The organism is Streptomyces sp. 71268, assembly GCF_029392895.1.
Taxonomy (GTDB): domain Bacteria; phylum Actinomycetota; class Actinomycetes; order Streptomycetales; family Streptomycetaceae; genus Streptomyces.
Genome location: NZ_CP114200.1, coordinates 2361030 through 2417783, shown reverse-complemented (window position 1 = coordinate 2417783; position 56754 = coordinate 2361030). Strand labels below are relative to the sequence as shown.

Here is a 56754-nt window from a genome sequence, read left to right as displayed (position 1 = left end):
CGCCTCCTGCACGATGCGGTACGCGGCCAGCTCGACCGGCGCGGGCAGGGCGCGCGCGTCCGCGCCGGCGGCCGGCGCGGCGTCCGCCCCGGCGTTCGGAGCGAGGCCCGGGGCGGCGCTCGACCCGGTGCGCTCGGCGGTGGGCGCAGGGAGGTCGGCGGCCGGAAGGGGGCCGGCGGCCGGCGAGAGGTCGGCGGTCGTGGGGCGGGCGGCGTCGGGGTCGGCGGCGCGTGCCGGGTCGGGTCCGGCCTGTTCGGACCGTGTCGGGTCGGGGCGCGCCGGGTCCGCCCCGCGTTCGTCGTGGAGCGCGAACGACAGGTCGTTGTCCGCGCCGATCCGCTCGGCCCGGGCGAGCAGTGTCGACAGGCCGTCGAGGGTGGGTACGGCGGTGGGTTCCGCGTCACCGCTGGCGTCGCGCAGCAGCCCGATCAGCCGACGCATTTCGGCCAGCCCCTGCACGCTGTTCTCGCGGATCACGCCGAGCGCCTCGTGGGTCGCCTTGGGGTCGCCGAGCGAGAGGGCGGCCGTGGAGTGGATGGCGATGGCCGACAGGTGGCCGGCGACCATGTCGTGCAGTTCGCGGGCCATCCGGGCGCGCTCGGCGGCGACGGCCTCGCGGCGGTCGAGCTCGGCGAGGAGCGCGGTGCGCTCGGCTTCGAGGCGGGCCGCCTGGGCGGCCTCGCGGTGCGTGCGGATGATCGCGCCGGTCCAGGCGGGGACGATGGTGATCATCGCGGTGGCGAAGCCGAGCAGCAGGGCGGCCGAGTCCCGGAAGCCGACGAGGGTGCCGACCGTGATCAGCGCCGTGATCAGGTAGCAGTCGCGCGGGATGCGGCGGGCCGCCTGCGGCGAGCCGTACAGCACGGCCGCGTACACCAGGTCCGTGAACATCAGCACCGTGGTCACCAGCGTGCCACCGAGGATGTCGAGCGCGAGGGCGCAGGTGGCGATGGTGAGGCCGAGCTGCGGGGCCGTACGCCGCAGCAACTCGGCCCCGGACATCACGAACAGCGCCACCAGCGACAGCCAACCCGGCAGCCCGTAGGCGGCGGGGCTGTTGCGCAGGTCGAGCGCGTAGAGCAGGAGCCCGCAGAGCAGCCCGCCGACGCTGAACAGCACGTCGTGCTCGTGCGGGCGGAACGGGGACCGGCTGCGGGGCATGTCTCCATCACAACACGCAGGTCACCGGCCCGGCGTCCGCTGACGGTCGCGGGTGCGGCCGGGGCGGGTACATCGAAGGATGCAGCGCCCTCTCGTCAGCGGCGACGACGCGCGCGGCCCGGCGGGCGGGGAGTCTGGGGGAGTGGCCCGGGATCACGTCACCGGGCCCTGAGACCGGAAAAGGAGGTCGCTGCCGTGATCGTCACGATGATCGTCATCGCCGAGGTCGGCTTCTGGGTACTGCTGGTCGGCGGCCTGAGCGTGCGCTACCTGCTGCGGCGGCCGCGCGCCGGGGCCGCGATCCTGATGTGCGAGCCGGTGCTCGAACTCATGCTGCTCGTCGCCACGGTGATCGACCTGCGCAACGGCGCCACCGCGGGTACCAGGCACGGCCTGGCCGCCCTGTACATCGGCTTCTCCGTCGCCTACGGCCACTACACGATGAAGTGGGCCGACCGGCAGTTCGCGTACCGCTTCGCGGGCGGGCCGAAGCCGGTCAAGCCGCCGAAGTACGGAATGGCGCGGGCCGCGCACGAGTGGAAGATGTGGCTGCGCACGGCGCTGGGCGCGGGCATCGCGGCCGGGCTGCTCCAACTGGCTGTCTGGTACGTCGACGACCCGGACCGCACGGCGGCCCTGCGCGACACGCAGGCGCCGATGGGCATGGTGGTCGGCATCTGGCTGCTGGTCGCGCTGTCGTACACGCTGTGGCCGAAAAAGGACCCCGCGGGTCCGGCCGGCAGCGCCCCCGACGGTCCCGTCGACGGTGCCCCCGAGGGCGCGGCCGGCAACAGCGGCGGCGGTGGTTACGGCGTCGACGCCGAGCCCGGCGTCGAGCGGCGCCCCGCCTGGCAGCAGGCGGTCGAGCGCGCGACGCACCGCGACCGCTGAGCGGCCGGCCGCCCGGCCGCTGGGCCCGCCCGGCGCGACGGTGGGGCGGCGGGAGCGCGATCCGCCCCGCCCCGACCGGTGCCCATCAGCCGCCCCGCCCCGTACGGCCCCTCGCCCGCGCCCCGTCCGCTACGGCCCTCCCCCGGGGCTCGCGGGGCGCGCGGGGCCGTGGGGCGGGGCCCTCAGCGTTCGCCGCCGGGGACCCAGAGCACGTCGCCGGTCTCCTTGTTCGCGGTGCGGGCCAGGATGAACAGCAGGTCGGAGAGGCGGTTGAGGTACGTCGCGGTGAGCGGGTTCATGCTGCCGCCCTCATCGGCGACGCCGTGTTCCTCGATCGCCGCCCAGGTGGAGCGCTCCGCGCGCCGCACCACCGTGCACGCCTGGTGCAGCAGCGCGGCGCCCGGCGTGCCGCCCGGCAGGATGAAGCTGCGCAACTTGTCGAGGTCGGCCAGGAAGGTGTCGCAGTCCGCCTCCAACTGGTCGATGTAGGACTGCTCGACCCGCAGCGGCGGGAACTCCGGGTTCTCCACGACCGGTGTGGACAGGTCGGCGCCCACGTCGAAGAGGTCGTTCTGGACGCGTACGAGTACGCGTACCAGCTCGGCGGGGAGCGAGCCGAGGGCGATGGCCACGCCGATGGCGGCGTTGGCCTCGTTGGCGTCGGCGTAGGCCGCGATGCGGACGTCGGTCTTGGCGGTGCGGCTCATGTCGCCGAGCGCGGTCGTGCCCTTGTCGCCGGTGCGGGTGTAGATGCGCGTCAGATTGACCATGGGGCGAGCCTAACCACCGGTCAGGCGCCGGCGGAGGTGAACACCCGGGTGCCGATGGTCACGGCGATGACCGAGAGGGCGGCGCCCACCAGCGTCCCGTAGAGCATCTGCGAGCTGACGAAGTCGCCGACGAACGCCGCCCGCACCGCGTCCACCAGATAGCGGAACGGTATGAGGTGGGAGAGCACGTCCAGCCAGCCCGGGGCCAGCGTCATCGGCAGCATCAGCCCGGACAGCAGCATCGCGGGCATGGTCAGCGCGTTGATGGTGGGCCCGAACTCCTGCGGCGTGTTGACCCTGAGGGCCAACGCGTACGACAGCGAGGCCAGCGACACGGTCAGCAGGGCCACGAACGCCAGGCCGATCAGCACGCCGCCGACCGGTGCGCGCAGCCCCATCACCAGCGCGGCGAGCACCAGCAGCACGGCCTGGAAGACGAACACGGCCGCGTCCCGCAGCACCCGGCCGAGCAGCAGCGCGAGCCGGCTCACCGGCGTCACCCGCATCCGCTCCAGCACGCCGCTCTGCTTCTCGATGAGCACCGCGAAGCCGGCGAACGAGGCGCCGAAGAGGCCGAGTTGGAGCAGCAGTCCGGGTACGAGCACCTGCCAGGAGTCGCCCTTGGAGCCCAGCGGCAGGTCGGTGAGCAGCGGGCCGAAGAAGAGGAGGTAGAGCAGCGGCATCAGGATGCCGAAGAGCATCTGGAACCGGGAACGCAGGGTCTGTCGGGCGTACCGGCTGAAGATCAACGCGGTGTCCGAGCACAGGGCGGACAGGGTGGCGGCCATGGGTGGGCGCTCCTCGCGGAGGTGAGGTGGGTCGGGTGCGGGCCGGCCGGGGTCGATGGGCGGACCGGGTCAGGTGGGCCGGCCGGGTTCAGATGGGCCAGGTGGCTCAGGTGGCTCAGGTGGGGCCAGAGGGGCCAGACGGCTCAGGCAGGTCGGGCGGGCCAGGCGGCTCAGGTGGGGCCAGGCGGCTCAGGCGGTGGTGGAGGCCGTCGCCGTGGGGAGGTCGGGGGCGTCGGGGGCGATGCCGTGCCCGGTGATGGCCAGGAAGGTGTCCTGGAGCGTGGCGTCGGGCGAGCCCGTGTGGCGCTGCTTGAGGTCGCGTGGGGTGCCGTCGGCCACCACCACGCCACGGTCCACGATGACCAGCCGGTCGGCGAGCGCGTCGGCCTCGTCCAGGTAGTGCGTGGTGAGGACGACGGTGGTGCCGTGCTCCGTACGCACCCGGCGCACCAGCTCCCACAGGTCGGCGCGGCTGCCGGGGTCGAGACCGGTCGTCGGCTCGTCCAGGAAGAGCACCGCCGGCCGGTGCGTGAGGCCCATCGCGATGTCCAGGCGTCGCCGCTGCCCGCCGGAGAGGGCGCCGGCCTTGCGGTCGAGCAGGTCGGTGAGGCCCAGGTCGGCGGCCAACTCGGCGGCCCGCGCGACCGCTTCGGCCCGGGGCAGACGGTAGAGCCGGCCCTGGGTGACCAGTTCCTCGCGGACCGTCAGGTTCGGATCGACGCCACCCGACTGGGCGATGTATCCGCTCGCGCGCCGTACTCCGGCCGGGTCGCGGACCAGGTCGCGGCCGGCGACGGTGGCGGCGCCGCCGGTGGGCGGCAGGAGCGTGGTGAGCATGCGCAGCGTGGTGGTCTTGCCGGCGCCGTTGGGCCCGAGGAGGCCGACGATCTCGCCGGGGCTCACGGTCAGGTCGATGCCCCGTACGGCCGCCACCGGGCCCTTGGGGGTGGTGAACGTCCGGGCGAGGCCGACCGTGCTGATGATTGCCATGCCCACAGAAAAACAGAGTCCCTTAAATTTTGCAATCACTCCAAGTTTGGTGAGTATCCAGCCAGGCTTACGATGGGGGCATGGCTGAGGGGCTCAGGGAGCGGAAGAAGCGGCAGACGCGGCAGCACATCTCGGACGTGGCCACCGGGCTCTTCCTGGAGCGCGGCTTCGACGCGGTGACCATCGCGGAGATCGCCGACGCGGCGAACGTGTCGGTCAACACCGTCTACAACTACTTCCCGGCCAAGGAGGACCTGTTCTTCGACCGCGGCGCGGGCGTGGTGGACCGGCTGCCGCGCTACGTGCGCGGTCGCGAGGTGGGGGAGTCCGCCGCGCGCAGCGTGCTGCGCCAGTTCACGGTGGAGGTCGAGACCGCCTCGCCCGCCATCGGGCTGTTCACCGGCTACAGCCAGTTCATGCGGGTCATCCAGGACGCCCACGCCCTCAAGGCGCGGCTTTGGTACCTCCAGCAGGAGGTGGTCGAGGAGGTGGAGAACGTCCTGCGCGAGGAGACCGGCGCCACCGCCGACGACCCGCTGCCGGCGCTGGTGGGCGGTCAGCTCGCCTGGGTGCAGGGCACCCTGATGGGCTTCGTCGGCCGCCGGATGATGGCCGGCGGCGAGGTCGCCGAGGTCTCGCGCGAGGCGCTCGGCCTGCTGGACGAGATGGAGGACCTGCTGAGCGAGCGCGTCCTCAACTACGCGGTGCGCCCGGCTCCGTGACCGCCGGCGGTGTGAGGTCCGTCATGTGAGACGTGACGCGCATCTCTTCCCCTGCCCCCGGGGCCCTGACGCCCGCTAAGGTCCGCCTCAAAGCCGAAAAATCCAGTGTGGTGGGGGCGCCGTGGCCCCCGGCAGGTAAGGGAGACGCAGTGGCCAAGAAGCTCGCCGTCATCGGGGCCGGACTGATGGGGTCCGGTATCGCTCAGGTCTCGGCCCAGGCGGGCTGGGACGTCGTTCTGCGCGACGTGACGGACGCCGCTCTGGCGCGCGGCAAGGACGGCATCGAGGCGTCGTACGCGAAGTTCGTCTCCAAGGGCAAGCTGACGGCCGAGGACGCCGAGCGGGCGCTGGCCCGCATCACCACCACCACCGACCTGGACGCCGCCGCCGACGCGGACATCGTGGTCGAGGCCGTCTTCGAGAAGATCGAGGTCAAGCGCGAGATCTTCGCGACCCTCGACGGCCTGGTGGGGGACGAGACGATCCTCGCCTCCAACACCTCGGCCATCCCGATCACCAAGATCGCCGCGGCGACCTCGCGCCCGGAGCGGGTCGTGGGCACCCACTTCTTCTCCCCGGTCCCGCTGATGGCGCTGTGCGAACTCGTACGCGGCTACAAGACCAGCGACGAAACCCTCGCCGCCGCCCGCGAGTTCGCCGAGGGCATCGGCAAGACCTGCGTGGTCGTCAACCGCGACGTGGCCGGCTTCGTCACCACCCGCCTCATCTCGGCGCTCGTCGTCGAGGCGGCCAAGTTGTACGAGTCCGGCGTGGCCAGCGCCGAGGACATCGACATCGCCTGCAAGCTCGGCTTCGGCCACGCGATGGGACCGCTGGCCACCGCCGACCTCACCGGCGTGGACATCCTGTTGCACGCCACCGACAACATCTACACCGAGTCGCAGGACGAGAAGTTCGCCCCGCCGGAGATCATGCGCCGCATGGTCGACGCGGGCGACATCGGCCGCAAGAGCGGCCGGGGCTTCTACCCGCACGACTGACCCGCCGCCGGCCCGCGCGCCGGTCCCGACACGCTGTGCGAGGTGTCGAGCCGCGCGCGGGTGGGCAGTTGGCCTTCCACGCACACGGGCGCCGCGCCCCCGGGAAGCGGCGCCCGCCGTGCCATCGACAACCACAGACAGGCCCGCACCCCATGGGCCCACTCCATGGGGTGAATTCGGTATCGGTTCGCTTACGGGCGGCAACTTTGCCGTATGAGAGGCAGTCAGTTGTGTAGATATACGACCACAACGACGCACCATCGGGGAGCGCATATGCACATCAAGGGCGACCACGCCGAGCTGGTCGTCGGGGGCCGACTCGACATCCGCAGCGCGGCGGACGCCCGTACGGCCTTCCACACCGCCGTGGACGGCGGTGGCGGAGACCTCGTGCTGGACCTCTCCGGACTCGACGCCTGGGACGCCACCGGGCTCGGCGTCATCATGGGCGCCCACCGCAGGGCCGGCCGCGTCGGCCGGCGCCTGGTGCTGCGCGGCGTGCCGCCCCAGATGCAGCGCCTCCTGGTCGCCACCCGACTGCACCGCATCCTGGCCATCGAGGGCGGCCTGGAAGTCGAATCCCTGCCCCGGGTGTGAGGCGGCGGGCTCCGCGCCCCCGCCCCCGGCGCGGCCGGCTTCGGGGCCGCGGCCGTGAGCGGCCGCGCGCCGGCTCGCCCGCCGGGTCGGCGCGGCACCGGCGGGTCAGCGATACTGGGCACAGGTCCGACGTTCGGCGAGCGCCGCTGACCATGCCAGGCGGACACCGGACGGCCGCGCCGGCCGGAGCGCCCGCCCGAAACCGGCACGCGCGGACCAGCCCGCTGACCACACGGCACGCAGCTCTGGGGGGCTTTCACCATGGACCCGACGCACCGCGGGCCGCACGAGCACGGTCACGACGCTCCGGACGCCGCCACCGGCGGCCCACGGCGCACGCCACACCGAGGCCCGCAACCGCCCGCCATCGGCCCCCACGACCGCGACCGCGCCGGGGCGTCGTCGACGCCGTCGCCCGGCATCGCCCGCACCGCCCAGCTCACCTCCGGCGACTACCTGCTGACCGTCAACCCCATCGACGGCAGCGAGATCGAGCAGTGCCCACCGGGCAGCCCGCACCGATCGACCGCGCCGCGCCGCCACACCCGTGAGGAGCGCGCCGAACTGCGCCGCGCCCAGGCCGTCGCGCGCTCCACCGTGACCGCCGGCTCAGGTGCCATCGCCGCCGGCACCGCCCACCGCGAGCTGCCGCTGCTGGACCGCGAGGAGGAACGGGACCGGCTGATACGGCTGTTGACCCGCGGCCGTTCCGTACGGCTGACCGCCCCGTCGGGCGCCGGGCGCAGCGCGCTGCTCGACGCGGTCGCCGACGGCTGCGGCAACCTCGCCCCGGACGGCGTGATCCGCCTCTCCGGCTACCACCGCACGCCCACCGACCTGCTGCACGCCCTGTGCGCCACCGTCTACCGGATGCCCACGCACCGCCCGGACCGGGCCGAGCTGTTGGAGCTGGCGCGGGACATCGGGGCCGTGGTCATCGTGGACGACATCGAGTTCGACGGGCCGACGCTCGACGACTTCCTCGACGCCACGCCCGAGTGCGCCTTCCTGATATCGGCCACGCCGGAGGTGTCGGCCCCGTCCCCGGGCGCCTACCTGGAGGAGGTCGCGCTCGGCGGCCTCAGCCGGGCCGCCTGCATGGAGCTGCTGGGCCGTCTCGTGCGCCGGCCGCCCACCGACGAGGAGGCGGCCTGGGCGGCGGACCTGTGGTTCGAGTCCGAGGGGCTGCCGCTGCGGTTCGTACAGGCCGCGGCGCTGCTGCGGGGCCGCGACCAGGCGGCCGGCCGGCCCGCCGAGCCGGCGGCCGACCCGACCGCCGAGCCGGGGCCCGGCGCCACGGGGCCGGACGGGGACGCGAACGCCGCCGTAGAGGCCCACCCCGACACCGACCCGGACCCCGCCACCGCCGCGCCGCGCGTCCCCACCCTCACCGAGGGCGTGGCCCCGGCGGCGTTGCTGGCCGACCTGGTCAGCGCGCCGGCCCGGGAGACCCTGCGGTACGCGCTGGCCCTGGGCGGGGAGTGCCCGCACCCGGCCCACCTGCCCGCGCTCATCGGCGACCCGGGGGCCGACGCCGCCGTCGCCGAACTCATCGGCTGCGGCCTGGTCACCCCCGCCGGCGACCACTACCGGCTGGTCACCGGCGTCGCCGCGCAGCTCACGGCGGCCGGCCTCGCCGACGACGCGGCGGCCCGCGCCCTCACCGTGGCCCAGCACTACGCCTGGTGGGCCGGCCACCCCTCGGTGGCCGCCAGCCGGGCGACGGAGGAGGCGGACGCCATCCTCGGCGCGCTCGGCGCGCTGGTCGCCGCCCGCGCCGGTGCCCGTGGCACCTCGGAGGCGCCGCCGGCGGCCGGGGACGGCGGCGGGCAGCGCGTGGGGCAGCTCAGCGCGGCCGTGCTGCTGGCGCGGACCGCGGCCCCGGCGTTCGCGGCCGGGCTCGGCTGGGGCGCCTGGGAGCGCTGTCTGCGGTACGGCCAGGAGGCCGCCAGGCTCGCCGGCGAGGTGGCCGAAGAGGCGTACTTCCATCACGAGTTGGGCGTGCTCGCCCTGTGCACGGGCCAACTCGACCGGGCCCGCGCGGAGCTTGAGGCGTCCATCTCGCTGCGCGGGGTGCTCGCCGACCGGCGCGGGGCCGTCGCCGGCCGCCGGGCCCTGGCCCTGGTCGTGGACCGCACCGGCATCTCGGCACCCGGCGGCCTGGACACCCTCGGCGAACTCACGGAGGGCGAGGGCGGCGCCGCCGCGCCGGCCGCCGGCGAGGCGGTGGGCGGTGACGCGAGCCCGACCGACACGACCGTGATCGTCCCGCGCCAGGACGCGGACGACACGCTGCGCAATCCGGCGGTGGCCCCGGCCACCGGCGGGGGCGACCGCACGGGCGGCACGCGCGGCGGCTGGCGGGCGTCGGTGCGCAAGCTGCCCCTGCTGGTCGGGGCGCGCCGGAACGCGGCGGCCGTCGGCGCCGGCGTGGCCCTGGTGGCCGTCCTCGGAACGGTCGTCACGCTCGGCGCCACCTCGGGCGGCGACGAGTCGCCGGAGCGCGTCACGCCCCGGCACAGCACGCCCCTGCGCGACGAGGGCGACGAGGAGCGTGCCGCCGACGAGCCGCGCCGTGACACCGGCCCGAGCACCACCGGCCCCGGCGCGACCACCGGCCCGGGCGCCTCTGGCGCGCCGAGCCCGTCGGGCTCCACCGGCGCCGGCCAGTCCCCGGGCGCCTCGCCCTCCGACGGCGGCCCGACCACGGGTGGCCCGTCACCGACGGGTGACCCCACGGACGGCACGCCCACCGACCCCTCGACCCGGCCCACCAACCCGACGACCCGCCCCACGAACCCGCCCAGCACCAGGCCGACGGACCCGCCCACCACCAGGCCGACGGACCCGCCGACCGACCCGCCGACCGAGCCGACGGACCCGCCGAGCACGGCCCCCACCACGGTGGACCCGCCGCAGTCGCCGACCCAGATCACCAGCGACCCCGGCACCGGGTCCCCGGCCACCGACCCGACCAACCCGAGGGTCTGACCGGCGGGGGAGCGGGGTTCCGGGCCCGCGCGCGCGAGCGGCCCGGCGCGAGGAGTGCGCCGGGCCGCTCGGCCGTACGGGACGCGGAGCCGGTCCGCGGGGTGCCTAGAACAGGCGCAGTTTGTCGTCCTCGATGCCGCGCAGCGCGTCGTAGTCGAGGATGACGCAGCCGATGCCACGGTCGGTGGCGAGCACGCGGGCCTGCGGCCGGATCTCCTGGGCCGCGAAGACGCCCTTGACCGGGGCCAGGTGCGGGTCGCGGTTGAGGAGTTCGAGGTAGCGGGTGAGCTGCTCGACGCCGTCGATCTCGCCGCGCCGCTTGATCTCCACGGCCACCGTCCCGCCGTCGCCGTCCCGGCACAGGATGTCCACGGGGCCGATGGCGGTGGGGTATTCGCGCCGAATCAGGGTGTAGCCGCTGCCGAGGGTTTCGATGCGGTCGGCCAGCAGCTCCTGGATGTGCGCCTCGACCCCGTCCTTGATCAGGCCCGGGTCCACGCCCAGCTCGTGCGAGGAGTCGTGCACCACCTCCTCCATGGTGATGATGAGCTTCTCGCCCCCCTTGTTCACCACGGTCCACACGTTGTCCTCGCCCTCCTTGAGGGTGCAGGGCGGAGACATCCAGTTGAGGGGTTTGTAGGCCCGGTCGTCCGCGTGGATGGACACGCTGCCGTCGGCCTTGACCAGGATCAGCCGGAGCGCGGAGGGGAGGTGAGCAGTGAGCCGGCCCGCGTAGTCAACGGAGCAGCGGGCAATGACGAGACGCATGGTCGGCAACGCTACTCGACGCCGCCCCGTCCACGCGATTCGTCCCCGACCGGCCCCTTTCCCCGTTGGCTGGTAGTGAGTGCAACGTCCTGGTGCGGGCACGGTGGCCCGAACTACCGTTGAAGCAGTGGGTCGCCGCACGAGTACGCTGCGTCGCGGCTCCCGCCCTCATCCGCCAGGCCCCGACCCCGGGGTCACGAGAGGAGAACCCATGTCGCTCGACGTCTCACCGGCCCTGCTCGAACAGGCCGAGCGAGGCGAGGTCGACGAAGCGGAATTCGTCGACTGCGTCCGGACCTCCCTGCCGTACGCCTGGGAGATGGTCAGCTCTTTGGTGGCCCAACTCAAGGTGGACGGCGGTGAGTTCGCCGACAACCAGGTGCCGCCGCCGGACGAGCAGGCGCGTGGGCAACTGCTGCGCGCGCTCGCCAGCGACGCGATACGCGGCTCGCTGGAGCGGCACTTCGGGGTTCGGCTGGCGTTCCAGAACTGCCACCGGGTCGCGGTCTTCCCACTCGACCCGTCCGCCGACGACCGCCTCGCCCGCTTCACCTCCGTCCGGGGACAGCTCCTGAACCAGTCCCCGGAGTTGCGCGACTGCTGATGCGCTGTCGCGGCCGCCCCGCAGGCGCACGGTGCTCGACCGGTGCGGGGCGGCGAACCCCCTCTGCCCGCGACGCGTACGGGGCGCGCGCCCTTCGGGCCGCGAGCCGGCCGGGAAGGCCCGGGCCGGGCCGAGGAGGCCGCGGGGGCGCGGCCACCGTCGGCCGTGGCGCGGCGCGGCGTCAGCTACAGCGCGGCAGTACCTCCTCGCCGAGGCGCCGCACGTTCTCCTCCGTGCCGGTCAACTCGCCACAGCCCTCGACCAGGAAGGCGAACCGCTCGATGCCGGTGCGCTCGGCGCTGGCCGCGAGCAGGTCGGCGCACAGCGCGGGCGGGCCCACCGGGTGCAGCGAGCACAGCAGCTCCGTGTAGGCCCGCGGGTCGCGCATGGCCCGCTGCCGCCCGTCCACCGTCACGTACGCCCCAAGGCCCCGCCGCAACCAGCCCGGCATCGCCTTGCGCAGCGACTCGGCGGCGTCCTCGCGGGTGTCGGCGATCTGCATCACGCCGGTGGAGACGTGCGGGGCAGCCGCGACGGTCTCCGGCGGGTGGCCGGCGGCGAGCGCCGTCGCGCGCCACAGCGCGACCATCTCCGCCTTCTCGTCGTCCCCGCAGTGCATCCCGAGCAGCATGGGCAACCCCCGCTCGGCGGCCAGCCGGACGCCGCGCGGCGACACGCACGCGACGATCACCGGAGGCCCGTCCACGGGCTCACCGTCCAGGAACTCGTCCGCCCGCGGTACGACGGGCACCTCACGAAAGGCGTACCGCTCGCCGGCCGCGCCGACGGACGGCTCCCGCAACCAGCGCAGCAGCAGGTCAAGCGATTCGGGGAAGTCCTCCTCGTACGCCCCGAGGCCGGTCCCGAACACCTCCAGGTCGACCCAGGGCCCGCCGCGCCCCACGCCCAGCGTGAACCGGCCACCCGTGGTGAGGTGCAGCAGCGCCGCCTGCTCACCCAGCGCGACCGGATGCGTCGTGGACAGGACGCTCACCGCGGTGCCGACGCCGATCCGGCGGGTGCGCCCGAGCACCAGCGCGGCGAGCGTGGTGGCGGACGGGCAGACGCCGTACGGAATGAAGTGGTGCTCGGCCAGCCAGACCGCGTCCAGCCCCGACTCCTCCGCGACCTCGGCGGTCCGCACCGCCCTGCGAAGTGCTTCCCCCTGCCCCTGGCCCGGGAACTGTCCGGCCAGGACGAATGCTCCAACGCGCATCGCTCTGCCTCCTCTTGCAGCCTCGCGACCGACGTGGCCCCCCGAAGGCATTAACGCCTGTCACGTGCCAAGGGCACGGCTTGGCAAGAATTTTTCATGATGATCAGGAGATGTGGCGATGCGCTGATTGTCGCCGGCTCCCACGACGGTGACGACAGCCCTTACGCTGGTAACGGTCCGTAGTCCCCGCCGAAACCACGAGGTGCCCCGTGTCCCCTCGCCGAAACCGCCCCCGAGGCGGCGAGAAGTCAGCAGAGCACTCCCCCTGGATGTCCACGGGTGGGGAGCGGACGGAGAGTTGGCAGGGGGAGGAGTGGTTGGTGCGGTCGGTGGTGGGCAGCGCCGCCGGCAAGTACTACCGCTGCCCCGGCTGCGACCAGGAGATCCCGCCCGGCGTCGGCCACCTCGTCGCCTGGCAGAGCTACGCGGGCGTGGACGACCGACGGCACTGGCACCGGGGCTGCTGGAACGCGCGAGACCGCCGGAGCGCGAAGCTCCAGCGGTCTCGTAACGCGCCGCGCTACTGACGCGCGCGGCGACTGCGCGGACGGTCGGCGCCGGGGCGCCGGGACGCGGACGGTCGGCGCCGCGGCCCGGGCGGGGCGTCAGACGTCCCGCTTCTCCAGCACGCTGAACGCGGCGGCCAGGGTCGCGCCCGTGACGACCAGGATGATCAGCAGCGGGTCCCAGCCGGAGGGCCCGGAGTCCACCACCGTGTTGCTGAACATGATGCCGAGCTGGCTGGGCACCGAGTACTCGAACATCGCCTCGCGCACGTCCTCCAGCGCGTCACCGCGCATGAACAGCGCCAGCACCAGCGGCAGCAGCACCACGCCGATCATGATGGTGATCGCGCCCGCGGAGTGCCGCAGCATCGAGCCGACGCTCAGCGCGAGCAGCCCGAGCAGGGCCACGTACAGGCTGACGCCCACCGTCGCCTTGAACCAGGCCCCGCCGTCCGTCTCGCCCGCGCCCGGGTTGCCGCTCAGCATGCTGTCGCCGATGAAGCCGACGACGGCCGTGCAGACGAGCGTCACCACGAAGGTCAGGGCGAAGAAGACGATCGCCTTGGCCGCCAGCACCCGGCTGCGGCTCGGGCACGCGGTCAGGGTGGTGCGGATCATGCCGGTGCTGTACTCCGACGACACGGTCAGCACGCCGAGCGTGATCACGCACAGCACGCCGAGCAGCATCCCGAAGAAACCGAAGGCCAGCGGGGACTCGCCCTCCAGGTCGGTGTCACCGCTGGCGATGCCGACCGCCGTGAGCAGCCCGATGCCGACCACGAGCGCCACCATCACGGTGAGCGTCCACATCGTCGAGCGCACCGACTTGATCTTGGTCCACTCGGAGGCGAGCGCGTGCCCGATGTGGGTGGGCCGGATCGGGATCGGCGAGGTGTAGCCGGCGTGCGCGAAGCCACCGCCCGCCTGCGGCTGGCCGTGCTGCGGCTGGCCCTGCTGCTGCGGCGGCGCCTGGAGCGTCTGGACCTGCTGGTGCGGGGCCGGCTGCTGCTGCGGGGCGGCGGGGGCCGGGTGCGGCTGCTGAGGGGTGGTCATCGGGCGTCCTCGCTGTCGCGCTTGTTCGGGTCGGCGGGGGTGGCGGGCGGCTGCGCCACGGGGGCGGGCTGCTGGTCCGGCAGGGCTCGCAACTGCGTGGTGCGCGGCGAGGCGGCGGCCGGCGCGGGCCCGGCCGGCGGCTGCCCCGGCTGACCGGCGCCCGGCGCGGCGGCGGGCGGCGCGGCGGCGGGCGGCTGTGCCGCGTACGGCGGCTGGCCAGGCGCGTACGGATGGGGCTGGCCCGGCGCGTGCGCGTGGGGCTGGCCCGGCGCGTACGGGTTCGGCTGGCCCGGGGCCGTGCCGGGGGCCTGCGGCGCGGGCTGGCCCCAGCCCTGCGGGGCGCCGGGCGGCAGCGGCTGGCCCGGCGCGACGGCCTGGAGCCCGGCGCGCGGGTCCTGCGTCGAGCGGTAGTCCACGGCGCCCTGCGTCATGCGCATGTACGCCTCCTCCAGCGACGCCCGGTGCGGGGCCAGCTCCCACAGCCGGATGTCGGCCGCGTGCGCGAGGTCGCTGATGCGCGGCAGGGCGAGACCGGTGACGCGCAGCGCGCCGTCCTGCTCGGGCTGCACCTGGCCACCCGCCTCGGTGAGCGTGGCCACCAGCTTCTCGCGCTGCTGCGGGTCGGTGTCGGGTGTGCGCACCCGGGCGAAGTCGGCGGAGTTGGCCGATATGAAGTCGGTGACGCTCATGTCGGCGAGCAACTGGCCACGGCCGATGACGATCAGGTGGTCGGCGGTGAGCGCCATCTCGCTCATCAGGTGGCTGGAGACGAAGACCGTACGGCCCTCGGAGGCGAGCTGCTTCATCAGGTTGCGCACCCACAGGATGCCCTCCGGGTCGAGGCCGTTGACCGGCTCGTCGAAGAGCAGCACCTGCGGGTCGCCGAGCAGCGCCGCCGCGATGCCAAGGCGCTGGCCCATGCCGAGCGAGAAGCCCTTGGACCGCTTCTTGGCCACGTCCTGGAGCCCGACCACGCCGAGCACCTCGTCCACCCGGCGGGCCGGGATGCCGGAGAGCTGGGCCAGGCTCAGCAGGTGCTGGCGCGCGCTGCGGCCACCGTGCACGGCCTTGGCGTCGAGGAGCGCGCCGACCTGGCGCGGCGCGTTCGGCAGCCGGCGGAACGGATAGCCGCCCACCGTCACCTGACCGGCGGTCGGCGTGTCCAGGCCAAGGATCATGCGCATGGTCGTGGACTTGCCCGAGCCGTTGGGGCCCAGGAAGCCGGTGACGGCGCCCGGCCGCACCTGGAAGGTCAGGTTGTGCACGGCCGTCTTGGCGCCGTAGCGCTTTGTCAGGCCGACTGCCTCGATCAAATCTCCGCCCTCGCCGTCGTCGGGGCGTCAGCCACCTGCCGGCTCGCCCCCGTGAGGGTTAGGAGGATAACTGGGAGCTGACGGTTCCATTCCGCCGCGATCGGCGCGCGCCCCGGGCGGCCCGCGCCGAAACATCCGGCCACGTCCGGCCGCGCCGGGTCTCCGCCTCGGCACCGTCCGTCCCCGTTCGGCGTTCACGCCCCGCGACCGATGCCGGGGACGCCCACACCGCGCGCCGACGTCGGAGACGTCGAAGCCGGGGACGCCGACGCCGTGGCCGGGGTCCGGCGTCGCTCAGGCGTCCCGCTTCTTCAGCGCCAGCGCGCCGCCGATCAGCGCCGCGGCGACCCAGGCAGCCATGATCGCGAGTCCGCCCCACGGCCCGTACGGGGCGTCGTCGTCGGTCCGCACCACCTGCATGATCCGCGAACCCGCCTGGTCGGGCAGGTACCGCCCGACCTTCTCGGTGGCCGGGACGTTGCCCAGGATGTTGGAGATCAGGAAGAAGAACGGCATCAGGATGCCGAGCGAGACCATCGGGCTGCGCAGCATCGCGGTGACGCCCATGGCGAACATGGTGATGAGGGTCATGTACAGCGCGCTGCCGATCATCGCCCGCAGCACGCCCGAGTCGCCGATCGACGCCTTGTGCTCGCCGAGCATGGCCTGGCCCGCGTAGAAGCTGGCGAAGCTGATCACCAGGCCGGCCACGAAGGCCAGCAGCGTGGCGACGGTGATCTTGCTGGCCAGGAACGTCATGCGCTGCGGCACCGCCGCCAGCGAGGTGCGGATCATGCCGGTGCTGTACTCGTTGGAGACCACGAGCACGCCGAAGACGATCAGCGCGAGCTGGCCGAGGCCGATGCCGGCGAAGCTGATCAGCGTCGGGTCGAACTCCAGCTTCTCGCGCGGCGACATGTCGCCGTATTCCTTCTTGCTCAGCGCGCTGAGCAGCATGCTCAGCGCCACCGTGACCACCAGCGCCAGCGCGAGGGTCCACCCGGTGGACTGCACCGACCTGATCTTGGTCCATTCGGACCTGAGTACCTGCGTCGCGACCGCCATCGTCAGGAGCCCTTCTTCCGCTGCCAGTCGGCTCCCCAGCCGCCCTGCTGCCTACCCTGTCCGGGCTGGCCCGCCTGCCCCTGCTGCCCGGGCCCGCCCGGCTGGCCCGGCGGCGGCTCCTGGGGCGGATAGGCCCGCGGCGGATACCCACCGCCACCCGGCGGCACGGCACCCGGCGGCACCGCGCCCGGCGCGGCCCCGCCGTACGGAGCGCCCGCGGCCAGCGGGTGCGCCCCCGCCGGCCCCGCGTGCGCGTGGTACTCCACCGACTCGGCCGTGAGCTGCATGAACGCCTCTTCGAGCGAGGCCTGCTGCGGGCTCAGCTCGTGCAGCACCACCTGGTGCCGCGCGGCCAGCTCGCCGAGCTGCGCCGCGTTCGCCCCGTCCACCTCAAGCGCGCCGTCGGGCGCGACCAGCGCCGTGTGCCCCACCGAGGCCAGCGCCTCGCGCATCCGCTCGTGGTCGGGCGTGCGCACCCGCACGTACGAGCGCGAGTTCTGCGCGATGAACTCCGCCATCGAGGTGTCCGCCATCAACTTGCCCTGCCCGATGACCACCAAGTGGTCGGCGGTCAGGGCCATCTCGCTCATCAGGTGGCTGGAGACGAACACCGTACGACCCTGACTGGCCAGGTTCTTCATCAGGTTGCGGATCCAGTGGATGCCCTCGGGGTCGAGCCCGTTGACCGGCTCGTCGAACATCAGGATCTCGGGGTCGCCCAGCAGGGCCCCCGCGATACCGAGCCGCTGGCCCATGCCGAGCGAGAAGCCCTTGGAACGCTTCTTCGCGACCGACGACAGGCCGACGGTGTCGAGCACCTCGCTGACCCGGCTCGTCGGGATGCCGTTGCTCTGCGCCAGACACAGCAGGTGGTTGTACGCGCTGCGCCCGCCGTGCATGGCCTTCGCGTCGAGCAGCGCGCCGATGTGCTTGAGCGGATCGCGCAACTGCCGGTAGTGCTTGCCGTCGATGCGGACGTCCCCGGCCGTCGGGTTGTCCAGGTCGAGCATCATGCGCATGGTCGTGGACTTGCCGGCGCCGTTGGGGCCCAGGAAGCCGGTGACCATCCCGGGGCGCACGGTGAACGTCAACCGGTCCACGGCGAGCTTGTCGCCGTAGCGTTTCGTCAACCCCACAAGCTCGATCATGCAGGCCACGCTAAGGGCCGTGAGGCGTACACGCCACCCCACAGCAAACAGCGCCGCACACCATTTTCCGCGGTGTGCGGCGCCGTTCACGCAAGGGTGCGGACACACCGCTCGCCGGTCACCTGTCGGCTACCGACGACCCACGGCCCCGTGGCCCCAGAGCCACGGTCAGTCGCGGTCGCGGCCACCCACGTCCCCACCGGACGGTGACCGCCGGCGGACCGCTCGCCGCCGGGACGGGCCCGGCCGCGGCTCGTCACACGCCGCGGCCCGGCCGCGGGTCAGCGGCTCTGCTGCGCGGGAACGCCGCGCTGCGCCGAGTCGTCCTCGGGGGCGCCGGCGGCGGCCACGGCCGCGCCGGTGAGCGTGGCCAGCATCTCGCGGACGTTGGTGAGCTGCGCGTTGATGCTGTCGCGGCGGTTGGTGAGGGCCGCCAGCTCACGCTCGGACTCGCTGCGCACGCGGTCGGCCTTGGCGTTCGCGTCGGCCACGATGTCCTCGGCCTGGCGCTGCGCGGTCTCCACCGTCTGCCGGGCCCGCCGCTCCGCGTCCGTGCGCAGCTTCTCCGCCTCCAGGCGAAGCTGCTCGGCGCGGTGCTCGATCTCCGCGAGCCGCTTCTCCGCCTTGGCCTGGCGCGAGGCCAGGTCGCGCTCGGACTGCTCGCGGCGCTTGGCGAGATTGGTCTCGAAGTCGGCGGCGGCCTGCGCGGCCTTGGCGCGGGTCTCCTCGAAGAGGGAGTCCGCCTCCTCGCGCTTGGACTGCGCGTCCTTCTGCGCGTCGGCGCGCAACGTGCTCGCCTCGGACTTCGCCTTCTCGACGATCCGCGCGCCGTCGTCCTCGGCCTTGGCCTTGCGCTCGGCCGCGAACGTCTCCGCGTCGTTGCGCACCTGCTGCGCGGCGGACTCGGCCAGCTCACGGTGCTGCTCGGCGGCCCGGCGGGCCTCCTCGCGCAGGTCCTTCGCCTCCTCCTCGGCGAGGCGGAGGATCTTCTCCACGCGCGCGCCGAGACCCGCGTACGACGGCTCGGAGTCGTTGACCTGAGCCTGCGCGTTCTGCGTCTCGAGGTGGAGTTCCTCGATGCGCTTTTCCAGGGAGGTGATGCGTGCCAGTGCGCTGTCTCGGTCGGCGACGAGCTTGCTGATGCGGTCGTCCACCTGACCGCGGTCGTATCCACGCCGCACGAGCTCGAAGCCGAAGGGGGAGGAAGTGTCGCTCATGGGGTTCCTGTCGAAAGAAGACCGGTGAGGTGATAGGGAGAATCCTAGGGGTGCGGACGGCGTGTCTTCGAGTCATTGCCCGTTTGATCTGGAGAATGACCCCTCATTTGAGTGGCTAGCCGTCAGACTGCTTGCCACTTGAACGAGTTGCGCCCGCGCCCGCCACTGTTTTCGCGCCCCCGTTGTCCTTGCCACTCCCACTGCCCGACGTCGGTGCCTCGAAGGATTCGAGGGCTTCCAACACGTCCTGGACGCGGGAAATCTCCGCGTTGATGTCTTTGCGGCGGCGCACGAGCAACTCGAGTTCCCGCTTGCCGTCCTCAATCATTTTCTTCGCTTCGTCGGCCGCCTCGGCGCGCACCCGTTCGGCGTCGCGATCTGCCGCTGTCTTCTTGGCCTCGGCCTCGCGGATCAATCCGTCGGCCTTCTTCACCGCGGCGATCCGAACCTTGCTCGCCTCGCTGTTCGCGTCCGACAACAGTTGCTTGACCTTCTTCTCGGCCTGCGCGAGTTGTTCCTCGGCGGCCTTGACGAGCTTGTCCGCCCGCTCGCCCGCGGACTTGAGCGCCTCGGAGGACTCCCGGCGAGCCCGGTCGTGGAGCTTCTCGACCTCGCCCTCGACCCGGGTGCGCAACTCCTCCGCCCGCTCCCTTATGGCCGTCGCGTCCCCGCGCGCCTCGGTCAGCATCGTGTTGGCGTCCGTACGCGCCTTCTCCACCCGCTGGTTACCCTCGGCGGTGGCCTCGGCGACGATCCGCTCGGCCTCCTTGCGGGCCACGCCCACCATGGTGTCGGCCTGCTCCTCGGCCGCCGTGGCCGCCCGCAGCGCCTCCTCCTGGGCCCCGGCGATGAGCTGGTCGGCCTGCTCGGCCGCCTCGGCGCGGCGCTTGGCCGCCGCCGCGCGGGCCGTGTCCACCGTACGCTCCGCCTCGACCTGGGCCTTGGCGAGCAGCCGGTCGGACTCCTCCTGCGCCTGCGACTTGATCTTCTCCGCGGCGACCCGGGTCCGGGTGGCGTGCTCCTGCGCCGAGGTGACCGTCGCGGCCGCCTCGGCCCGCAGCTTCTCGGCCTCCTTGGCCGCCCCGGCCACCAGCCGGTCCGCCTGCGCGGCGGCCTCGGTCCGACGCTGACCCGCCGCCTTGCGCACCTCGTCCAGCGTGCGGTCGGCCTCCTGCCGGGCGGCGGCCGCGACCTCCGCCGCCTCCGCGCGCGCCTGCTTGGCCTCGGCCGCCACCTCGGCCCGCAGCCGCTCGGCCTCCTTGGTGGCGTCGGCGACGAGCTTCTCGGCCTCCTTCGTCGCCTCGGTGATGAGCCGGTCGGCCTGCTGGGCGGCGTCCGAGCGCAGCCGGTTGGCGTCCGTACGGGCCTCGGCGCGCGACCGCGCCGCGTCCTGCTCGGCCGCCGCCAGCGCGTCCGCGGCCTCCGTACGCAGCCGCTGGCCCTTGGCGGTCGCGTCGGCCACCATCCGCTCGGCCTCGGACGTGGCCTTGGCGACCAGCGCGTCGGCCTGCTGGGCCGCGGTGCTCCGCAGCCGGTCGGCCTCCTCGCGGGCGTCGGCCCGCATCCGCTCCGACTCGCCGATGGCCTCCGAGACGGTGCGCTCCGCGAGCGCCTTGGCGGCCTCGGACTCCTCGCGCGCCTCCCGGCGCACCCGCGCCGCGTCGCTGGAGGCCCGCTCCCGCTCCGCGTACGCGTCGGCGCGCACCCGGTCCGCCTCGCCCTGCGCCTCGGTACGGGTCCGCTCGGCCGCGTGCTCGGCCGCCGAACGCAGCCCGGCGAGCTCCGCCTCGGTCTGCTCCTGGAGCCCCGCGACGGCGTCCCGTACCTGCTGCGCGGTCTGCTCGGCCGAGGAGACCAGCTCGCTCGCCCGCTGCTCGGCCTCGTCACCAAGGCGCTGCGCCTCGGCCTGGGCCTCGGCCACCCGGTTGCGGGCCGAGGCGAGCAACTCCTCGCTCTGCTCCTGGGCCCGGGTGCGCTCGCGCTCGGCCTCGCCGCGCGCGTCGGCGAGCAACTCCTCGGCCTCCCGGCGCCGCCGGGTCGCCTCCTCCTGGGCCGCCGCCAGCGCCTCGGCCGCCTCGCTGGCCAGCCGCTCGGCGGCGGCCTTGGCCTCCGCGCGCACCCGGTCGGCCTTCTCCTGGGCCTCGCCGCGCAGCCGCTCGGCCTCCGTCGCGGCCTCGCTCCGCAGCCGGACCGCGACCGCCTCGCCCTCCGCGCGGGCGTTGGACGCGTCCGCGGTGGCCTCGTCGCGCAGCCGCTGGGCCGCCGCCTCGGCCTGCTCCTGGAGGGCCCGCAGCCGCTCGGCCGACTCGGCCCGCAGCCGCTCGGTCTCCTCGGTCGTCTCCCGGCGCAGCCGCTCCGCCTCGGCCCGCGCCTCGCGCAGCGCCTCATCGGCGGCGGCGACCCGCTGCTCGGCCTCGGCGTGCAGCCGCGCCCACTCCGCCTCGGCCTCCGCGCGCCGCTCGGCGGTGGCGCGCTCCGCCTCCTCGCGCAACCGCTGGGCCGCCTCGGCCGCCTCGGACCTGATCTTGCCGGCGCCCTCCTCGGCGGCGGCCACCAGGTCCTCGGCCTCGCCGCGGGCGCGCTCAAGCGCCTCCTCGGACTGCTTGCGCAGCGCCGTGGCCCGCTCGATGGCCTCGGTGCGCACCCGCTCGCCCTCGGCGCTCGCGCTGGCCCGGCTCTCGGCGGCGTCCGCCTTGGCCTTGGTGAGCAGCTCCTCGGCGGTCTTGGCCGCCTCCTCGATCTGCTGGAGCGCGTCCCGGCGGGCCTCGCCGCGGATCTTCTCGCCCTCGGTGACCGCGTCGGCCCGCAACTGCTCGGCCTCGCCGCGCAGCCGCCTGGCCTCCTCCTGTAGCTCGACGGTCTTGGCGCGGTACTCCTTGGTGTCGTCCTTGGCCGCGCCCTTGAGCTGCTCGGCCGTGTCGTGCGCCGCCTCACGCAGTTGGTCGGCCTCGCGCTCGGCCTCGGTCCTGATCCGCTCGGCCTCGGCGGCCGCGGCCTTGGTGGCGGCCTTGGCGTCCTCGGCGGCCTTGCTCAGCATCTCCTCGGCGGTACGGGCCGCCTTGGCCAGCTGGGCCGCGGCGTCCTCGGCCGCCTCGGCGCGCGCCTTCTCCTGCGCCTCGGCGACCAGCCGCTCCGCCGTGGCGCGGGCGTCGTCCCGCAGCTGCTCGGCCTCGGCCCGCAGCGCCTCGGCCTCCTTGGTGGCCTCGCCGACCAGCCGGGCGATCTCCGCCTTGGCGGTACGGGTGCGCTGCTCGTTGTCCGACTCGGCGGCCGAAAGCCGGGCCGCCGCCGCCTCCTTGGCCTCGGACAGCAGCTTCTCGGCCTCGCCGCGCGCCTCGCGCAGCGCCGTGTCGGCCTCCTGCATGCGCTGCTCGGCGCCGCGGGTCAACTCGGTGGCCTGCCGGCGGGCCTGCTCGGCCTCGGTGGTGGTGCTGCTGCGGAGCTGCTCGGCGTGGTCGGTGGCCTCCTGGGCCTGCGTGGACGCCGCGGTCAGCAGCCGCTCGGCGTCGGTGCGGGCCCGACGCAGGATCGCTTCGGCTTCCGAGCGGGCGCTCTCCGCCTCCGCGTTCAGCCGCTCCCTGGCCTGTTCCGCCAGCCGCTGGGCCTCGGCGCGCGCGGCGGCCAGCGCCTGGTCGGCCTCGGCCCGCGACTCGTCGAGCAGCCGCCTGGCCTGGGCCTCGGTGCGGGCGCGCAGTTGCTCGGCCCAGGCCACGTTCTCGTTGACGTGCGACTCGACGGTGGCGCGCCGCTCCGCCAACTCCTCGTCCAGGCGCTGACGGCGGGCCACGGCCTCGGCGTGCAGCTCGGCCTCAAGGCGCGACTGCCGCTCGGCCTGCTCCTGGAGCAGCCGCTGGGTCTGCGCGCGCACGTCGCGCAGCTCCCGCTCGGCGTCCGCGCGGAGCTGGTCGGCCTGCGCCTGGGCGTTCCGCAGGAGCTGCTCGGCCTGGTAGCCCAGGTCGGCGCTGTCGTACGCGGGACGGGACGCGATGGTGCGGCGCGCCTCGTGCAGCTTGGCGCGCAGGACTTCGACCTGGTAGCCGAGGTCGTCGGCGTGCTGGACGGCCTTCTCTCGCTCGGTCTTCAGCCGTTCCATCTCGGCTTCGAACTGCGAAAGGTGATCGTCAGGCTCGTAGCGGTCGTAGCCCCGCACTGCGCGGTCCCATCCGTCCCCTGGTCGCGTCGGTGGCCTGCCCCGCCCCGGGTCTCGGGTGGTGCACAGGGCTGGCCCTTCCGAAGAAATGGTGTCAGATCATCGGCGTAGCATGGGCCGAGCCCCCAACCCGCGCCCCGGCCGAGCTTGCACTCTACCGGCCGGGGGAGGGGTGAGTCAGTGTTCGGTCTGCTCGGGGGAGGCGGAGGTCACCAGTTCCGTCAGTACGCCGTGGCAGTCCTTGGGGTGCAGGAAGGTGATCCGCGAGTCCATCGAGCCGCGGCGCGGCTGCTCGTACAGGACCCGCACGCCCTTGTCGCGGATGTCCGCGGCGTCCGCGTCCACGTCGGCGGTGCCGAACGCGATGTGGTGCACGCCCTCGCCGTTCTTGGCCAGCCACTTGCCGACCGCGGAGTCCTCGCGGGTGGGTTCGAGGAGCTGGAGGTAGGAGGCGCCTCCGTCGGACGTCTCGTTGATCTTCAGCATGGCCTCGCGTACCCCCTGCTCCTCGTTGACCTCGGAGTGGAACACCTCGAAGCCGTACGTGGCACGGTAGAACTCGACGGTCTTGTCGAGGTCGAAGCAGGCGATCCCGATGTGGTCGATTCTCGTCAGCATTCCCCCAGTGCACCGTCGGCACGGTCGATTACGCAACGTGCGCGCGATCACATCCTCGCGCCGGTGACCTGTCGCGTACCGCTCAGTACATTGACGGATAACCCTCGTTAACATCCCTGACGCTTCCGAAGGGGCCGCACCATGACTGGAACGACCGGCACTACCTCTGTGATCGTCGCAGGCGCTCGCACGCCCATGGGCCGCCTCCTCGGCTCGCTGCGCACCTTCTCCGGAGCCGACCTGGGCGGCTTCGCCATCAAGGCCGCGCTCGACCGTGCCGGCATCGGCGGTGACCAGGTGCAATACGTGATCATGGGCCAGGTGCTGCAGGCCGGCGCCGGGCAGATTCCGGCCCGCCAGGCGGCCGTCAAGGCGGGCATCCCGATGAGCGTGCCCGCGCTCACCGTCAACAAGGTCTGCCTCTCCGGGCTCGACGCGATCGCGCTCGCCGACCAGCTCATCCGCGCCGGCGAGTTCGACATCATCGTCGCCGGCGGCCAGGAGTCGATGACCAACGCCCCGCACCTGCTGCCGAAGTCCCGCGAGGGATTCAAGTACGGCGCCGTTCAGATGCTGGACGCCATGGCGCACGACGGGCTCACCGACCCCTTCGACGACATCGCGATGGGCGCCTCCACCGAGCGCCACAACACGCGCCTGGGCATCGGCCGCCCCGAGCAGGACGAGATCGCCGCCCGCTCCCACCAGCGGGCCGCCGCCGCGCAGAAGAACGGCCTGTTCGAGGCCGAGATCACGCCGGTGGAGATCCCGCAGCGCAAGGGCGAGCCGGTGGTCTTCAGCCAGGACGAGGGCATCCGCGCGGACACCACCGTCGAGGGCCTGGCCAAGCTGCGCCCGGCGTTCGACAAGTCCGGCACCATCACCGCCGGCAGCTCCTCGCAGATCTCCGACGGGGCCGCGGCCGTCGTCGTGATGAGCCGGGCCAAGGCCGAGGAGTTGGGCCTGGAGTGGATCGCCGAGATCGGCGCGCACGGCAACGTCGCGGGGCCGGACAACTCGCTCCAGTCGCAGCCCTCGAACGCCATCAACCACGCCCTGGGCAAGGAGGGCCTGACCGTCTCCGACCTCGACCTGATCGAGATCAACGAGGCGTTCGCCTCCGTCGCCTTCCAGTCAATGAAGGACCTCGGGGTTTCGGCGGAAAAGGTGAACGTCAACGGTGGCGCGATCGCCCTCGGCCACCCCATCGGCATGTCCGGCGCCCGCCTGGTGCTGCACCTGGCCCTCGAACTCAAGCGGCGCGGTGGCGGCGTGGGCGCGGCGGCGCTGTGTGGCGGCGGCGGCCAGGGCGACGCCCTGATCGTGCGGGTGCCCAAGAAGTAGCGGGCGGCCCCCGCTCGCACCCCGCTCCGCCGGGCCGGCCCGTACCAGCGAGCCGGCCCAGTCCGTACACGCGACAAGGAGAACGGCACGATGGTGGACGTCCCCGACCTGGTGGAACAGGCGAGGCAGGGCAGGCCGCGCGCGGTGGCCCGGCTGATCTCGCTGGTGGAGGGGGCGTCCCCGCAACTGCGCGCGGTGATGGCGGCGCTCGCCCCGCTGACCGGGAACGCCTACGTCGTGGGCCTGACCGGCTCGCCCGGCGTCGGCAAGTCCACCTCGACCTCGGCGCTGATCACCGCGTACCGGAAGATCGGCAAGCGGGTCGGCGTGTTGGCCGTCGACCCGTCGTCGCCGTTCTCCGGCGGCGCGCTGCTCGGCGACCGGGTGCGGATGAGCGACCACGCCTCCGACCCCGGTGTCTACATCCGCTCCATGGCTACCCGCGGCCACCTCGGCGGCCTGGCCTGGTCGGCGCCGCAGGCGATCCGCGTGCTCGACGCCGCGGGCTGCGAGGTGATCCTCGTGGAGACCGTGGGCGTCGGGCAGTCCGAGGTGGAGATCGCCTCGCAGGCCGACACCAGCGTGGTGCTCCTCGCGCCCGGCATGGGCGACGGCATCCAGGCGGCGAAGGCCGGCATCCTGGAGATCGGCGACGTGTACGTGGTCAACAAGGCCGACCGTGAGGGCGCCGACGCCACCGTGCGCGAGCTGAACCACATGCTCGGCCTGGGCGAGGCGCGCGCGGCCGGCGACTGGCGGCCTCCCATCGTGAAGACGGTGGCGGTGCGCGCCGAGGGCGTGGACGAGGTCGTGGAGGCGCTGGAGAAGCACCGCGCGTGGATGGAGGAGCGCGGCATCCTCGCCGAGCGCAGGAGTCGGCGCGCGGCCCGCGAGGTCGAGACGATCGCGGTCACGGCGCTGCGCGAGCGGATCGGCGACCTGCGCGGCGACCGCCGGCTGAGCGCCTTGGCCGACCGCATCGTGCGCGGCGAACTGGACCCGTACGCGGCGGCGGATGAACTGGTCGCGGGCCTGACCCAGGGCTGAGGTGGGGGCCGGCGTGCGGGCCGCCGGACGGTGGTCCCGCACGCCGGCTCTACGGGCTGTCGCCGGGGCCCGCCGAGGCCGTCGCGGGGCGGCGGGCACCCCGCGCGGCCCCTCTTGAAGCGCACGCTCGCACGGGGGGCGTACGCCCGCACGAGAGCGCCGGCCCAGGGCCCCGCCCCGGGGGTACGGGCGGGGACCTGGGGGTCCTGAACGGCCATCAAGGATGGCCCTTGGGTGGCGGGTTGCCGGCGCGGGCGGGGCGTGCGCCGGGCGGCGGCGCGCCCGCGGGGCGACCGTCAGTCGTCGGAGTCGTCGGGGCCGTCGCGGTCGTCGGAGTCGTCGCGGTCCTGGTGCGTCACCTTGCCGGTGTCGCCGTCCAGCGTCAGCTCGTACCAGTGGCCGTCCGAGCCGAGGATGTCCACGTCCCACAGCGCGCGGGCGCCGTCGTCCGCGTCGAGCTCGGCCGCGACCACGGTGCCGGGCCTGGCCTTCAGCGCGGCGTCCACGGCCTCCCGCGCGGTGACCTTCGCCCCTCGCAGCGCCCGCTCCTCGGCGGCGTCCTCCCGGTCGTCCCGGTCATCGTTGTCGTCCCGTACGTCCTGTGTATCCCGCGCGTCCCGGTCGTCGCTCGCGTCGTCGGTGCCGCCCTGGGCCCGGCCCGTGTCGTCCTGGTCCGCGTCGTCCCGGTCAGCGGCCTGGGCCCGGGTCGGGCTGGCGGGCGCGTCGTCGCCGTCGTGGGTCAGGGCCACCGCCGACGCGGTGCCGCCGCCGATCAGGACCGCCGCGGCGGCGGTAGCGATGACGAGGTTGCGCTTCATGAGGGTTCCTCCCGGATGGTGCTCGGCCGGTCGTTGACATCACCCACACTGGCGCGGCGATGCTGAACGGAAGCTGAAGGCGGCTGAAGGTCTCTTCAGGTTCCGTTTGCGAGGCTGTGCGCATGCGCCTGTTGATCGTGGAGGACGAGAAGCGGCTCGCCCTGTCGCTGGCCCGAGGGCTGACCGCGGAGGGCTTCGCCGTGGACGTGGTGCACGACGGGACCGATGGGCTGCACCGGGCCGGCGAGGGCACGTACGACCTGGTCGTGCTGGACATCATGCTGCCCGGCATGAACGGCTACGCGGTCTGCGCCGCGCTGCGCGCCGCCGGCAACGAGGTGCCGATCCTCATGCTGACCGCCAAGGACGGCGAGTACGACGAGGCCGAGGGCCTGGACACCGGCGCCGACGACTACCTGACCAAGCCGTTCTCGTACGTCGTGCTGCTCGCCCGGGTGCGGGCGCTGTTGCGCCGGCGCGGCACCGGAGCGGCCCCGGTGCTGCGGGTGGGGGAGCTGGCGGTGGACCGGGCCGCGCACCGGGTGCGGCGCGCGGACGTCGAGGTCGCGCTGACCGCCCGGGAGTTCGCGGTCCTCGAGCAACTGGCCGTGCGCGCGGGCGAGGTGGTCTCCAAGGCGGACATCCTGGAGCACGTGTGGGACTTCGCGTACGAGGGCGACCCGAACATCGTCGAGGTCTACGTCAGCGCGCTGCGCCGCAAGCTGGGCCCCGGGCTGATCGAGACCGTACGCGGTGCCGGCTACCGGCTGGTGGACCGTGGCTAGGGGCGTGCGCGGGGCGCTCGGGTCGGTCAGGGCGCGCGCCACCGTCGGCGCCAGCGTGGTGGTCGCGGTGGCCCTGGTGCTGGCCGGCGTCGTCGTGCTCGGCCTGCTCCGGGACAACCTGCGGGAGCAGACCACCCTGCAGGCGGACGTGCGGGCCCGGGAGGTCGCGGCCCGGCTGGCCGCCGGCGCCCGCCTCGAACTGGACGACGACCCGCCGGTGCAGGTGGTGGACGAGGACGGGCGGGTACGGGCCGTGAGCGAGGACCTCACGCGGATCACCGGCACCGGTCACGCCGGCGTGCGCGCCGTCGCCCCGCCCGAGCGCCCGACCCCCACCGCGCGGCCCACCCCCAGCCGCACCCCCGAGCGCGACGACGACCCCGACGAGCGGGACGGCCAGGACGGGCGGGAGTCCCCGGAGGAGGGCGAGGGCCGTACGGGGGCCGACGAGGACAGCGACCCCGAGGACGACGCGGCCCGGGAGGCCGCCGACGAGGCCGCCGAGGACGCGGCGGAGGAGGCGGCCGAGGCCATCGAGCGCGGCGAGAGCCCACGCCAGGTGCTGCCCGGACAGGGCGAGATCCACGACGGGGCCACCCACCACGAGGGCTTCGCCACGGTGGACGGGGAGCGGCGGGAGTACCGGTTCGCCGCCGTCCGCGTGACGACCCCGCTGGACGAGTCCCTGACCGTCTACGCCGGCGCCCCGCTGGCCACGGAGCGGGACGCGGTGGGCACCGTGCGCCGCGCGATGCTGATCGGGCTGCCGGTGCTGCTCGCCGTCGTCGCGGCGGTGACATGGCTGGTCACCCGGCGCGCGCTGCGCCCGGTGGAGGGCATCCGGCGCGAGATGGCGGCCATCACCGCGAGCGCCGACCTGTCCCGACGGGTGCCCGAGCCGCAGGCCAGGGACGAGGTGGCGCGCCTGGCGGTGACCACCAACGAGACGCTGGCCGCGCTGGAGGGCTCGGTCGAGCGGCAGCGCCGCTTCGTCGCGGACGCCTCGCACGAACTGCGCAGCCCCATCGCCAGCCTGCGCACCCAGCTCGAGGTGGGCGTGGCTCATCCGGAACTGCTGGACGCCGAGGGCGCGGTCGCCGACGTGGTGCGGCTCCAGCACCTGGCGGCCGACCTGCTGCTGCTGGCCCGCCTTGACGCGGGGGAGCGGCCGGTGCGCGGCCGGGTGCCGCTGGCGGAACTGGTGCGCGACGAGGTGGCGCAGCGGGTGGGCGACCGGGTCGCCGTACGCGCCGACGAGTTGGCCGACATCGACGTCAGCGGCTCACGCGGGCAACTCGCCCGGGTCCTGGGCAACCTGCTGGACAACGCCCAGCGGCACGCGGAGCGCGCGGTCGAGGTGTCGGTGCGGCGGGAGCACGACGCCCGGGGTCCGTGGGCGGTGCTGGCCGTCGCCGACGACGGGGCCGGCGTGCCGGAGGCCGAGCGGGAGCGGATCTTCGAGCGTTTCGTACGGCTTGACGACGCGCGCAGCCGCGACGACGGCGGCGCCGGGCTCGGCCTCGCGATCGCGCGCTATGTGGTGGCGCGGCACGGCGGCACCCTGACGGTGCGCGAGGCCGAGGCGGGCGGCGCCTGCTTCGAGGTGCGGCTGCCCGGCGCGGGGCCGGCCGGCGCGCCGGGCGCGCGGGGGGCCGGTGGCGCGGGCCGAGCGCCGGGCCGGTAACGTCCACACCGTGTAGTGACGGTTGACACGCCTCGATGCCCCGGCGCCGTACGAGCCCTGCTCCGGCGCCCGCTCGACGTGTCCGCGGTGCCGCGAGGAGCGCCCGCCCTTCCGCGCCCCCTCGCGCCCCCGCGCACCCCCTCGCCCCTCCACTCGCCTTCGCGCCCGTCGGCGCCTCGACGATCGGACGACCATGACCGACGCCCCGCTCCCCGACCACGACGCCCGCGACACCGCTGATCACGGCGGCCCCGGCCGCGACGCTTCTGCCAATCACGCTCCTGGCGACCACACCCCTGACAACCACGCCCCCGACCACGGCGCCCCCGGCCTCGACGCCACCGACCGTGCCTTCCTCGACCATGTCGCCGACCGGCTCGCGGCCCTGCCGGCCGTGCGGGCCGTCACCCTGGGCGGCTCGCGCGCCGACGGCTCGCACACCCCGGACAGCGACTGGGACCTGGCCGTGTACTACCGCGGCGGCTTCGATCCGGCCGACCTGCGCGCCGTCGGCTGGCCCGGCGAGGTGTCGGGGATCGGCGACTGGGGTGGCGGCGTCTTCAACGGCGGCGCCTGGCTCACCGTGGACGGGCGCCGGGTGGACGTCCACTACCGGGACCTGGGCGCCGTCGAGCACGAGGTGGCCGAGGCCCGCCAGGGACGGTTCCGCTGGGAGCCGCTGATGTTCCACCTCGCGGGCATCCCCAGCTACCTGGTGGTCGCCGAACTCGCCCGCAACCGGGTGCTGCGCGGCACCCTGCCCCGCCCCGCCTACCCGGCGGCGCTGCGCGCCGCGGCCCCGCCCATCTGGCGCGAGCGGGCCACCCACACGCTGGCGTACGCCGAGGCCGCGTACGCCCGGCGGGGTCAGCTCACCGAGGTGGCCGGGGCCCTGGCGACCGCCGCCGCGTACACCGCGCACGCGGTGCTCGCCGCCCGGGGCGAGTGGATCACCAACGAGAAGCGGCTGCTCCAGCGGGCGGGGCTGCGGCCGGTCGACGCGCTGGTGGCCGGGTTGGACCCGGAGCCGGCGGCGCTGGGCCGGGCGGTCGGGCGGGCGCGGGAGCTGTTCGAGGCGGCCCGCTGAGGGCTGTTCGCCCGCTGGGCGGGGTCCCGTCGGGCGAGGCCGCCCGACGGGACCGACCGCGAGCCCTAGCCGATCTTGCGTCGGGTGCGCAGGTGCTCCGCGACGGGCGCGAGCGAACCGTAGAGCGCGTCGATCCCGCTGGCACCGAGCAGGTCGATGAAGTGCTGCCGCACCGAGGCCACGTGGTGCGGGGCGACCTCGCGCATCGTCTCCCAGCCGCGGTCGGTGAGGACCGCGTACAGTCCGCGCCGGTCCGACTCGCAGTTCTCGCGGCGGACCAGGCCCGCGTTCTCCATCCGGGTGATCTGGTGGGAGAGGCGGCTCTTGGACTGGAGGGTGGCGGCGGCGAGGTCGCTCATCCGCATCCGGTGGTCCTCGGACTCCGAGAGGTTCACCAGGATCTCGTAGTCGTTGTTCGTCAGGCCGAACGGTTGCAGATCCCGTTCGAGCTGGTGCATGAGCAGACGGCTGACGTCCAGGTGGGCGCGCCAGGCGCGCTGTTCCTCGTCGTTGAGCCAGTTGGTGCCGGTCTCGGTCTCCATGTGATTGATTCTACCTAAAGAAGTTGAATTCTGAACCAATGGATGTATGCGGCTGCTTGAGGTCACGCGTTCGACGTTACACTCCGCAGGCTACCGATCACGAACCGGTACCCCCGCCTGGTCGGGGGAGGCGCCGGTGGCGATCTCGGCCATGAGTTGCTCCGTTGACTGCAGGAGCACGGTGCCCGCTCCCACGAACTCAAACTGGTGCTCCTCGCCGGAGGTTCCGCCGAATCCGGTATGCGCCCGCACACCACCGAGGAAGCCCCGTAGGTACTGGTGGTCGTAGTGGTGGCAGGGCGAGGGGCAGTCGGCCCAGCCCACCAGGGCCTGCGGGTCCACGCGCAGCGGCGGCTCCATGAAGACCACGGGCCCGTTGGACGCCGCGACGAACGTGCCGGTGCCGATCAGCGTCAGGAAACCGGGCACGATCGACTGCTTCAGCGACAGGGACGGCTGGAAGGCGAGCAGGTTGCCGGACCGGATCGTCAGGTTCCCGTCGTCGAGGTCGTACGAGTTGACGTCGAAGGCCCGGTCGGCGAGGACCATCTTCCCGCGCCCCTCGGCCACCACCCAGTCGGCGGCGTGCAGGGGGGAGTGGAAGCTGCGGGCGATGAGCCGGTCGAGCCGGCCGAGGCCCACGCCGTGGAAGTCGATGTCGCCGTAGTACGCGATCATCTTGCCCCGCTGGAGGAACCACTGGCCGTCGAGCGCCACGCTGAAGGCGTACGCGTTGACGTTGTCGCTGGCCGGCAGCGAGTGCGCGTCGAAGACGACAGGACCGGTCACAGTTTCTCCTCGGACGCCTGGACGTACACCGTGCCGGTGCCTGACAGGGCGAGCTGGAACCCCTCGCCCGAACCGCGGCCGACCAGCTCCCGCCAGCCGATCGCGGTGGTGAGCTTGTTGCGGACCTTGCCGCGGTGGGCGACGTACGCCTGCGGGTCCACGTGGACCTCGCGGCCCGGGCTGATCGGCAGCTCGACGACCCCGCCGTGCGCCATCACCGCCACCGAGCCGTGCCCCTCCAGGGTCGTGGTGAACAGGCCCTGCCCGGAGACCTGGCCGCGCACCATGCCCATCACGCCGCCCTGCGCGCCCATGAACATCGTGCCCTGGCGCAGCGTGCCGTCGAAGGCGAGCAGCCGGTCGGCCTCCACGTACAGCGTGTCCCCGCTCAGGTCGACCACCTGCACGTGGTGGCCGCCGTGCCCGAAGAGCACCGTGCCACTGCCCTCCACCGTCATCAGCGGCGTCGCCTCGTTCGCCACCCGGCGCCCGATCATCGACATCACGCCGCCCTGGCCGCCGGTGATGCTCGGCGTGAACGCGACCTCGCCCCGGTAGGCGAGCATCGCCCCGCGCTGGCTGAACATCGTCTGCCCGGGTGCGATCGCGGCCTCCACGATCCGCGAGTTGACCATCGTGAACGGCATCAGACCTCACCGCCGACCGTGTCGCGCTCGCTGGGCTGTACGTACACCAGGCCCTCGCCCTCGAAGCGGATCTGGAACGCCTCCCCGGAACCCTCGCCTATCAACGTCCGGAAGTTGACGCCCGACTGGAAGTGCTGCTGGAGGCGGCCGGTGTGCGCGACGTAGGCGCCCGGGTCCACCCGCAGCGGGTACTCGGGCGTCACGCGCAGCACGACCGCCTCGCCGGCCGAGACGAGCGCGGCCTGCCCGCTGCCCTCCACGGTCGTGGTGAACAGGCCGTTGCCCTGGGAGGCGCCGCGCAGCCCGGTGAACGTGGTGCCGGTGCGCAGGGCGCCGTCCACGCACAGCAGGTTGCTCGCCTCGACGTACAGCTTCTCGCCGTGCAGCGTGACCAGGTTGACCTCGCTGGCCCGGTCGGCGAAGTAGCAGGTGCCGTGCCCCTTGACCTCCATGACCTCCATCTGTTCGCCGGTGAGCCGCCGGGTGACCATCCCCCGCAGGCCCTCCCCGCCGCCGGTCTTCTTCTTGAAGGTCATCTCGCCGTCGTACGCCACCATCGAGCCCTTCTTGGCCTTGACGGTGTCACCGGTCAGGTCGACGGCGAGGACCTTGCTCCCGTGGAGCCGAAAGTGAGCCACACAGGGGACGCTATCGCTCGCGACCGGCACCGCACAGGTCCCACCGGGCCGGCGGGCACCCGCTGGTGGGCGCGGTGCGGCGCGGACCCCGGGGCAGTGATCGTCCGGGTAACTGTCACAATGGCAGGGCTTGTGAAGACGGGCACAAGGGGTGCCCGTCCCGCCCTCGTGACTGAAGGTGCCCCCGTGGACATCAAGACCGCCTCCGCCCTGCGCCGGCTCCGCCTGGTCTCCGCGCCGGAGGCCATCTCCTTCCTGCTCCTGCTCGTGTGCTCGGTCCTCAAGCGCACCACGGACTTCAACGCAGTGCCGGTGATGGGCGCCGTGCACGGCATCCTGTTCGTGCTGTACGTGATCTTCTGGGCCGACGCCTGGAACCGGACCAAGTGGCCGGTGGGCACCGCCGCCCTGTACTTCGTGCTCTCCGTGCTGCCCACCGGCGGCTTCTTCGCCGAGCGCAAGCTCAAGCGCGAGGCCGAGGCCGGGGTCATCGCGGCCCGGGCCCGCAAGGAAGGGATCGTCAACGCGTGATCGTCGCCTTCTCCGTCACCCCGCTCGGCGTCGGCGAGGACGTCGGTGAGTACGTCGCCGACGCCGTGCGCGTGGTGCGTGAATCCGGTCTGCCGAACCGCACCGACGCGATGTTCACCTCCGTCGAGGGCGAGTGGGACGAGGTCATGGACGTCGTCCGACGGGCCGTCGCCGCGGTCGAGGCCCGCGCCCCGCGCGTCAGCCTGGTGCTCAAGGCCGACCTTCGGCCCGGCGTCGTGGACGGGCTCACCTCGAAGGTGGAGACCGTCGAACGACACCTGACCGAGGGCTGACGACACGGCCCGACCCGGCCTCAGGTCGTACGGAAACGTGCGACCCAGGTAGGACGTGAAGCCCTCCTCACCTGACCTAGTGTCACGGTCATGAAGAAGATCACCCGCGGTCTGGCGACCGCGATCGTGACCCTGGCCATCGCCGTGCCGGCCACCCTGACCGGCACGGCCTCGGCCGACCAGCGGACTCCCGGTGCGCTGACCGCCGACCGGGCCGCCCCGTTCGCCGATCTCGCGCCCGGAGCCCGGGCCACCGGCGACGCCCAGCACCACAGGAAGGGCATCCGCCTCGCGCTCCCGCGCCCCACCGGCCCGTACGCCGTCGGCCGCGACACCCTCCACCTCGTGGACGAGCACCGCAAGGACCCCTGGGTCCCGACCGCCGACCGCGAGCTGATGACCTCGGTCTACTACCCGGCCAGGCCCGGAACCGGCAGCCGGGCCGGCTACGAGACCCACGCCGAGGCCAAGGCCGTGCTCGACGCCCAGCCGGACATCGGCAAGCTCCTCACGCCCCGCGAACTCAGCTCCACCCGCACCAACGGCCGCGAGGACGCCCGGCCGTTGCGCGCCGGCGGCCCCTACCCGCTGGTGGTGCTCTCGCCCGGGTACACCATGCAGCGCTCCTCGCTCACCGTGCTGGCCGAGGACCTGGCCAGCCGCGGCTACGTGGTGGCCACCGTGGACCACGCGTACGAGTCGGGCGGCTCCAGCTTCCCCGGCGGGCGCCTGCTCGACTGCGTCTCCTGCGACCAGGTGCTCCCGACCGGGGACCTGCGCCGGGTCTCCGACGGCCGGGCCAAGGACGTCTCCTTCCTGCTGGACGAGTTGTCCGGGCCGAAGGCCAGTTGGCGGCACGCCGACCTGATCGACGACCGGCGCATCGGCATGGCCGGCCACTCCATCGGCGGCGCGGGCACCGCGGCGGCGATGGCCGCCGACCCGCGGGTGCGGGCCGGGGTCAACCTGGACGGCACGTTCTTCACGCCGATCCCCGACCAGGGCCTGGACGGACGGCCGTTCATGCTGGTCGGCAGCGACCCGAAGGTGATGCCGCCGGACCCGGAGGACACCTCCTGGGAGGACGGCTGGAAGCGCCTGGACGGCTGGAAGCGCTGGCTGACCGTCACCGACGCCGGCCACCTCAGCTTCACCGACTGGCCCGTCCTGGCCGAGCAGTTCGGCTACACAGACCCGATGGCCCCGCTCTCCGGGACCCGCTCCCAGCAGATCACCCGCGCCTACGTGGCCGCCTTCTTCGAGCAGCACCTGCGCGGCGTGCCGCAGCCGCTGCTCGACGGGGAGAGCCCGGCCAACCCGGAGGTCGTCTTCGAGCGCAAGGGCTGACGCCGCCCGGCGGGCCCCGCCACGGCCCCAGTCCGGGCCCGGCCGTCCCGCCAGGGCCCGGCCCCTTCGGGCGCCGCGCCCCGTCCCGTCGGCCGGCGGGGTGCGGCGCCCGAAGTCTGAGACGGGGCTGACCGCCATATGACCGGCCGGTAGGGTCGGTGGCGTGGCAAAACCGCTCAGTCTCGCCTTCGATCCCATCGCCCGGGCCGACGAACTCTGGCAGGAGCGCTGGGGCTCCACGCCGTCGATGGCCGCCATCACCTCGATCATGCGCGCCCAGCAGATCCTGTTGGGCCAGGTCGACGCGGTGGTCAAGCCGTACGGGCTGACCTTCGCGCGCTACGAGGCGCTGGTGCTGCTCACCTTCAGCCAGGCCGGCGAGCTGCCCATGTCGAAGATCGGCGAGCGACTGATGGTCCACCCGACCTCGGTCACCAACACGGTGGACCGGCTGGTCAGGTCGGGCCTGGTGGCCAAGCGCCCGAACCCGAACGACGGCCGGGGCACCCTGGCCTCGATCACCGACAAGGGGCGCGAGGTGGTGGAGGCCGCCACCAAGGACCTGATGGACATGGAGTTCGGGCTCGGGGCCTACGACGCGCGGCAGTGCGCGGAGATCTTCGCCCTGCTGCGCCCACTGCGCGTGGCGTCCGGCGACTTCGCCGCCGAGGCCGCCGGGCCCGTGACGACCGGCACCACCGCCGCCGGGGCCGGCCCCGACAGCGCCCCCGCGACCGGCCCCCAGACCGCCCATGACGCCGCCGCTTCCACGCCGCGCTGAACCACCGCGCCCCCGACCCGGGCCGGCCAAGATCCGTCCGGTACGGGCGGTTACGCTCGATCTCATGAAGCGAAGCGTGTTGACCCGCTACCGGGTGATGGCCTACATCACCGCCGTGATGCTGCTGGTGCTCTGCACCTCCATGATCTTCAAGTACGGCTTCGACAAGGGCGCCGACGCGACCCTGGTCATCTCGCAGATCCACGGTGTGCTGTTCATCATCTACCTGATCTTCGCCTTCGACCTGGGGCAGAAGGCCAGGTGGCCGTTTGGCCGGCTGCTGTGGGTGCTGGTGTCCGGCACCATCCCGACGGCCGCGTTCTTCGTCGAGCGCAAGGTCGCCCAGGACGTCGAGCCGCTGATCGAGGCCCCGGAGACGGAGCCCGCCCGGGCCTGAGCGGCGGCGCGGGCCGTGGCTGGCGCCGACGCCTCAACGGCTCTCACCGGTCGGCCGGCGCCGTCTCACTGGCTGGCCCCCCGCGAATCCGTCCACCCGCCTTCGAAACCGCCGCCACCTGGGCCGATGCCCACTTCGGCGCCCGCTGCCGGGCGCCGAACGGCGGCGTGACGCGGTTCGGCATCGACAATTACTAGGACGTCCAAGTAAATTTGCTGGCATGGACGCCGAAGGCATTGAGGAGGGCCGCCGTCGCTGGCAGGCCCGGTTCGACGCGGCACGCAAGCGCGACGCCGACTTCACCACGCTCTCCGGAGACCCCGTCGAGCCGGTGTACGGCCCGGCGCCAGGCGACACCGTCGAGGGCTTCGACCGCATCGGCTGGCCCGGTGAGTTCCCCTTCACCCGTGGCCTGCACCCCACCGGCTACCGGGGCCGAACCTGGACCATCCGCCAGTTCGCCGGCTTCGGCAACGCCGAGCAGACCAACGAGCGCTACAAGATGATCCTCGACGCGGGCGGCGGCGGCCTCTCCGTCGCCTTCGACATGCCGACCCTGATGGGCCGCGACTCCGACGACGAGCGCTCCCTCGGCGAGGTCGGGCACTGTGGCGTGGCCATCGACTCGGCCGCCGACATGGAGATCCTCTTCAAGGACATCCCGCTCGGCGACGTGACCACCTCCATGACCATCAGCGGGCCCGCCGTGCCCGTGTTCTGCATGTACCTGGTCGCCGCCGAGCGCCAGGGCGTCGATCCGCGCGTGCTCAACGGCACCCTGCAGACCGACATCTTCAAGGAGTACATCGCCCAGAAGGAGTGGCTGTTCCCCCCGCAGCCGCACCTGCGGCTCATCGGCGACCTGATGGAGCACTGCGCCCAGCACATCCCGGCGTACAAGCCGCTCTCCGTCTCCGGCTACCACATCCGCGAGGCCGGGGCCACGGCCGCGCAGGAACTGGCCTACACGCTGGCCGACGGCTTCGGGTACGTGGAGCTGGGGCTCTCCCGTGGCCTGGACGTCAACACCTTCGCGCCGGGGCTGTCCTTCTTCTTCGACGCGCACCTCGACTTCTTCGAGGAGATCGCCAAGTTCCGGGCGGCCCGCCGCATCTGGGCGCGCTGGATGCGCGACGTGTACGGCGCCACCTCCGAGAAGGCGCAGTGGCTGCGCTTCCACACCCAGACCGCCGGCGTCTCGCTGACCGCGCAGCAGCCGTACAACAACGTGGTGCGCACGGCCGTCGAGGCGCTGTCCGCCGTGCTCGGTGGCACCAACTCGCTGCACACCAACGCCCTGGACGAGACCCTGGCGCTGCCCAGCGAGCAGGCCGCCGAGATCGCGCTGCGCACCCAGCAGGTGCTGATGGAGGAGACCGGCGTCGCCAACGTGGCCGACCCGCTGGGCGGCTCCTGGTACGTCGAGGCGCTGACCGACCGGATCGAGGCCGACGCGGAGAAGATCTTCGAGCAGATCAAGGAGCGGGGCCGGCGCGCGGTGCCCGACGGGCAGCACCCGATCGGGCCGATCACCTCCGGCATCCTGCGCGGCATCGAAGACGGCTGGTTCACCGGCGAGATCGCCGAGTCCGCCTTCCAGTACCAGCAGTCCCTGGAGAAGGGCGAGAAGCGCGTCGTCGGCGTCAACTGCCACCACGGCTCGGTCACCGGCGACCTGGAGATCCTGCGGGTCAGTCACGAGGTCGAGCGCGAGCAGGTACGGGTGCTCGGCGGGCGCAAGGCCGAGCGCGACGAGGCCGTGGTCTCCGCCTCGCTGGACGCGATGCTCGCCGCCGCGCGGGACGGCTCCAACATGATCGAGCCGATGCTCGCCGCCGTCCGCGCCGAGGCCACCCTGGGCGAGATCTGCGGCGTGCTCCGCGAGGAGTGGGGCGGCTGGACGGAGCCCGTGGGCTTCTGACCGGCGGCCCACCGACAGCGAGACCGGAGGCGGTCCGCACACCCGACGGGGTGCGCGGGCCGCCTCCGGCGCGTCACCGGCCGGTGCCCGGCGGCTGGGCCCAGGCGGCTCAGCCCAGGCGCGCGTACCAGTTCGCGTTCTGCCCGATCGCGCGCAGGTAGGTGTCGCCGTGGTCGCGGTCGCCGTGGTCGGTCACCTTGGCCCGCACCCCGTGCTCGGCCAGCGACCTGACGCAGGAGGTGGTGTTGCCGATGGGCACGTCGCGGTCGCCGGTGGAGGTGTGCAGCCGCACCGGCGCGGTGGGCGCCCAGTCGCAGACGCCGTCGTTGCGCTCGATGACCTCGGCGAGCTTGCCGGTCGGGTGCTTGAGCCGCTCGGCCCACTCGTCGGTGAGCAGCGCCTTGATGTCGGGCGCCAGCCCCTTGGCGATCTCCTCCTCCGTGTGGTCGTTGTCGAACAGCGTCTCCACGGTCGAGGCGTAGGGCTCGCGGTAGACCTCGCGCGGGTCGTCGTAGAGGTGGTGCAGCCGGTTCTGCGCGGTCAGGAAGTACGAGAGGTAGTAGACGGCCGAGCCGTCGTCGATGCGGCCGTCGAAGATCGCCGGCAGTTCCTGCCCCGCGATGTCGTACGGACCGGCCACCGGGGCCAGCGAGCGCACCCGCAGGTGTCGGTCCACGCCCCGGCTCAGCTCGCGGCCCACGGCCATGGCCACCTGGCCGCCCTGCGAGAAGCCGGTCACGTGGACGTCGCGGGTGAGCGTGCGGCCGTGCTGGGCGGCGGCCTGGCGCGCGGCCCGCAGCGCGTCGACGGAGGCCGAGACGGAGGAGGCGGTGTCCACGTACGGGTGGGTGCCGGGACCGGTGCCAAGGCCCAGGTAGTCGGGGGCGACGGTGGCCCGGCCGCCCGCGCTGTACAGCCACGCGGCCAGCGTGGAGAAGTCGTCGCCGGTGGAGGGCGCGCCACCCCGGAAGGCCATGGTGCCGTGGTGTTCGGCCACCGTGGACAGCCGCTTGCCGCCGCCGTCGGGGAGGGCGAACAGCGCGGACGCGGTGGTGGGTTCGCCGGTGGGGGTGATGGTCGCGTAGGTGAGGCGGTACGTCGAGACGCCGTAGCGCACCGTGGACGCGTCGGTGCCGTTGGCCTTCACGACCCGGGCGACCTCCTCGCGCGTCACCTGCTGGAGCGGGGTCACCGACAGCAGGGTGCCGCGCGCCCGGTCGCCGTGCGGCTGCCCGGCGCGGGTCGTCTCCGGTCGGTCGGTGGTCGCCGCCGACGGAGCGGCCAGCGCCGGGGCCGCGCACACGGCGGCGAGCACGGCGGTGGCGACGGCGGTCAGTCCGATGCCGCCGCGGGAAGGGGTGCGACTGCTGCGTGAGGTCATGATCCGATGGTTGGTCACCGAGCACCGCGCCACCATCGGGGTAGCCCCCGGATCATGGTGGGCCTTTCCCGTAGGGGAGCGGTGGTGCGCGCCTCAACCTGACGGATGATCGGCCGCTAACCGTGGTGGGCCAGCCAGCGCGCGTTGTCGGAGAGCGCGCCGAGGTAGCCGCGCAGGTGGTCCACGTCGCCGTGCCGGACGACCTCCGGGTGGGCGCCGCGCCGACGCAGCTCGCTCGCGCACGAGGTGGTGTTGCCGGTCGGTACGTCGCGGTCGCCGGCGGCGGTGTGCAGCCGCACCGGCACCCGGGGCCGCCACGCGCAGGTGCCGTCGATGCCCTCGATGACCTCGGCGAGGGTGCCGGTGGGGTGCTGGAGGCGTGCCTTCCACTCCTCGGTGAGCAGGGCGTCGACCGTGGCCGGCAGGCCGCGCGCGACGTCCTCGTCGCTGTGCTCGCCGTCGAACAGCGTCTCCATCCGGTCCGCGTACGGCTGGCGGAAGACCTCGCGCGGGTCGTCGTAGAGGGGGTGCAGCCGGTTCTGGGCGGTCAGGAAGTACGCGAGGTAGAAGACGGCCGAGCCGTCGTCGACGCGGCCGTCGAAGATCGCGGGCAGCTCCTGCCCCGCGATGTCGTAAGGGCCGCTGACCGGGGTCAGCGAGCGCAGGCGCAGGTGCCGGTCGGCGCCGTGGGCGAGTGCGCGGCCGAGGCCCATGGCGACCTGGCCGCCCTGCGAGAACCCGGTGACGTGCACCTCGCCGGTGAGCGCGCGGCCGAGGCGGGCGGTGGCGGTGCGGGCGGCGCGCAGCGCGTCCAGCGAGGCGGAGACGGAGGAGGCGGTGTCCATGTACGGGTGGGTGCCGGGGCTCGTGCCCAGGCCCAGGTAGTCCGGGGCCACGGTGGCCCGGCCGCCGGCCGCGTACAGGTAGGCGCCGAGCCGGGTGACGTTGTCGCCGACGGAGGGCGCGTCCTCGCGGTGGGCGACGGTGCCGTGCAACTCGGCGACGGTGGACAGCGCGTGGCCGCCGCCGTCGGGGAGGGTGAGCAGGGCGGACGCGGTGGTGGGTTCGCCGGTGGGGGTGATGGTCGCGTACTCGATCCGGTGGGTGGCGATGCCGTGGCGTACGGAGGAGACGTCCACACCGTGCTCGCCGACGGCGTGGGCGACCTCGTCCCGGGACAGGCGCGCCAGCGGGGTGACCGACCGCAGGGTGCCACGGCCGTACCGGGCGTGGGCGCCCGCGCCCGCGTCGGTGGTGGCCGGGCTGGTCGCGAGCGGGGCCGCTGTCGCGAGCGGGGCCGGGGCCGGGACCGGGGCGGTGGGGCGCGGCGGGGGCGGGACGGCCAGCGCGGGCGCGGCGCAGGCGGCCACGAGCAGGGCGGCGGCGACCGTGGTCGCGCCGCGGCGGGGTCCGCGCCACGGCGCGGCGGTCGGCAGTGGTACGAGGTGGCGTCGGGTCATGCCGGGAGCGTGCCCCCTCCCGGCGTCGCGGCATACGCGCCATCCGGCCGTTCGGCGGTCAGCCCGACGGCGATTCGGCCGGGTCGCGGGACGGGTTGGTCACGGGCGGCGCGGCGTTCGTGGTGGCGCCGGCGGCGGTGGCGGTGCCGGCGGCGCCGAGGGTGGCCTGGACGCCGCTGACCACCAGGGTGCTGAAGGTGGCGGCCCACTCGGCGTCCACCGGTTCGGCGCTGACCAGGGCTCGGTGTACGACCGTGCCGGCGATCAGGTCGAAGATCAGGTCGGCCTGGCTGGCGGCCACCGACGGGTCGGCGTCGAAGGGGAGTTCGCCTCTGGCCTGGGCGCGCTCGCGGCCGAGCAGAACCAGCCGTTTCTGCCGCTCCACGATGGCCGACCGGATGCGGTCGCGCAGCGCCTCGTCCCTGGTGGACTCGGCGACCACGGCCATCAGGGCCGTCTTGGTCTCGGGGCGTTCCAGGAGCGCGGCGAACTGGAGGACCACGCCCTCCACGTCGGCGTGCAGGCTGCCCCGGTCGGGCAGCTCCAGGTGCTCGTCGAACAGGTCCGCCACCGCGTCCACGACCAGCTCGCTCTTGCCCGCCCAGCGGCGGTAGAGGGTGGTCTTCGCAACCTTGGCCCGGGCCGCGACGTCGCTCATCGTGAGCTTCCCCCAGCCCAGTTCGACCAGCGCGGCGCGGGTCGCGTCGAGGATCGCCCGGTTGGCCTCCGTGCTGCGAGGCCGACCGGTACGGCCGGTGCGGCGGCGGTGCGTGGGACACGGCATGCGGGCGACCTTACCCCCGGGTAACCAGTGTGGAGTGGAGCGTCGTGAGCGAGATCACGAACCGTATCGTTCGAACGCCTTGTCGGCGGCTGGGGGCTGACAGTTACGCTACGACTCGTAGCGAAAGAGTGGCAGCCACGCCAAAGACAGCGTGCGGCGCCCGGGTGGGGACCCGGCGCTCGCACCCGAGGCCCCCGGGGCCTCACCGCTGGGCCCGCTCCCTCGCTCCGCACGCCGGCGGAGCGTCGACGGGGGCCCGGTGCGCGCATGACGCGAAGTGTTTTCCGATCGCCGCGCGGAGGGGGGAGGATGTACTCATGCAGCCACGGAATTTGCCCATGGGAGTAGTCGACCTCGCCGCTGTGAAGGCGGCCGGGGAGGCCAAGCAGAAGGCGGAGCAGGCACGGGCCCAGCGGTCGGCCCAGGGGGGCGCGGCCCCCGGCTCCGTGCGACTGGTGATCGACGTTGACGAGGCGGGCTTCCAGCAGGAGGTCCTCCAGCGCTCCACCGAGGTCCCCGTCGTCATCGACTTCTGGGCCGACTGGTGCGGGCCGTGCAAGCAGCTCAGCCCGATCCTGGAGCGGCTCACGCAGGAGTACGCGGGCCGGTTCGTCCTCGCGAAGATCGACGTCGAGGCGAACCAGGCGCTCTTCCAGCAGTTCGGTGTGCAGAGCATTCCGGCCGTTTTCGCCGTGGTCGCGGGTCAGCCGGTGCCGCTGTTCCAGGGGGCGGCCCCCGAGGCGCAGATCCGGCAGGTGCTCGACCAGCTCATCCAGGCCGCCGAGCAGCAGTTCGGCATCGTCGGCGCGCCGGTGGACCCGGACGCGATCGCGGACCTCCCCGAGGCCGCCGAGCAGCCCCCCGGCCCGCACGACGCGGCGCTCTCGGCCGCGCACCAGGCCCTGGACGCGGGCGACCTGGGCGGCGCCGAGCGCGCGTACCAGAACGTGCTGGCCGACGACCCGGGCAACGCGGAGGCCAGGCTGGGCCTCGCGCAGGCCCAGTTGCTGGGCCGGGTGCAGGGACTGGACGCGCAGCAGGTGCGCAAGGACGCCGCCGACCGCCCGACCGATGTGGACGCGCAACTCGCGGCGGCCGACCTCGACCTGGTCGGCGGGCACGTGGAGGACGCCTTCGGGCGACTGGTTGACCTCGTCAAGCGGACGGTGGGTGACGACCGGGAGCGTGCCCGACTGCGGTTGCTGGAGCTTTTCGAGGTGATCGGCGCCGACGACCCGCGAGTCGTCACCGCGCGTGGCGCGCTCGCTCGCGTGCTGTTCTGACGCCGTTCTTTCACACCGTCGACACACACTGATCCAAACGAAGCAGCGGTCGCGCTTTACCAAAACTTGGTAATCGCGACCGCTGTTACTCGTAGTAAGTGAACGCCGGCCTTATGTCTGGTTTTTAACGGCTTATCCGTTACTTTCCGGCGCTTGCCCGGCGACCCTGTGTGTGCGGCCGATATCGGCCAGCGCCGCTTCGGTTATCCGGGCGTTACTCGCAAGTAATGAACCCCTTGTGTCGAAGCCGTGGATGGACCACGATCGGCCAAGCTCGGTCCATTCCAACGCCGCGGCAGCCAGCCGGGGATGAGGGTTCGTGGGTCCCCACCGAGCGGGCCGGCGGCAGTCGAGCCGGTCTTAGGACAGGGGGGTCTCTGCCCGCGCGGCAGGGCCTGTCCGGCAAGGCCGCGCGCCCAGCGCGGCAGTGGTTGTCGCTCGGGGGTGATCGCCGGTGATCCGGGTGCACCCTGCCCGGCGCGGGCGCTCTCCTTCCCGAGGACGTAGCACTTCTCCCATCTCAGATCAGGGTCGCCGTGATCACGGCGGCGGGCTCGGATTTGGAGATGTACGTCCGAGAAGGAGGAAAGTCATGGAGTCCCTGGCTCGTGGCGGGACCAGATGGAAGCGGTTCGCCGTCGTCATGGTGCCCAGCGTCGCTGCGACGGCCGCCATCGGTGTGGCCCTCTCACAGGGGGCGCTGGCAGCATCGTTCAGCGTCTCCGGCCAGCAGTTCAAGGTCACCGCTGGCGAACTCGACGGCAAGGGGTTCGTCCAGTACGGCGCGATCGACGCACAGCACGGGGGCAAGAGGGTCCCCGTCGCCGTGTCGGCCTTCGACAGCGCCACGATCAAGAACCTGTGCCAGTCCGTCGTCGTTCCGGTCCCGCTCTTCGGCGACGTGTCGCTGAAGCTGTCGGCCGGTACGAAGGCGGGCAAGCCGGTCGAGGCGAAGAACCTCTACATCGACCTCGACCAGTTGAACGCCGATGCCACGTTCACGGACATCAACATCGGCGTGGCGGCGGGCGACACGAAGTACGGCCCTGGGATCAAGAAGGGCGACCAGGCGGACCCCGGTTCGTTCGCCCAGGAGGCCGACAGGGCGCAGTTGAAGGATGTCAAGCAGACCGCCTGGGCGACCAGCGCGGGCACCTTCAAGCTCTCGGGCCTGTCCATGAACGTGAAAAAGGGCAAGCACGAGTGCTACTGAGGCACTGAGGCGGGTGGGGGGCGTGGCCCCTCACCCCCGTGCCCACGCAGTGAACATCCGCGATCGACGATGCGATCGCCAGCCCCAGGGAGCTGTTTTCGATGAGTGCCGAGTCGCCGGGGGTTTCGATGGGCGCCGAGTCGTCCGGGGCGCGTGACCGGGTCCGCCAGTGGCGGACGGCGTTCCGTGCGTGGCGCTGGCAGCGCCCGTTCTGGGCGGGGCTGCTGACGCTGCTCGGCGGGCTGCCCATCGCGTACTTCCCGTACGCCAACCTCACCATGGGCCAGTTGACCATCCGGATGTCCACCACCGCCGGTTCCGGTTCGCTGATCATCGGCGTGCTGCTGGTGGTCCTCGGGCTGACCATGTGGTTCCAGTCCGCCACGCGGGTCTTCGCGGGGGTCGCCGCGATCCTCCTCGGCCTGGTCTCCCTGGTGGTCTCCAACTTCGGAGGCTTCCTGCTGGGCTTCCTGCTGGCGCTGTTCGGCGGCGCGCTGGGCGTCTCGTGGGCGCCCGGCGAGGTGCTCGCCGCGAAATCGACGAAGGACGCGCAGGCCGTTGGGCCCGATCCGGACGAGGGCGTGGACGACGCCCGGGAGGCGGCGGACGCCGGGACCGCGTCGGACCAGGAATCCAGGAATGGGAGGCACCGTGCGGGGTGAACAGGGGCCGCCGGAAGGCGAGACCCGCCGGGAGGGCGAGACTCGCCGCCGGGCCAGAACGGGGCCGCGGCACGCCGCCCCGAAGAAATCGATGCTGAACCGGCTGCACATGCCCGCGGGCAAGGCCATCGCCTTGGCGGCCATGCCGACGGCCGTGCTGATGGGCATGGGGCTCACGCCGCAGCTCGCACAGGCCGAGACCCAGGCCAAGGACCGCTTCAAGCCCGGCCCCTGCGTGACCCAGCCGGACCAGCAGGACGCCGAGGACGAGCGGGACGGCAAGGGCGAGCGGGATCCGCGGTCGGACGACAAGTCAGACCAGCGCGACCAACGGGACGAGAAGCCGGGCGACAAGCCGGGCGGGACCAACGAGCCGACCACGCCCGGGAGTTCTACCTCGCCGGACGGGGACGCGGCCGACGACCACGAGCCCGCGCCGGGCGCCACCTCCGACGCGCGGCCCGAGGCCGACCACGCCACGCAGGCGCCCCCGAAGGCGTCCTCCACGACGAACGACCCGAAGTCCGGGTCCGAGGAGGCCGGGGACACCATGGCCCCCGAGGACGCGACCAAGCCGCCCGGCACCACTCCGAGTCCGTCCCAGACCGAGCCGAGGAACCCGCTCGACCCGCTGGGCCTGGGCGACAAGATCAAGGACCTGCTCGACGGCGACAAGGGCGACCAGCCGGCCACCCCGGCGCCCACCGACGACGCGCCCCGACCGGACGCGGACGCGAGTACGGACACGGACACCGAAGCCGGCCAGGACGCTGGCAAGGAAGCGGCCAAGGGCGACGCCGACGGCGCCGCGACGGACGTACCCACGAACAAGGGTGACGCACCGTCAGGTAATGACGCGGGCGACGCCGGCGACGCCGCGACCGAGAAGAAGGCCGCGGAGCTCAGGGAGCGGATCGAGAAGGCACAGCGGGAGGCGGCCGACAAGGCGGAGCGGGAGCGGGCGAACGCGACCGAGGACGCCGAGGGGGCCACCAAGGGCGAGGACGCGGAACGGGGCGAGGGGGCCGAGGGGGCCAAGGACGACGCCGACCCGACCGCGAAGCCGACCCTGCCGTCGGCCGACGACCCGCAGCCCTACCCGTGCCCCGTCAAGGACGAGGAGGCGCTGCGCAACGCCAAGTTGGAGGAGGGCGCCCCGCTGCTGCCCGAGGACCCGTGGATCCTGGAGAGCAGCCTGCTCGCCCTGCACGGCCTCAAGTACGACGGCATCGTCAAGGTGAAGACGTACAGCGGCCGGGAGAAGGCGGTCCTGAAGTTCACCGCCAGCTCCATCGACATCCGCGACCTGCGGCAGACGGTGGTCGGGCCCGGCGGTACGAAGACGCACGTTGACGCGCGTAAAGGCAGCAACTCGACGATGCGTGACGGCACCGTGACGATGTACACGGAGGAGCTGAAGGGCAAGCTGCTCGGTCTCATCCCGGTCACCTTCAGCCCCGAGGCGCCACCGCCGTTGACGCTTCCCGAACTGTTCTTCACCGACGTGCGGGTGACCCAGGCGGGGCAGCTCGGTGGGACGCTCACCGTGCCCGGCATGCACCTGTACCAGACGGAGGGCTGAGCGGCGCACGGCCGGGCCCGGCGGGTGGGACGCCCGTCGCTCCGGGCCGCCGCTCACCCGGCGGTCCCTCCGTGGGACCGCCCCCCGGGCCACCGGGAGCCGCACAAGGCCGTGGGCCGCGTCGCCATGTGAGTGGCGGCGCGGCCCACGGTCGTCGCGTGTGGGTCAGGAGGAGCCCAGGTGGTGGACGCGCACCATGTTGGTGGTGCCGGGCACGCCGGGCGGGGAGCCGGCCGTGATGATCATGGTGTCGCCCTCGTTGTAGCGGCCCAGCTTGAGCAGCTCCGCGTCGACGAGGTCCACCATGGCGTCGGTGTTGGCCACGTGCGGGACCACGAACGTCTCCACGCCCCAGCTCAGCGTCAGCACGTTGCGGGTCAGCGTGTCGGTGGTGAAGGCCAGGATCGGCTGCTGGGCCCGGTAGCGGGAGAGCCGGCGGGCCGTGTCGCCGGACTTGGTGAAGGCCACCAGCGACTTGGCGCCGAGGAAGTCGGCGATCTCGGCGGCGGCGCGGGCCACCGAACCGCCCTGCGTGCGCGGCTTCTTGCCCGGCACCAGCGGCTGCAGGCCGCGCGAGAGCAACTCCTCCTCGGCGGCGGTGACGATGCGCGACATCGTCTTGACGGTCTCCAGCGGGTACGCGCCGACCGAGGACTCGGCCGAGAGCATCACCGCGTCCGCGCCGTCCAGGATCGCGTTGGCGACATCGGACGCCTCGGCGCGCGTCGGCCGGGAGTTGGTGATCATCGACTCCATCATCTGGGTCGCCACGATCACCGGCTTGGCGTTGCGGCGGCACATCTCGATGAGCCGCTTCTGCACCATCGGCACCTGCTCCAGCGGGTACTCGACCGCCAGGTCGCCGCGGGCCACCATGACCGCGTCGAAGGCCGCGACGACCTCCTCCATGTTGGCCACCGCCTGCGGCTTCTCCACCTTGGCGATCACCGGCACGCGCCGGCCGACCTCGTCCATCACCCGGTGCACGTCGCGCACGTCGGCCGCGTCCCGCACGAAGGACAGCGCGACCATGTCGCAGCCCAGCTCCAGCGCGAACTTCAGGTCCTCGACGTCCTTCTCGGACAGCGCGGGCACGTTGACGGCCACGCCGGGCAGGTTGATGCCCTTGTGGTCGGAGATCACGCCGCCCTCGATGACGATGGAGCGCACCCGCGGCCCGTCCACCTCGACCACCTGGAGGGCGACGTTGCCGTCGTTGATGAGGATCGACTCGCCCTTGGAGACGTCCCCGGGCAGGCCCTTGTACGTGGTGCCGCAGATGGTCCGGTCGCCCGCGACGTCCTCGGTGGTGATGGTGAACTCGTCACCGCGCACCAGCTCCACCGGCCCGTCGGCGAAGGTCTCCAGGCGGATCTTGGGGCCCTGGAGGTCGGCGAGGACGCCCACCGCGCGGCCGGTCTCCTCGGACGCCTTGCGGAGCCGGTGGTACCGCTCCTCGTGCTCCGAGTGGGACCCGTGGCTCATGTTGAAGCGGGCCACGTTCATCCCCGACTCGATCAGCGACTTGAGCTGGTCGTAGGAGTCGACGGCGGGACCCAGGGTGCAGACGATTTTGGAACGGCGCATGAGGCAGATCCTATCCGTTTTGTTTCGGGGCGGAATTTATCGGGCTGGTCTACCGCTCTGACGTGCCGGAGCGCTCCGCGCTCACCAGCCGGTACGTCTGCGTGGCGATCTCCAGTTCCTCGTCGGTCGGTACCACGGCGACGGCCACCGCGCTGCGCTCGGTCGAGATCAACCGCCCGCCGCTGCCGCGCAGCGCGTTGCGGACCGTGTCCACCTCGATGCCGAGCCCGCCGAGCCCGCGCAGCGTCGCCTCGCGGACGGCGGCCGAGTTCTCGCCGACCCCGGCGGTGAAGGCGAGCGCGTCCACCCGGCCGAGTACCGCGGTGTACGCGCCCACATACTTGCGCAGCCGGTGGACGTAGATGTCGAAGGCGAGCTGCGCGTCCTGGTCGCCCTCGCCCATCCGGCGGCCGATCTCGCGCATGTCGTTGTCGCCGCACAGCCCGATCAGGCCGCTGTGCTTGTTGAGCAGGGCGTCGATCTCGTCCACCGACATGCGGCCGACCCGCGCCAGATGGAAGATGGCCGCCGGGTCCAGGTCGCCCGACCGGGTGCCCATGACCAGCCCTTCCAGCGGCGTGAGCCCCATCGAGGTCTCCACGCACACGCCGCCGGCCACCGCCGACGCGCTGGCCCCGTTGCCCAGGTGCAGCACGATCGTGTTGAGGTCGGCGACGTCCTTGCCGAGCAGGTCGGCCACGGCCCGCGAGACGTAGGCGTGCGAGGTGCCGTGGAAGCCGTAGCGCCGCACCCCGTACCGGTCGGCGGTGTCCACGTCGATCGCGTACCGGGCCGCGTACTCCGGCATCGTGGCGTGGAAGGCGGTGTCGAAGACGGCGACCTGCGGCAGGTCGGGGCGCAGGGCGCGGGCCACCTTGATGCCGGTCACGTTGGCCGGGTTGTGCAGTGGCGCCAGCGGGACCAGCTTCTCGATCTCGGCGAGCACCTCGTCGGTGATCAGCGTCGGCTCGGTGAACCGGGTGCCGCCGTGCACCACCCGGTGTCCCACGGCGGCCAGCGCGGGCGAGTCCAGGCCGAGCCCCTGGGCGGACAGTTCGGCGGAGACCCGGTCGAGCGCGGCCGTGTGGTCGGGCACCTCGCCCTCGCCGACGCGCTCCACGATGCCCGCGGCCAGCCGGCCGCCGTCGGTCATGTCGAGGAGCTGGTACTTGACCGAGGAGGAGCCGGAGTTGAGGACCAGCACTCGGGTGCGGTCGGGGGAGTGGTTCACGCGCGGGGTGCTTTCTCTGCGGGCGCCGCCGGGGCGCCGGGGGCGGCCTGGGCCTGGATGGCGGTGATGGCGACGGTGTTGACGATGTCCTGGACGAGGGCGCCGCGCGAGAGGTCGTTGACCGGCTTGCGCAGCCCCTGCAGGACCGGGCCGACGGCGACGGCGCCGGCCGAGCGCTGGACGGCCTTGTAGGTGTTGTTGCCCGTGTTCAGGTCGGGGAAGATCAGCACGGTGGCCTGACCGGCGACCTGGGAGTCGGGGAGCTTGGTGGCGGCCACGGCGGCGTCCACGGCCGCGTCGTACTGGATCGGCCCCTCCACCGGCAGGTCGGGCCGCCGCTCGCGGACCAGTTCGGTGGCCCTGCGGACCTTGTCCACGTCCGCGCCCGAGCCGGAGGTGCCGGTGGAGTACGAGAGCATGGCGATCTTGGGCGTGACGCCGAACTTGGCGGCGGTGGCCGCCGACTGGATGGCGATGTCCGCGAGCTGCTCGGCGTTCGGGTCGGGGTTGACCGCGCAGTCGCCGTAGACCAGCACCCGGTCGGCCAGGCACATGAAGAACACGGACGAGACGATCTCCGCCCCGGGCGCCGTCTTGATCACCTCGAAGGCGGGCCGGATGGTGGCCGCCGTCGAGTGCACCGCGCCCGAGACCATGCCGTCGGCCAGGCCCTCCTGCACCATCAGCGTGCCGAAGTAGGACACGTCGGCCACGACGTCGTACGCCAGCTCGTACGAGACGCCCTTGTGCGCCCGCAGTTTCGCGTACAGCTCCGCGAACCGCTCGCGCAGCGGCGAGGTGTGCGGGTCGGTGATCTGCGCGCCGCTCAGGTCGATGCCGAGGTCGGTGGCGCGCTTGCGGACCGCGTCCTCCGCGCCGAGCAGCGTCAGGTCGCACACGTCGCGGCGCAGCAGCACGTCGGCGGCGCGCAGCACGCGCTCCTCGGTGCCCTCGGGCAGTACGACGCGGCGCCGCCGGGAGCGCGAGCGCTCAAGCAGCTCGTGCTCGAACATCATCGGCGTGACCCGGCTGGAGCGGGCCACCGAGATCCGGTCGGTCAGCTCGGCGGTGTCCACGTGCCGCTCGAACAGGCCGAGCGCGGTCTCCGCCTTGCGCGGGACGGTCGCGCTCAGCTTGCCCTCCAGGGCGAAGAGTTCGGCCGCCGTCGGGAAGCTGCCGCCGGGAACGGAGATGACCGGCGTGCCGGGGGCGAGCCGGGACGCCAGGGCCAGGATGTCGGGCCCCGGGCGGGCGTCCAGCGTCAGCAGCACGCCCGCGATGGGCGGGGCGCCGGCGGTGTGCGCGGCCAGCGACCCGATGATCAGGTCCGCGCGGTCGCCCGGCGTGACCACCAGGGCCCCTTCGGTCAGCGCGGGCAGGAAGGTGGGCAGCATGGCGCCGCCGAAGACGAAGTCGCGCACGTCGCGGGCGAGCCCCGAGTCGTCGCCGAGCAGCACCTCGGCGCCGAGCGCGTGCACCACCTGGCGCACGGTGGGCGCCGAGAGCGAGCCGTCCTCGGGCAGCGCGTAGCAGGGCACGGGCAACTGCTCGGCCAGCGGCCCGGCGATCTCGGCCCGGTCGGCCGGGTCGGTCCGGTTGACCACCAGGGCCACCACGTCACAGCCGTGCCCCTGGTAGGCGCGGTAGGCGTTGCGGGCCTCGGAGCGCACCGACTCGGCGGTCTGGTCCTGCCCGCCGACCACGGTGATGACGGCGGCGCCGAACTCGTTGGCCAGCCGCGCGTTCAGGTGCAGCTCGTCCGGGAGGCTGGTGGCCGCGTAGTCGCTGCCCAGCACGAGCACGTACTCGTACTCCCTGGCCACCGCGTGGAAGCGGGTGACCAGCTCGGCGACCAGTTCGTCGGTGCCGCGCTCGGCCTGGAGCGTCGCGGCCTCGTCGTAGCCGATGCCGTAGACCGACTCCGACGGCTGGGTGAGCCGGTAGCGGGCGCGCAGCAGCTCGTAGAGCCGGTCGGGCCCGTCGTGCATCAGGGGGCGGAAGACGCCCACCCGGTCCACGTGGCGGGTCAGGAGCTCCATCACTCCCAGCTCCACGACCTGGCGGCCGTCGCCGCGGTCGATCCCGGTCACATACACGCTGCGCGTCACGCGTGCTCTCCGATCCTTCGGCTGCGTCGGCTCTTGCTCCGCCGGTGCTACCCGGCTGGTCCCGCGGTGTGGCCCGGGGGCGCGCGGGGCCGGCCCGCTCCCCGCCGTCCAGGGTGCCGCGACCGGGTCCGGGCTGCGACCCTGGCCGCCCGCGCCACCACGGCCCGCGCGGGCGGGCCGTGGCCGGAACCCGGCGCGGTGCGGCGTACGGCGCGGGGCGCCACGGCGGGTCCTGGCCGGGGCCCGGCACCGCCGTGGATCGCCTGCCCCGAAACGGGCGTCGTGCTCCAGCCCGTGCCGGACGAAGAATCACCCGTCCGGGCCGGCCACTGCCTCTTGACACTACCCGGGGCCGTGGGTATAGCGCATGACCCATGGGGTGCGCGGGGGCTTCGGGCCCGTGAAACAATCGGACGAGCTCATATGTACCTCCCCCGGCCCCGGCCCACGGGGAACCCCAGGAGCAGGAGAAAGACCAGGATGCGCATCGGAGTGCTCACCGCCGGGGGCGACTGCCCCGGTCTCAACGCCGTGATCCGGTCGGTCGTGCACCGCGCCGTCGCCGGACACGACGACGAGGTCATCGGCTTCGAGGACGGCTTCAAGGGACTCCTCGACGGTCGCTTCAGGCCCCTCGACCTCGACGCCGTCAGCGGCATCCTCGCCCGTGGCGGGACCATCCTCGGCTCGGCCCGCCTGGAGCGCGCCCGGCTGCGCGAGGCCGCCGAGAACTGCGAGGAGCTGGCCCGCTCGTACGGCATCGACGCGCTCATCCCGATCGGCGGCGAGGGCACGCTGACCGCGGCCCGGATGCTCGCGGACGCGGGCATGCCCGTCGTCGGCGTGCCGAAGACCATCGACAACGACATCTCGGCCACCGACCGCACCTTCGGCTTCGACACGGCCGTCGGCGTGGCCACCGAGGCGATCGACCGGCTGAAGACCACCGCCGAGTCGCACCAGCGGGTCATGGTGGTGGAGGTCATGGGCCGGCACGCGGGCTGGATCGCCCTTGAGTCCGGCATGGCCGGCGGCGCGCACGGCATCTGCCTGCCCGAGCGCCCCTTCGACGTCGCCGACCTGGTGAAGATGGTCGAGGAGCGGTTCGCGCGGGGCAAGAAGTTCGCCGTGATCTGCGTCGCCGAGGGCGCGCACCCCGCCGCGGGCTCGATGGACTACCAGAAGGGCGAGATCGACCAGTACGGCCACGAGCGCTTCGCGGGCATCGGCAACCGGCTGGCCGCCGAGCTGGAGAACCGCCTCGGCAAGGAGGCCCGCCCGGTCATCCTCGGCCACGTGCAGCGCGGCGGCACGCCCACCGCGTACGACCGCGTCCTGGCCACCCGCTTCGGCTGGCACGCGGTGGAGGCGGCGCACCGAGGCGACTTCGGGATGATGACGGCGCTGCGCGGCACGGAGGTGACGCTGGTGCCGCTGGCCGAGGCGGTCACCGAGCTGAAGCGGGTGCCGGCTGACCGGATGGACGAGGCGGAGTCGGTCTTCTGACCACCGGTTCGGCCCCCGGCCCCGGCGCCGTTACCGTCCGCGCCCACCGCCGGGCCGGCTGACCGGCCGCTCTGGCGGGGGCGAGGGGCGGCGGCCGGTTCGCGCGGCTTCCCACCGAACGCGCGGCTTCGGCCGCCGCCCGTACCGGCCGAGCGGGCGCGACCCCGTCGCGGCCACCCGGCCCGCCCGGGCCCGGCATCCCCGACCGGCTACCGGAACCCGTCGTCCGCCCCGGGCTGGCGCCGGGCCCGGCTGGCCCTCCCGGCACGGGCCGCGCGGGGCGGGCCGGCCCCCGCGCCGGCCAGCGGGGACGCGGCTCGGCTGCGGGGGCCGTCTGGGAGCGGGGCGGTGCCTAGCTGGTGAGCAGGCCGCCCGTCTGCTGGGCGATCCACTGCTGGTGGGCGGTCACGTCAGTGTAGACGGTGGCGTCACCGGTGCCGCAGATCTGGTTGTTCACGCCCGCCCGGCTGGTCGCGCCGGCCAGCCGCCAGACGCCACCCTCCTTCACCAGGGCCGGGCCGCCGGAGTCGCCGTAACAGGCGGTGCCGGAGCGGCTGCCGTAGACGCACAGCTCCACGGAGCTGTTGAAGTTGGTGGTGCACATCCGGTCCGGGTTGATGCGCGTGTTGAGCTCCTTCAGGCCACGTGGCGCGGGACCGCAGCCGGGCGAGCCGCACGTCTGGCCCCAGCCGAGCAGGCGGGTGGCGGTGCCCTCGACGGGCGAGGTGCTGGCGATGTTGATCGGCTGGTTGGCCACCGGCTGGCTCAGCCGCAGCAGCGCGATGTCGTACGGGCCGACCTGTCCGTAACGGGGGTGGCGGATGATCTGCGAGACCGAGGCGAGGGTGCCGCCGCTGAGGTGGTCGGACGAGCCGATGCGTATCCGGAAGTTGCCGGGCTGCTGGCCGGCCACGCAGTGCGCGGCGGTGACCATCCACCCGCTCTTGATGAGCGAGGCGCCGCAGCCGTGCCGGCCGTTGACCTGCATGGAGCCCATGAACGAGTACGCCTCGCTGGCCGGGCCGCCGCCGACGATCCTCGTGCTGGGCGCGGTGGGTTCGGGCGTGCGGTCCGCGGCGCTGGCGCTCTGCGCGGACAGGACGGCTGCGGCGATCAGCGCGGGGGCGAGCGCGACGCGCAGCAGGTTGCGGAGTCTCATGGCGTGCTGTCCTCCAAAGACGGTGGGGGGAGCGCTGGGAGAGGGGGTCCGTCCCGACCGGCCCCAGGCACGCGGGCCGGCCCTCCCGGGCCGGGGCTGAACGCCGGCCGCCACTCACTGTGGGACACCGGGCCACTTCCGTAACAATCCCAACCTTGCATACGGCCTGCCTATGGGCCCCGCCCCCGCCGGGCGCCCGCCGTGAGGGGGGCGCCGCACTCCGGTCTTCTCAACGGGCATGCAGCGTAAGGCAGTTGGAAGGGGGTGACGGCGAGGCGGAGTCGGGGTTCGGGGGCCGTCAGCCCTGGTGGGCGGCGCGCGGGGAACCTGAGTTGGTCGCCTTCCGGGCGTTGGCTGGTGTCGCGGCCGTCGGGCGCGGGCGTGTGTTCCCGTCGTCGGCGACAGGGGTCCGGGCGGGCGGCTAGAATGTCGCAGCGCTGTTATATTAGCGCTGTGACATCTTCCGACCCCACCGCCGTCCCCGATCCCTGGCACGCGCTGCGCGAGCTGTTGGCCGCCATGGACGCCGAGATCGAGCAGGTCTACGTCGAGCGCGGCATCGAGGGGGTGCGGCCCCGGTTCGCGTATCCGCTGATCCGGCTCGCTCACACCGGGCCGCTGACCATTCGGGAACTCGCGCGCTCCCTGGACCGCTCGCACTCGGCGGTCAGCCAGACCGTCGCCGCCCTGCGCAGGGAGGGGCTGGTGACCTCCGAACCGGGGCCCGACGCCCGCACCCGGCGGATCGACCTGACCGAGCGCGGCCGGTCGCTGGTGCCGTTCCTGGAGGCGGAGTGGCGCGCCACCCACGCGACGGTCGCCGAGTTGGACGGCGAGGTGCCGTACGCGATGACCGCCGTGGTCGAGGAGGTGCGGCGGGCGCTGGAGCGGCGGTCGATGCGGCAGCGGGTGCTGGGCCATCTCGTCGAGCCGCCACAGTGAGTCGGCGGGTTCGCGTCCGGCTCCTCGACACCCGCCCGCTGCGGAGCGGGCGGGCGTTTCGCGCCCTGTGGATCGGCACCTCGGCCTCGCAACTCGGCGGCCAGATGGCCAACGTGGCGGTGCTGGCCCAGGTCTGGGAACTGACCGGCAGCCCCGTGGCCACCGGCGCCATCGGGATCGCCACCGGCCTGCCGATGGTGCTGTTCGGGCTGCTCGGCGGCGTGTTGGCCGACGCCGTCGACCGCCGCGCGGTGGTGCGGGCCACCACCGTGGGTCAACTGCTGGCCGCCACGGGGCTGTGCGCCCAGGCCCTGGCGGGCAACCGGAGCGTGGTGCTGCTGCTCGCCCTGGTGGCCGTGGGCGCGAGCTGCGGCGCTCTCGGCGCTCCGGCCCGGCGCGCGTTGCCGGTCCGGCTGCTGCCGGCCGGCCAGGTCGCGGCCGGCCTCGCGCTGACCAACGTCTCCTTCCAGACGGCGATGCTGGCCGGGCCCGCGCTGGCCGGGCTGGTCATCGCCCGCTGGGACGTCGCCGCCGCGTACGCCGCCCAGGCCCTGGCCATGGCGGTCGCGGCGCTCGCGACGCGCCACCTGCCCGTCACGCGCCCCGAGGGCGCCGAGGCCGCCGGCGGCCGGCGGCGGCCGAAGCGCGGTGGATGGCGGGTCGTGCTGCGGCACCCGCCGCTGTGGGGCTCGCTGGCCACCGACCTGTCCGCGACCCTGCTCGCCATGCCCGTGGCGCTCTTTCCGCTGGTCAACGAGGTGCGTTTCGGGGGCGACCCGCGGACCCTCGGGCTGTTCCTCTCGGCCGTCGCGGTCGGCGGGATCGCGGCCGGCCTGCTCTCCGGCACGGTGACGCGCTGGCGCCGCGCCGGCCTGGCGCAGTTGTCCGCGGCCGGCGTCTGGGGCCTGGCGCTGGCCGGCTTCGGCCTGGCGGGGCCGTTGTGGCTGGCGCTCGGCTGCCTGGCGGTGGCGGGCGCGGCCGACACCGTGTCCGTCATCACCCGAGGTGCCCTGGTCCAGCGCGAGACCCCGGACGCGTACCGGGGGCGGGTCTCGTCGGTGGAGCACGTCATCGGTGTCGCGGGCCCCGAACTCGGCAACTTCCGCGGCGGACTGGTCGCGTCGGTCACCTCCGCCCCCTGCTCGCTGGTCATCGGCGGGGTGGTCGCCGCGCTGGCGGTCGCCGCCGTGGCCGTGGCCAACGCCCCCCTGCGCGCCTACCGCACGCCATCCGCCGCCGAGCGGCCAGCCGCCCCCGAGCCCGGTGCCGCGGCGTCCGCCGGTGCGGTGAACTGACGCCCCGCCGGCCGCGCAGCCCGTACGAGGAGGCGGCCCGCGACGACGGGGGCGAGATGAGTCGCGGTACGTCGTGGAGAACGGGAGCGGCATCGGACCCGAGGCACCGGACTTCGACAGGCAGCGCGCGGGCCACTCGGAGGTGCCGCGGCTCCAGTTCTGGTGGGGCCTCGCGGAGTGCGGCGAGGCCCGGCAGCGCCCGTCGTGCCCGGCCGAGAGGATCGAGGGCACGCTCACGGACCGGGACCGGGACCGGGACCGGGAGCGGGAGTTGAGCGAGGTTGAGCGAGGACCCGGCGTACGAGCGGCGGGCGCTGGCGGAGTTCGCCAGGCGCTCGGCG

General features: G+C 73.4%; 50 protein-coding genes (1 of these 50 cut by a window edge). 25 read left to right on the top strand and 25 right to left on the bottom strand.

The window, feature by feature from the left end:
• Positions 1–1161, bottom strand: the 5' portion of a protein-coding gene (locus OYE22_RS08875; protein ID WP_277319897.1) for a sensor histidine kinase. Its footprint begins 270 nt before the window's first position; only the first 1161 of its 1431 coding nucleotides appear in the window; it begins with the start codon at positions 1159–1161; its stop codon lies beyond the left edge, outside the window.
• A 195-nt stretch (positions 1162–1356) separates the two neighbouring features.
• Here OYE22_RS08875 and OYE22_RS08870 point away from each other — a divergent pair, with 195 nt between their 5' ends.
• A complete protein-coding gene (locus OYE22_RS08870; protein WP_277319896.1) occupies positions 1357–2052 on the top strand; it encodes a hypothetical protein in 696 nt (231 codons plus the stop codon).
• A 182-nt stretch (positions 2053–2234) separates the two neighbouring features.
• Here the strand turns inward: OYE22_RS08870 and OYE22_RS08865 are convergent, their stop codons facing one another.
• The 3 genes from OYE22_RS08865 to OYE22_RS08855 form a co-directional block, all read right to left on the bottom strand.
• Positions 2235–2822: a cob(I)yrinic acid a,c-diamide adenosyltransferase gene (locus tag OYE22_RS08865; protein WP_277319895.1), complete on the bottom strand. Its 588-nt coding sequence runs from the start codon at positions 2820–2822 to the stop codon at positions 2235–2237.
• A 20-nt stretch (positions 2823–2842) separates the two neighbouring features.
• Complete coding sequence (locus OYE22_RS08860) at positions 2843–3610, bottom strand: ABC transporter permease (protein WP_277319894.1); 768 nt, start codon at positions 3608–3610, stop codon at positions 2843–2845.
• A 189-nt stretch (positions 3611–3799) separates the two neighbouring features.
• Complete coding sequence (locus OYE22_RS08855) at positions 3800–4600, bottom strand: ATP-binding cassette domain-containing protein (RefSeq protein WP_277319893.1); 801 nt, start codon at positions 4598–4600, stop codon at positions 3800–3802.
• 80 nt (positions 4601–4680) lie between these two features.
• Between OYE22_RS08855 and OYE22_RS08850 the strand changes: the two genes are divergently transcribed.
• The 4 genes from OYE22_RS08850 (at position 4681) to OYE22_RS08835 (ending at position 9911) form a co-directional block, all read left to right on the top strand.
• Positions 4681–5322 (top strand): helix-turn-helix domain-containing protein, encoded by a 642-nt coding sequence (locus OYE22_RS08850; RefSeq protein WP_277319892.1) that lies wholly within the window; start codon positions 4681–4683, stop codon positions 5320–5322.
• 149 nt (positions 5323–5471) lie between these two features.
• On the top strand, positions 5472–6323 hold the full coding sequence (locus OYE22_RS08845) for a 3-hydroxyacyl-CoA dehydrogenase family protein (RefSeq protein WP_277319891.1): 852 nt from the start codon (positions 5472–5474) through the stop codon (positions 6321–6323).
• A gap of 273 nt (positions 6324–6596) precedes the next feature.
• Positions 6597–6920, top strand: coding sequence for an STAS domain-containing protein (locus OYE22_RS08840; RefSeq protein ID WP_176164170.1), 324 nt, complete (start codon positions 6597–6599; stop codon positions 6918–6920).
• 261 nt (positions 6921–7181) lie between these two features.
• Positions 7182–9911 (top strand): ATP-binding protein, encoded by a 2730-nt coding sequence (locus OYE22_RS08835; RefSeq protein WP_277319890.1) that lies wholly within the window; start codon positions 7182–7184, stop codon positions 9909–9911.
• 105 nt (positions 9912–10016) lie between these two features.
• On the opposite strand, the gene nucS is transcribed toward OYE22_RS08835, so the two are convergent.
• On the bottom strand, positions 10017–10679 hold the full coding sequence (gene nucS, locus OYE22_RS08830) for an endonuclease NucS (RefSeq protein ID WP_277319889.1): 663 nt from the start codon (positions 10677–10679) through the stop codon (positions 10017–10019).
• 211 nt (positions 10680–10890) lie between these two features.
• Here nucS and OYE22_RS08825 point away from each other — a divergent pair, with 211 nt between their 5' ends.
• Entirely contained in the window at positions 10891–11283 is a 393-nt protein-coding gene (locus tag OYE22_RS08825) for an SCO5389 family protein (protein ID WP_187062120.1), read from the top strand.
• Between the two features lie 181 nt (positions 11284–11464).
• On the opposite strand, the gene OYE22_RS08820 is transcribed toward OYE22_RS08825, so the two are convergent.
• Positions 11465–12499 carry an LLM class flavin-dependent oxidoreductase gene (locus OYE22_RS08820; protein WP_277319888.1) on the bottom strand — a complete coding sequence of 345 codons (1035 nt, stop codon included), beginning with the start codon at positions 12497–12499 and terminating at the stop codon, positions 11465–11467.
• 209 nt (positions 12500–12708) lie between these two features.
• Between OYE22_RS08820 and OYE22_RS08815 the strand changes: the two genes are divergently transcribed.
• Positions 12709–13026 carry an ATP/GTP-binding protein gene (locus OYE22_RS08815; RefSeq protein WP_187062118.1) on the top strand — a complete coding sequence of 106 codons (318 nt, stop codon included), beginning with the start codon at positions 12709–12711 and terminating at the stop codon, positions 13024–13026.
• A gap of 78 nt (positions 13027–13104) precedes the next feature.
• Here OYE22_RS08815 and OYE22_RS08810 read toward each other — a convergent pair whose 3' ends face one another.
• The 7 genes from OYE22_RS08810 to mce all read right to left on the bottom strand — a co-directional run bounded on the left by OYE22_RS08810 (position 13105) and on the right by mce (position 23569).
• Positions 13105–14058 (bottom strand): ABC transporter permease, encoded by a 954-nt coding sequence (locus OYE22_RS08810; RefSeq protein ID WP_277319887.1) that lies wholly within the window; start codon positions 14056–14058, stop codon positions 13105–13107.
• Positions 14055–15371, bottom strand: a complete 1317-nt coding sequence (locus OYE22_RS08805; RefSeq protein WP_277319886.1) for an ATP-binding cassette domain-containing protein — start codon at positions 15369–15371, stop codon at positions 14055–14057. Before OYE22_RS08805 ends, OYE22_RS08810 begins: the two co-directional genes overlap by 4 nt.
• A gap of 294 nt (positions 15372–15665) precedes the next feature.
• On the bottom strand, positions 15666–16436 hold the full coding sequence (locus OYE22_RS08800; protein WP_277319885.1) for an ABC transporter permease: 771 nt from the start codon (positions 16434–16436) through the stop codon (positions 15666–15668).
• A gap of 2 nt (positions 16437–16438) precedes the next feature.
• On the bottom strand, positions 16439–17584 hold the full coding sequence (locus OYE22_RS08795; protein WP_277319884.1) for an ATP-binding cassette domain-containing protein: 1146 nt from the start codon (positions 17582–17584) through the stop codon (positions 16439–16441).
• A gap of 281 nt (positions 17585–17865) precedes the next feature.
• Positions 17866–18801 (bottom strand): cellulose-binding protein, encoded by a 936-nt coding sequence (locus tag OYE22_RS08790; RefSeq protein ID WP_277319883.1) that lies wholly within the window; start codon positions 18799–18801, stop codon positions 17866–17868.
• A 115-nt stretch (positions 18802–18916) separates the two neighbouring features.
• Entirely contained in the window at positions 18917–22894 is a 3978-nt protein-coding gene (gene scy / locus OYE22_RS08785; RefSeq protein WP_277319882.1) for a polarized growth protein Scy, read from the bottom strand.
• 234 nt (positions 22895–23128) lie between these two features.
• Positions 23129–23569 carry a methylmalonyl-CoA epimerase gene (mce, locus tag OYE22_RS08780; protein WP_176164185.1) on the bottom strand — a complete coding sequence of 147 codons (441 nt, stop codon included), beginning with the start codon at positions 23567–23569 and terminating at the stop codon, positions 23129–23131.
• Between the two features lie 141 nt (positions 23570–23710).
• Here mce and OYE22_RS08775 point away from each other — a divergent pair, with 141 nt between their 5' ends.
• Positions 23711–24913 carry an acetyl-CoA C-acetyltransferase gene (locus tag OYE22_RS08775; protein ID WP_277319881.1) on the top strand — a complete coding sequence of 401 codons (1203 nt, stop codon included), beginning with the start codon at positions 23711–23713 and terminating at the stop codon, positions 24911–24913.
• Between the two features lie 90 nt (positions 24914–25003).
• Positions 25004–25960: a methylmalonyl Co-A mutase-associated GTPase MeaB gene (gene meaB, locus OYE22_RS08770; RefSeq protein ID WP_277319880.1), complete on the top strand. Its 957-nt coding sequence runs from the start codon at positions 25004–25006 to the stop codon at positions 25958–25960.
• A gap of 296 nt (positions 25961–26256) precedes the next feature.
• On the opposite strand, the gene OYE22_RS08765 is transcribed toward meaB, so the two are convergent.
• Entirely contained in the window at positions 26257–26778 is a 522-nt protein-coding gene (locus OYE22_RS08765; protein ID WP_277319879.1) for a PepSY domain-containing protein, read from the bottom strand.
• A gap of 122 nt (positions 26779–26900) precedes the next feature.
• Between OYE22_RS08765 and OYE22_RS08760 the strand changes: the two genes are divergently transcribed.
• From OYE22_RS08760 to OYE22_RS08750, 3 genes are all read left to right on the top strand, one after another.
• On the top strand, positions 26901–27563 hold the full coding sequence (locus OYE22_RS08760) for a response regulator transcription factor (protein WP_277319878.1): 663 nt from the start codon (positions 26901–26903) through the stop codon (positions 27561–27563).
• Positions 27556–29247, top strand: coding sequence for a HAMP domain-containing sensor histidine kinase (locus tag OYE22_RS08755; protein ID WP_277319877.1), 1692 nt, complete (start codon positions 27556–27558; stop codon positions 29245–29247). Before OYE22_RS08760 ends, OYE22_RS08755 begins: the two co-directional genes overlap by 8 nt.
• Before the next feature lie 193 nt (positions 29248–29440).
• The gene (locus OYE22_RS08750; protein ID WP_277319876.1) at positions 29441–30334 is read left to right on the top strand and encodes a nucleotidyltransferase domain-containing protein; all 894 of its coding nucleotides are present in this window, start codon (positions 29441–29443) and stop codon (positions 30332–30334) included.
• 65 nt (positions 30335–30399) lie between these two features.
• Here OYE22_RS08750 and OYE22_RS08745 read toward each other — a convergent pair whose 3' ends face one another.
• The 4 genes from OYE22_RS08745 to OYE22_RS08730 form a co-directional block, all read right to left on the bottom strand.
• Positions 30400–30876, bottom strand: coding sequence for a MarR family transcriptional regulator (locus OYE22_RS08745; protein WP_176164191.1), 477 nt, complete (start codon positions 30874–30876; stop codon positions 30400–30402).
• Between the two features lie 90 nt (positions 30877–30966).
• Positions 30967–31665, bottom strand: a complete 699-nt coding sequence (locus OYE22_RS08740; RefSeq protein WP_277319875.1) for an AIM24 family protein — start codon at positions 31663–31665, stop codon at positions 30967–30969.
• Complete coding sequence (locus tag OYE22_RS08735) at positions 31662–32312, bottom strand: AIM24 family protein (protein WP_277319874.1); 651 nt, start codon at positions 32310–32312, stop codon at positions 31662–31664. The genes OYE22_RS08740 and OYE22_RS08735 overlap by 4 nt, the downstream gene beginning before the upstream one ends.
• Positions 32312–32950, bottom strand: a complete 639-nt coding sequence (locus OYE22_RS08730; RefSeq protein WP_277319873.1) for an AIM24 family protein — start codon at positions 32948–32950, stop codon at positions 32312–32314. Before OYE22_RS08730 ends, OYE22_RS08735 begins: the two co-directional genes overlap by 1 nt.
• A 186-nt stretch (positions 32951–33136) precedes the next feature.
• Between OYE22_RS08730 and OYE22_RS08725 the strand changes: the two genes are divergently transcribed.
• From OYE22_RS08725 to OYE22_RS08700, 6 genes are all read left to right on the top strand, one after another.
• On the top strand, positions 33137–33481 hold the full coding sequence (locus OYE22_RS08725; protein WP_176164194.1) for a DUF3817 domain-containing protein: 345 nt from the start codon (positions 33137–33139) through the stop codon (positions 33479–33481).
• Positions 33478–33774 carry an MTH1187 family thiamine-binding protein gene (locus OYE22_RS08720; RefSeq protein ID WP_277319872.1) on the top strand — a complete coding sequence of 99 codons (297 nt, stop codon included), beginning with the start codon at positions 33478–33480 and terminating at the stop codon, positions 33772–33774. Before OYE22_RS08725 ends, OYE22_RS08720 begins: the two co-directional genes overlap by 4 nt.
• A 90-nt stretch (positions 33775–33864) precedes the next feature.
• Positions 33865–35121 (top strand): alpha/beta hydrolase, encoded by a 1257-nt coding sequence (locus OYE22_RS08715; RefSeq protein ID WP_277319871.1) that lies wholly within the window; start codon positions 33865–33867, stop codon positions 35119–35121.
• 163 nt (positions 35122–35284) lie between these two features.
• Positions 35285–35902: a MarR family transcriptional regulator gene (locus OYE22_RS08710; RefSeq protein WP_277319870.1), complete on the top strand. Its 618-nt coding sequence runs from the start codon at positions 35285–35287 to the stop codon at positions 35900–35902.
• A gap of 64 nt (positions 35903–35966) precedes the next feature.
• Positions 35967–36299 (top strand): DUF3817 domain-containing protein, encoded by a 333-nt coding sequence (locus tag OYE22_RS08705; protein WP_277319869.1) that lies wholly within the window; start codon positions 35967–35969, stop codon positions 36297–36299.
• Positions 36300–36519: 220 nt separating this feature from the next.
• Entirely contained in the window at positions 36520–38220 is a 1701-nt protein-coding gene (locus OYE22_RS08700) for a methylmalonyl-CoA mutase family protein (RefSeq protein WP_277319868.1), read from the top strand.
• A 109-nt stretch (positions 38221–38329) separates the two neighbouring features.
• Here OYE22_RS08700 and OYE22_RS08695 read toward each other — a convergent pair whose 3' ends face one another.
• The 3 genes from OYE22_RS08695 to OYE22_RS08685 form a co-directional block, all read right to left on the bottom strand.
• Positions 38330–39601 (bottom strand): alpha/beta fold hydrolase, encoded by a 1272-nt coding sequence (locus tag OYE22_RS08695; RefSeq protein ID WP_277319867.1) that lies wholly within the window; start codon positions 39599–39601, stop codon positions 38330–38332.
• Between the two features lie 116 nt (positions 39602–39717).
• Complete coding sequence (locus OYE22_RS08690) at positions 39718–41061, bottom strand: alpha/beta hydrolase (protein ID WP_277319866.1); 1344 nt, start codon at positions 41059–41061, stop codon at positions 39718–39720.
• Between the two features lie 58 nt (positions 41062–41119).
• A complete protein-coding gene (locus OYE22_RS08685) occupies positions 41120–41845 on the bottom strand; it encodes a TetR/AcrR family transcriptional regulator (RefSeq protein WP_277319865.1) in 726 nt (241 codons plus the stop codon).
• Positions 41846–42162: 317 nt separating this feature from the next.
• Here OYE22_RS08685 and OYE22_RS08680 point away from each other — a divergent pair, with 317 nt between their 5' ends.
• The 4 genes from OYE22_RS08680 to OYE22_RS08665 all read left to right on the top strand — a co-directional run bounded on the left by OYE22_RS08680 (position 42163) and on the right by OYE22_RS08665 (position 46585).
• On the top strand, positions 42163–43128 hold the full coding sequence (locus OYE22_RS08680) for a tetratricopeptide repeat protein (protein WP_277319864.1): 966 nt from the start codon (positions 42163–42165) through the stop codon (positions 43126–43128).
• A gap of 592 nt (positions 43129–43720) precedes the next feature.
• Entirely contained in the window at positions 43721–44341 is a 621-nt protein-coding gene (locus tag OYE22_RS08675) for a DUF6230 family protein (protein WP_277319863.1), read from the top strand.
• Between the two features lie 128 nt (positions 44342–44469).
• Positions 44470–45003, top strand: a complete 534-nt coding sequence (locus OYE22_RS08670) for a DUF6114 domain-containing protein (protein WP_277324053.1) — start codon at positions 44470–44472, stop codon at positions 45001–45003.
• A 91-nt stretch (positions 45004–45094) separates the two neighbouring features.
• Positions 45095–46585 carry a hydrogenase expression protein HypF gene (locus OYE22_RS08665; protein ID WP_277319862.1) on the top strand — a complete coding sequence of 497 codons (1491 nt, stop codon included), beginning with the start codon at positions 45095–45097 and terminating at the stop codon, positions 46583–46585.
• A gap of 165 nt (positions 46586–46750) precedes the next feature.
• Here the strand turns inward: OYE22_RS08665 and pyk are convergent, their stop codons facing one another.
• From pyk to pta, 3 genes are read right to left on the bottom strand one after another with little or no spacing between them, the layout of a single operon-like run.
• Entirely contained in the window at positions 46751–48172 is a 1422-nt protein-coding gene (gene pyk / locus OYE22_RS08660; RefSeq protein WP_277319861.1) for a pyruvate kinase, read from the bottom strand.
• Between the two features lie 49 nt (positions 48173–48221).
• The gene (locus tag OYE22_RS08655; protein WP_277319860.1) at positions 48222–49403 is read right to left on the bottom strand and encodes an acetate kinase; all 1182 of its coding nucleotides are present in this window, start codon (positions 49401–49403) and stop codon (positions 48222–48224) included.
• Positions 49400–51511 carry a phosphate acetyltransferase gene (gene pta, locus OYE22_RS08650; RefSeq protein WP_277319859.1) on the bottom strand — a complete coding sequence of 704 codons (2112 nt, stop codon included), beginning with the start codon at positions 51509–51511 and terminating at the stop codon, positions 49400–49402. Before pta ends, OYE22_RS08655 begins: the two co-directional genes overlap by 4 nt.
• Before the next feature lie 480 nt (positions 51512–51991).
• Between pta and OYE22_RS08645 the strand changes: the two genes are divergently transcribed.
• Positions 51992–53017, top strand: a complete 1026-nt coding sequence (locus OYE22_RS08645) for an ATP-dependent 6-phosphofructokinase (RefSeq protein ID WP_176164209.1) — start codon at positions 51992–51994, stop codon at positions 53015–53017.
• Positions 53018–53369: 352 nt separating this feature from the next.
• Here OYE22_RS08645 and OYE22_RS08640 read toward each other — a convergent pair whose 3' ends face one another.
• Complete coding sequence (locus OYE22_RS08640; RefSeq protein WP_277319858.1) at positions 53370–54176, bottom strand: serine protease; 807 nt, start codon at positions 54174–54176, stop codon at positions 53370–53372.
• Between the two features lie 453 nt (positions 54177–54629).
• Here OYE22_RS08640 and OYE22_RS08635 point away from each other — a divergent pair, with 453 nt between their 5' ends.
• Entirely contained in the window at positions 54630–55118 is a 489-nt protein-coding gene (locus OYE22_RS08635) for a MarR family transcriptional regulator (RefSeq protein ID WP_277319857.1), read from the top strand.
• Positions 55115–56413, top strand: coding sequence for an MFS transporter (locus OYE22_RS08630; protein WP_277319856.1), 1299 nt, complete (start codon positions 55115–55117; stop codon positions 56411–56413). The genes OYE22_RS08635 and OYE22_RS08630 overlap by 4 nt, the downstream gene beginning before the upstream one ends.
• The last annotated feature ends 341 nt before the right edge of the window (positions 56414–56754 follow it).

Bases quoted from the DNA above. Each gene is read 5' to 3' on its own strand.
- OYE22_RS08765 (WP_277319879.1), bottom strand. From the start codon at position 26,778: ATGAAGCGCAACCTCGTCATCGCTACCGCCGCCGCGGCGGTCCTGATC.
- OYE22_RS08750 (WP_277319876.1), top strand. From the start codon at position 29,441: ATGACCGACGCCCCGCTCCCCGACCACGACGCCCGCGACACCGCTGAT.
- OYE22_RS08680 (WP_277319864.1), top strand. From the start codon at position 42,163: ATGCAGCCACGGAATTTGCCCATGGGAGTAGTCGACCTCGCCGCTGTG.
- OYE22_RS08670 (WP_277324053.1), top strand. From the start codon at position 44,470: ATGGGCGCCGAGTCGTCCGGGGCGCGTGACCGGGTCCGCCAGTGGCGG.
- OYE22_RS08795 (WP_277319884.1), bottom strand. From the start codon at position 17,584: ATGATCGAGCTTGTGGGGTTGACGAAACGCTACGGCGACAAGCTCGCC.
- mce (WP_176164185.1), bottom strand. From the start codon at position 23,569: ATGCTGACGAGAATCGACCACATCGGGATCGCCTGCTTCGACCTCGAC.
- OYE22_RS08735 (WP_277319874.1), bottom strand. From the start codon at position 32,312: ATGCCGTTCACGATGGTCAACTCGCGGATCGTGGAGGCCGCGATCGCA.
- OYE22_RS08825 (WP_187062120.1), top strand. From the start codon at position 10,891: ATGTCGCTCGACGTCTCACCGGCCCTGCTCGAACAGGCCGAGCGAGGC.
- OYE22_RS08865 (WP_277319895.1), bottom strand. From the start codon at position 2,822: ATGGTCAATCTGACGCGCATCTACACCCGCACCGGCGACAAGGGCACG.
- OYE22_RS08700 (WP_277319868.1), top strand. From the start codon at position 36,520: ATGGACGCCGAAGGCATTGAGGAGGGCCGCCGTCGCTGGCAGGCCCGG.
- OYE22_RS08645 (WP_176164209.1), top strand. From the start codon at position 51,992: ATGCGCATCGGAGTGCTCACCGCCGGGGGCGACTGCCCCGGTCTCAAC.
- OYE22_RS08820 (WP_277319888.1), bottom strand. From the start codon at position 12,499: ATGCGCGTTGGAGCATTCGTCCTGGCCGGACAGTTCCCGGGCCAGGGG.
- pyk (WP_277319861.1), bottom strand. From the start codon at position 48,172: ATGCGCCGTTCCAAAATCGTCTGCACCCTGGGTCCCGCCGTCGACTCC.
- OYE22_RS08855 (WP_277319893.1), bottom strand. From the start codon at position 4,600: ATGGCAATCATCAGCACGGTCGGCCTCGCCCGGACGTTCACCACCCCC.
- OYE22_RS08640 (WP_277319858.1), bottom strand. From the start codon at position 54,176: ATGAGACTCCGCAACCTGCTGCGCGTCGCGCTCGCCCCCGCGCTGATC.
- OYE22_RS08810 (WP_277319887.1), bottom strand. From the start codon at position 14,058: ATGACCACCCCTCAGCAGCCGCACCCGGCCCCCGCCGCCCCGCAGCAG.
- scy (WP_277319882.1), bottom strand. From the start codon at position 22,894: ATGGAACGGCTGAAGACCGAGCGAGAGAAGGCCGTCCAGCACGCCGAC.
- OYE22_RS08715 (WP_277319871.1), top strand. From the start codon at position 33,865: ATGAAGAAGATCACCCGCGGTCTGGCGACCGCGATCGTGACCCTGGCC.
- OYE22_RS08835 (WP_277319890.1), top strand. From the start codon at position 7,182: ATGGACCCGACGCACCGCGGGCCGCACGAGCACGGTCACGACGCTCCG.
- OYE22_RS08695 (WP_277319867.1), bottom strand. From the start codon at position 39,601: ATGACCTCACGCAGCAGTCGCACCCCTTCCCGCGGCGGCATCGGACTG.
- OYE22_RS08685 (WP_277319865.1), bottom strand. From the start codon at position 41,845: ATGCCGTGTCCCACGCACCGCCGCCGCACCGGCCGTACCGGTCGGCCT.
- OYE22_RS08665 (WP_277319862.1), top strand. From the start codon at position 45,095: ATGCTGAACCGGCTGCACATGCCCGCGGGCAAGGCCATCGCCTTGGCG.
- meaB (WP_277319880.1), top strand. From the start codon at position 25,004: ATGGTGGACGTCCCCGACCTGGTGGAACAGGCGAGGCAGGGCAGGCCG.
- OYE22_RS08745 (WP_176164191.1), bottom strand. From the start codon at position 30,876: ATGGAGACCGAGACCGGCACCAACTGGCTCAACGACGAGGAACAGCGC.
- OYE22_RS08840 (WP_176164170.1), top strand. From the start codon at position 6,597: ATGCACATCAAGGGCGACCACGCCGAGCTGGTCGTCGGGGGCCGACTC.
- OYE22_RS08705 (WP_277319869.1), top strand. From the start codon at position 35,967: ATGAAGCGAAGCGTGTTGACCCGCTACCGGGTGATGGCCTACATCACC.
- OYE22_RS08760 (WP_277319878.1), top strand. From the start codon at position 26,901: ATGCGCCTGTTGATCGTGGAGGACGAGAAGCGGCTCGCCCTGTCGCTG.
- OYE22_RS08860 (WP_277319894.1), bottom strand. From the start codon at position 3,610: ATGGCCGCCACCCTGTCCGCCCTGTGCTCGGACACCGCGTTGATCTTC.
- OYE22_RS08690 (WP_277319866.1), bottom strand. From the start codon at position 41,061: ATGACCCGACGCCACCTCGTACCACTGCCGACCGCCGCGCCGTGGCGC.
- OYE22_RS08850 (WP_277319892.1), top strand. From the start codon at position 4,681: ATGGCTGAGGGGCTCAGGGAGCGGAAGAAGCGGCAGACGCGGCAGCAC.
- nucS (WP_277319889.1), bottom strand. From the start codon at position 10,679: ATGCGTCTCGTCATTGCCCGCTGCTCCGTTGACTACGCGGGCCGGCTC.
- OYE22_RS08790 (WP_277319883.1), bottom strand. From the start codon at position 18,801: ATGAGCGACACTTCCTCCCCCTTCGGCTTCGAGCTCGTGCGGCGTGGA.
- OYE22_RS08775 (WP_277319881.1), top strand. From the start codon at position 23,711: ATGACTGGAACGACCGGCACTACCTCTGTGATCGTCGCAGGCGCTCGC.
- OYE22_RS08675 (WP_277319863.1), top strand. From the start codon at position 43,721: ATGGAGTCCCTGGCTCGTGGCGGGACCAGATGGAAGCGGTTCGCCGTC.
- OYE22_RS08800 (WP_277319885.1), bottom strand. From the start codon at position 16,436: ATGGCGGTCGCGACGCAGGTACTCAGGTCCGAATGGACCAAGATCAGG.